Raw genomic sequence first — 57,144 nt, forward strand, 5'->3', positions numbered from 1 at the left:
AAAAATTGTGGGACAGCAATGACCTTCGGGTTGCTTTTTTTTGTTCCTGATCGGGATGGATTTGGAGTCATTACAAGGTTAGCGTATATCTGGAAGTTCGGGCGTTTTAGAATAAACAAAAGTTGAGTCAATGAAATTGCAAAATTTTAGGAGCTCAGGATGAAAATGACTTCATGTAAAATAGGCTGGATCGATTGTATCTTATGTCTGAATCTTGGGCTATTTGCCTGTCAGCCTCAAACCTCTTCAGTCACTACATCCGCGCAATCAGAAGACACGGGGCAAATTCAGTCCAAAACAATTCCGGTTAAAGATGCTAATCAGGTCGTGTGTGAAATCGAAGGTTGTGTGCGTTTTGATTTGCAGACTGTAGATACCAATATCAGCTGGATTGATCAGTATTTTATGGAGCGGATCCAGCGTACTGAGCCGGTCGCTTTTAGCAAAGTGACCAGTAATAAAATTAAAGCAAAGGATGAGCCGAAATTTATTGATCAGCGTTCCATTCAGGTGAGTTACCTGAATCAGCATGCTCATCTAGCTACTTTTATCTTCAAAACTACTCATCAGCCTGAACGTGCCCAGTCACAATCTCATAGTGAATATGTCAATCTAGATATAAAACAGAAGAAACGTCTAGCTCTTCATCAGGTTGTGCGCGGTAATACAGATGAAAAACTGAAACAGGCTCTATATCAAGCAAATAAAGACTGGCTAGATCGCTATCAAATCACCCAGCAGAAATTAGCATTGAGCGACAATTATTATTTTGACGGTCAGGGCTTGGTACTGGTTTATCCGGCAGGTGAGTTGAGTAAGCCAATCAGTGACATGGCAGAATTAAAAGTACCTTATACAGCATTAAGCGAGATCATCCGGCCTGAATATTTATCGCTTCTGCCTCAAACAAGCCTTTAAATATTGCGCTAATAAACTCCAGCCGGTAGGTCAGTCACTGTATTTTTTGACGTTAAGAGCTTACACTATAGCCAGTTTTTTTCTTATCCAAAGATTGGCTATGATCGACCCGAAATTACTTAGAAATAATATTGAGGCTGTAAATTTAGCCTTGGCAAAACGTGGTGTTCAACTGAATGTTGAGGAGTGGGCATCATTAGAAGCTCGACGTAAAGAGATTCAATCCAAAACTGAATCCTTGCAAGCTGAGCGTAATGCCGGTGCCAAGCAAGTGGGTCAGATCAAAAAAGCAGGTGGCGATGCCTCTGAAATTATGGCACGCATGTCTGCGATTGGTGATGAAATTAAGGCTGCTGAAGCTGCTCTGGCTGAACTGCAAGCTGAACTGGAAGAAAAATCACTGTCTATTCCAAACCTTCCAGATGAATCTGTACCTGAAGGTAAAGATGAAAATGACAATGTGGAAGTCCTGAAATGGGGTACACCACGCGAATTTGATTTTGAAATCAAAGACCATACTGACTTGGGCGAAATGATGGGCGGTCTGGAATTTGAAACTGCGACCAAACTGACCGGTTCACGTTTCAGCGTTCTGAAAGGTCCTTTAGCGCGTCTGCAACGTGCGATTACCCAGTTTATGCTGGATACGCATACCACTAAAAATGGCTATACCGAAGCCTATGTTCCTTATTTGGTGAATGCAGATTCTCTACGTGGTACTGGTCAATTACCAAAATTTGAAGAAGACCTGTTCAAGCTGCAAGGTGAGAAAGAATTCTACCTGATCCCTACGGCTGAAGTGCCTGTAACCAACTTCGTGCGTGATGAAATCATTGATGCTGACCGTCTGCCACTAAAATATGCAGCACATACCCCATGTTTCCGTAGTGAAGCTGGCTCTTATGGCCGTGATACCCGTGGTTTGATCCGTCAGCACCAGTTTGACAAAGTTGAGATGGTGCAGATTGTAAAACCTGAAGACTCTATGCAGGCACTGGAAGAGTTGACTGGTCATGCAGAAGGTATTTTGCAGGCATTAGGTCTGCCATACCGTAAAATCATTCTGTGTGGTGGTGATATGGGCTTTGGTGCATGCAAAACCTATGACCTTGAAGTCTGGGTGCCAAGTCAAAATACGTATCGTGAAATTTCATCTTGCTCAAATATGTGGGACTTTCAGGCACGCCGTATGAAAGCGCGTTACCGTGCTGACCAGAAAAAAACTGAATTCGTGCATACGTTGAATGGTTCAGGCCTGGCTGTAGGTCGTACTTTACTGGCGGTCATGGAAAACTATCAACGTGCTGATGGTTCAATTGAGATCCCTGAAGTACTGCGTCCGTATATGGGTGGTGCAACTTATATCGACTAAATGTCGGTGTATGCACCAAAATGTGCATGAAAATTGCTTAGACAGTCAGATTTAAAACTTTTTGAGGCATTTTGTGGATATCTTTCCAATCTCGTTAAAGTTGCAACAGCAACCTTGTCTGATTGTCGGTGGTGGACATATTGCATACCGTAAAGCGGTATTGCTACAGAAAGCAGGGGCAGTCATTTCGGTGGTTGCCCCTGAGATCGAAGCGAGTCTGCTTGAGATTGTTCAAGCGACCGCCGGTCAATATGTTCAGGCACCTTTCAATTCTGAAATTCCTCTACGTTCCTACCGTCTGGTGATTGCAGCGACCAATGATGCTCGAGTCAACCGTCAGGTGTTTGAAGACTGTGAAGCTGAAAATGTGCTGGTCAACAGTGTTGATGATCCACCACATTGCCGTTTCATGGTACCAGCGATTATCGACCGCTCACCACTGATTATTTCAGTCGCGAGTAACGGTACTTCACCGGTATTGTCCCGTCAGATCCGTACTCAGCTTGAAGCTACCATTCCGCATGGTATGGGTAAACTGGCTGAGTTCTCTGGTAAGTGGCGTAGTGCAGTTAAAGCCAAGATCACTAATCCCGATGAACGCCGTATCTTCTGGGAAGATTTATATGCCAGTCCTTTGAAAGAACAGGTATTTAATGACAATCTGGCTGAAGCTGACCGTCTGATTGAACAAGCTTTAAATGAATGGCAAAAGCCAAAAGGTGAGGTTTATCTGGTCGGTGCTGGACCGGGTGATCCAGAGTTATTGACGCTAAAAGCCTTACGTTTGATGCAACAAGCCGATGTGGTGATCTATGACCGTTTGGTCTCTGCACCAATCATGGATCTCTGTCGCCGTGATGCAGAGAAGATCTATGTCGGTAAGGCGCGGTCTAATCATGCAGTGCCACAAGAAGGAATTAATGCCTTACTGGTGAAATATGCCAGCGAAGGCAAGCGCGTTTGTCGTCTAAAAGGCGGTGATCCGTTTATCTTTGGCCGTGGCGGTGAAGAGATTGAAGAGCTGTTTGCTGCTGGCGTGGCCTTTCAGGTCGTGCCTGGCATTACTGCAGCTTCAGGCTGTTCAGCTTATGCTGGTATTCCGCTCACTCATCGTGATTATGCGCAAAGCGTGCGCTTCCTGACAGGTCATTTAAAAGAAGGTTCACCAGAGCTGCCTTGGAATGAACTGGTCTATGAAAACCAGACCTTAGTACTGTATATGGGACTGGTTGGACTGGAAAAAATCTGTGCACAATTGATTGAGCATGGTCAGCGTCCAGATATGCCAGTAGCCCTAGTCTCAAAAGGCACCACACCAGAGCAAAAAGTCGTGGTGGGAACGCTCCAAGATATTGCATCGAAAGTGAATGAGCACCATATTCAGGCACCAACCTTGACCATTATTGGTGAAGTGGTGCGTTTACGTGAAAAATTGAAGTGGTCCTAAACGGCCATTGGACTCCCAAAAGTAGAGAAAAGCTGTGATCCATGTTGTTTTATATGAACCTGAAATTCCTGCCAATACAGGTAATATTATTCGCCTATGCGCAAATACGGGAGCACAGTTACATTTGGTCAAGCCACTTGGCTTTGAACTGGATGATAAAAAACTAAGACGTGCCGGTCTCGATTATCATGAATATGCCAATATGCAGATTTGGGAAAATATTGATGACTGTCTGGCCGATCTGGCTACTAAGGGCGTAGGTGTAGATGCAGTTTATCCGCTGACCACCAAAGGTTTTGAAACCCCGCATACCTCAGATCTAAATCGTTCTGTAGCTTTGTTGATGGGACCAGAAACTCGTGGCTTGCCAGAAAATGTCCGTATGATGTTCCCGAAAGAGCATTGGATTCGTCTGCCAATGGCAGAGAATTCACGCAGCTTAAACTTGTCTAATGCGACTGCTGTGATTGTCTATGAAGCATGGCGTCAGCAGGATTTTAAACCGCTTTAAGTTCATCGTACCGATTTAAAAAGCTGCCTAAGGGCAGCTTTTTTATTTTATGTAACAGATGCAGGTACATATTTGTTCTTTCAGGTAATCTAGCAGATAAGCTCTTGAGAATGTAGAAAAAAGGAACAAGATGTGAAAATAGGATGGATTCTAGCAGGCTGTAGTACGTTGTTGCTGGCCAGCATGATGACACAGGCTCAAGAAGCGCCACAGCAATTAGTATCATTACAAGATACAGTTCAGCCCATTACTCAGGAAGAAATCCGCCAAGGGCTGGCAGCGATGCAACAGCGCTTGAATAGCCGCATTGAGCAGTGGGGTAAAACCCTTAGCCGTGATGATTTCGAGTGGACTTGGCGTGGACGTCAGATGAAACCTGCCAAACGTCAGGAAGTTTGCGATATTTTTCAGGGCGTGGTGAATGAAATGTATCAAATGGCAGTGAAAAACAAGGCTCGACTCAGTCCGGAAGATCAGAAACTATTATCCAATCGTGATCTGTTTATTGAAAAACTGGGCTTTCAGAATAACCGGGTAAATACCCAGATGGGTTTTGATTGTCGCCTACAATAAGCTCAGTCTATTATCCAAGAAAATAAAAAAAGGCGCATAAAGCGCCTTTTTAGGTATGAACAATATCGATTATTCAAACTCGTTATGTTGTGGAGCAGGGTGCTTAAAGCCCTTGGTTTTATAACCGAGGTACAAAATACCGAACATCGCCCACCATAAACCGTATTTCAGTGCAGTTTCTTCAATTTCCAACCACATCGCAAAGATACTGATAAAACCAAGCATCGGGATGACCACAAAGCTGAAAATATCTTTCGCAGTTTTAGTACGGCCATCACGCAGTGCATAACGTGAAATTACTGAAAGGTTCACGAATGTAAACGCAGTCAAGGCACCGAAGCTGATCATCGAAATCACGATATCCAGATCCATGAAGCCAGCAGTTAAGGCCACTGCACCTACAATCAGAATGTTGTAGTTTGGCGTATAGCTTTTCGGACTGATATGACCAAAGATTTTCTTGTTGATCACGCCATCACGACCCATGACATACATCAGACGAGATACACCTGCATGAGCAGAGATACCAGACGCCATTACGGTAATGATCGCAAAAGTCAGAACATAAGACTGGAACAGTGAGCCGCCTACAAGAAGCAGAATTTCTGGCTGAGTTTCAGCAATATTCTTGAAGTAAGAACCCGGTGTAGAAGGGAAGTACAGCTGCATGAAATAAGTGCTGATAATGAAAATCACACCAGCGATTAAAGCAGTCAAGAAAATCGCTTTAGGCAAGGTGTTTTCAGTATCTTTGGTTTCTTCTGCCAGAGAGCTTAAAGAGTCAAAACCGGTGAATGAGAAGCACAGTAAGGTCGCACCAGTAATCAGGGCGCCTACCGAAGTCAGTTCATTCCAGAACGGTTCAAGACTCCAAAGCTGGTAACGCTGTTCAGCTGTAATCGGACCATCAGCATTGAAACCGGCCTGCAGTTTGGTAAAGACCATCCAGGTAAAGATACCGATCACCAGTAACTGTACCAGTACGATCAAACTGTTAAAGTTTGCCACGAAACGTGCACCGCGCAGGTTTACCCCGGTCATGAAGGCAGTCAGCACGATTACCCAGACCCAGTGGTTCACATCAGGAAACAGTGCTTCAAGATAGATCACTGCCAGGATGATGTTCACCATTGGTGATAACAGATAATCCAGCCAGGAAGACCAGCCCACCATGAAGCCAATATTCGGGTGAATCGATTTTTGGGCATAGGTATAGGCCGAACCCGAAGAAGGGTAGCGGCGAATCATGTGACCATAGCTGATCGATGTAAACAAAATTGCAATTAGGGCAATGATGTAAGAAGTAGGAACATGCAAATGACTTTCTTCAGATACCAAACCAAAAGTATCAAATAAGGTCATTGGTTGAATGTAAGCTAAACCAATAATAATGATGTGCCAGAGCCCTAGCGTTTTTTGCAGTTTAGCTGCCGATTGAGTCCCAGAGAAATTTGTCAACGGCGTTATCCTCTTAATCGTTGATCAAGGATCAGTCATATTTAATAAGGATCGTTTGAGACGAACGATCCCCCCTACAATTTTCTATAAAAGCGCGCCAATCTACTTTAAAATTACGGCTTTTACTAGCTATTTTTTGAATTTAGGCCTGCACGAAATGTGCCATTCGAAGCAAAAAACGGCGATTTCCTGCAAGATAAAAGCCCGATGTCTAAAAAAACATCAGGCTTAAATTTTTCGCTATATTGGCTTATTTTTCAGTAATTACCAAGCCTTTTTTAAGATAGATTTCAAATCTTCCAAACTGGCTTCTTTTGGGTTGTAAATGATGGAACCATCATTTAATGCTTTTTCAGCAACTTCATCCAGCTGTGCTTCAGAAATCTTACCTGTTTCACTTAATGTGCGCGGTAATTTGGTCAAGCTATAGATTCGATCACGCATGGTTAAAATTGTAGCAATGGTCTTGTCTGCACGTAAGTGTGCTGGTGTTTGTGCATAGATGTCTGCACCCGCCAATGGCAGCAGCAGCTCGGCAATCTTGTCGCCATTCACTTCCTTGTTGTATTCCAGTACATAAGGCAGGAACAGATTCATACATAGGCCATGCGGCAAATGCGCGACTGCACCTAGAGCATGTCCAAGGGAGTGCACCAGACCCACCATTGAATTGGAGAAGGCAATTCCGGCCATGGTAGAGGCCTGAGCCAGCTCCAGACGACCTTGGGCATCAGTTGGGTTGTCGAGTACGTTAAACAGGTTGGCACTGACCTTTTTCACGGCAGCTGTGGCATAAGCATCTGAAATTGGATTGGCTGCCATACAGGTGTAGGCTTCTACAGCATGTGTCATCGCATCCATGGCTGTCATGGCAGTCAGATGCGGTGGCAGGGTCTGAGTCATACGTGGATCCAGAATCGCTGCATGCGGCATCAGATAATAAGATGCGAATGGCATTTTCACATTCTTTTCGGTATCCGATACCACAGCAACCATGGTCACTTCAGAACCGGTACCAGAAGTCGTAGGAATTACGAAAAATGGCTTCAGCGGTTTAGGCAGGTTATGCGCACCAGAATATTTGAGTAAGTCGTCACCACCTTCAGAGACCAAAATATTGGTCGCTTTTGAGGTATCAATCACTGAACCGCCGCCAACAGCAATAATGGCATCGCAATCATGATCACGATAAAGCTGTGCTGCGCTGCGCACTGTACCTAAACTGGAATCTGGCGGTACATCATCGAAAATCGCTGCAATTTTGGCATCGGTCGATTCAAAAGCAGCTTCAATCGGCGCCAGCAGGTTATTGGCACGTACACCTTTATCGGTAATGATCAGTGGACGTTTGGCACCTAAAGTGGCCAATTCAAAAGGAATGTGTTCTAACGCGGCATGACCAGCAATTACTTTGACTGGGCAGAAAAATTCATAATAAGGTTTTGCCATGTTATACACTCCGTTTCAAATAAGATTGAGCGACTTTTAAGTAGATGCTGCTCGCTTCCATGATTTTATCTTTGAGTCCCAGATTATTCGGGTATTCTTTTACTGCCAGTTGCGCCACCATTTTCGGCAAGATCAGCGCTTCCATTTTGTTCAGGCAACGTACCAGACGGATCGCATAGGAAATATCACCATCGGCAATCATGCGGTCATTGGCAAAGGCCTGAGACGTGCTTTCCTGAAAGGAAAACACCAGAAAGGCATGATGCAGATGCTTAAAGGTAATGGTCAGGTCTGGCTTGATATTGCTTTCTTTGACCAGTTCCAGCTGATGTTGTTCCGTGACCCGGGCAACGAAGGCCGGGCCATGTGGAAAAACATTCATTGAAAGCCTAAAATTGGCGGGAAACTGGGCAACTTCCTGTTTGATTTCTGGGTCTACCTGACTTGCCATGACCAGGCCACGGCCAATGATATCCATCATCAGTTTGACATAGGCAAGCTGCAAAGCGGGTTTTACGGATTTTGTCGCAATCACGTGATGATCCCTATCTTGATATTATTGGTTTAGAGTAATTACTCTAATTTATTTATTGTTAAAATGCAAAGGCTTTATCTTTGCTCGACGTTCACCTGCTTAAAGTAACCGCTGCTGCTTAAAGTTTCAATAATTTCAACACACAAGTCATTAAACTTTGGCGGGTTGCTGACGAGGTCATTAATTCGCACCATTTCCAGGCCTGCATAGCCGCACGGGTTGATGGTATGGAAACCAGTCAGGTCGCAATCAATATTTAAAGATAAGCCATGATAGCTACGGCCTTTACGGATTTTAAAGCCGAGAGAACCAATTTTACGTTCATTCACATAGACGCCCGGAGCATCGGGTTTGGCATAGGCTTCAATCTCATGCTTTTTAAGTAGTTCAATCATCAGGTTTTCGGCATAAGACACCAATGTACGGACATTCCAGCCCAGACGGTTCAGGTCAAACATAAAGTATGCGACGAGCTGACCAGGACCATGCCAGGTGACTTGACCACCACGGTCGGTTTGAATGACAGGAATATCAGTTGGAATCAGGATATGTTCCGGTTTACCGGCCTGACCTTGGGTCAGTACATCATGGTGCTGCAAAATCCATAACTCATCAGGCGTATTTTCATCACGGTTTTCCGTGAAGCTTTTCATTTCCAGAAAACGGTCTTCGTAGGGAGTCAGGTTATTATATTGACGGATAATCAGGGAGGGTTTTTGAACCGCAGCTGTCACAGTGTGCGTCCTTAGAAAATTAGATCATACTGCAAATAATTATAATGATTTCAGCAATAGATAGGGGAGAGATTCGTAGTAATTGTTGGTGAGCTAGTCACACACATAAAAAACACGCCCGAAAGCGTGTTTTTTAATTTGCCAAGGTTGGAGCAGAATAATCTTAAAGTGCAGTCTTGATTAGTGGGCAAGCTGCAAGATCAGCATATACGGCATGCACCTGTTCCAGTTCAAGGAAGCGTAGCTGAGCAGTGATCGAATGATATTTACCAGTACGGGATGGAGTGATGCTTACGCTATCGCCATCAAAGTCAGGAAAATGTTTGGTGAAAATCTCAACGACCGCATTCAGCAGTTCTTCACCTGCAAGGCCAATGAGTTTGATTGGGTAATCCATTGGAAAAACCCAAAGATCTTCGCGGAGTTCACGAGATGGTGTGCGGTCTAACATGTAGTCCCCCTATTCGAAACGCCTGCATAGCGCAGGCGTTTGGGTGTATTGCAATACAAAATGGAGACGAGAGATGAAATTTCAAGTCTCCAAAATTGTATTAAATCTTAATCATTTTCCAGGAATGAACGCAGGTGTTCAGAACGGGAAGGGTGACGTAACTTACGCAGTGCTTTCGCTTCAATCTGACGGATACGTTCACGGGTTACGTCGAACTGTTTGCCGACTTCTTCTAAAGTATGATCCGTTGGCATGTCGATACCGAAACGCATTTTCAGGACTTTCGCTTCACGTTCAGTCAGGTTTTCCAGTACTTCGCGAGTCGCTTCTTTCAGGCCTTCTGAAGTAGCAGCATCCACTGGTGAAGTGATGTTGCTGTCTTCAATGAAGTCACCCAAATGCGAATCTTCATCATCACCGATCGGTGTTTCCATCGAAATCGGTTCTTTAGCGATTTTCAGTACTTTACGAACCTTCACTTCGTCCATTTCCAGACGTTCGCCCAGTTCTTCCGGTGTCGGTTCACGGCCCATTTCCTGAAGCAATTGACGAGATACACGATTGATCTTGTTAATCGTTTCAATCATATGCACTGGAATACGAATGGTACGTGCCTGATCCGCGATTGAACGGGTGATCGCCTGACGAATCCACCAGGTGGCATAAGTCGAGAACTTGTAACCACGACGGTATTCAAACTTGTCTACCGCTTTCATCAGACCGATGTTACCTTCCTGAATCAGATCTAGGAACTGCAGACCACGGTTGGTATATTTCTTCGCGATCGAAATCACCAGACGTAAGTTTGCTTCAACCATCTCTTTCTTGGCACGACGCGCTTTCGCTTCACCGACTGCCATACGTTTGGCAATGTCTTTGATGTCACGAACTTTAAGATCAAGATCTTTTTCGATATCTGCAATTTTTTGCTGGAAGGCCAATACGTCAGGACGTACTTTTTCCAGATAAGCTTTCTGATCAGCAGTCGCTTTCGCAATTTGCTCATCTAACCAGGCTGGATTCGATTCCTGACCCGGGAAAGTAGTACGGAACTGGGTACGGTCCATACGGCCACGACGGACGGCATAACGCATCACTTCACGTTCTGCACCACGGATCTGGTCATGTGTACCACGAATCATTTCAGAAATGATATCGAACAAACGCGGCGTGAACTTGAACATCATGAACACAGTTGCAAGCGCTTGAAGTGCTTCTTCTGCTTCTTTGCTGTTACGGCCGTGTTTTTCCAGTACCGCTTTGGTATTTTTCCAGGCATCTGAAAGTTCGGCAAAACGAACTTTGGCAATTTCTGGATCTGGGCCTGAGTCACCTTCAGAATCGTCATCGCTATCAGACTCTTCATCTTCCTCGTCATCATCCAGTTTTACATCTTTGGTTGACTTGGTCGTTGCTTCTTCATCTTCTTCGATTTCAGCGACTTCTTCCAGCACTTCTGGAATTTCTTCATCTGATTCAGGGTCTAAATAACCTGACAGAATGTCAGCAAGGCGGCGTTCGCCAGCTTCATAATCTTTGTATTCTTGTAGTACAACTTCTACAGCATTCGGCCAGTAAGCAATAGAGTGAAGAACGTCTCGGATACCTTCTTCAATGCGTTTTGCAATGCTAATTTCGCCTTCACGCGTTAAAAGTTCAACGGTACCCATTTCACGCATGTACATACGTACAGGGTCAGTCGTACGACCTGGTTCGTTTTCTACAGATGCAAGTACAGCCGCAGCTTCTTCTTCTGCAACTTCATCAGCAGCTTCTGCAGTATCCTCGAACATTGCATCATCAGATTCAGGCGCACGATCATGGACAGGAATACCCACATCATTCAGCATTTGAATGATATCTTCAATCTGTTCGCTTTCTGTGATGGAGTCCGGGAGATGATCGTTAACCTCAGCGAAGGTTAAGTAACCTTGTTCTTTGCCTCGGCTAATCAGAGCCGCTACTTGAGAAGTAGGGGAAGTCATATCGCTCATCTTTGCTTACTCTTCGTTGAATCTGTGGCAGTGAAAAACCGTGCATGATAGCACAATTCACCTGAAATAGTTTTGGAATTGATCAGTCAAGCATGATTTTATAAATATGTTTGAATAACAATTGAATATCGATATTGGGTCTAAGTTTATCTTTTCAAGTGTATTTCCCAATCTAATTTTAGAAACGTCCCTCATCCATGGGATAAAAAGCGTTCACTATCTAACCAGCTAATAAATACACAATTATGCTGTAGAAAAACAAGAGCTAACTAGTATAAACATACAAAATATATAAATAAAACTTGACAAGTTTTTAAAGGCAAGATAAATAGCGCCTAGACCCATTTACATTTTTCACTACGAGGTAGTTTTAGTGTCTTCGACAGATTTTGAACTAGATGATAGCTACGGTGATGATGATGTTAATTTCGATGAGGCATCGAGTAAGCTAAGTGCGAAAGAGTCGTTGGAAAAACGTCGTTTAATTGATGATCTGCTCTCGCAACGCCGTCTGGAACGCGAACTCAAAGATTTTGATTATGACTTCGACGATGATGACGACTTTGACGACGAAGATTAACGAATTCAGATTTAGCATAGCCTGAATAAATGCTATGCTAATCCTTTCGGTTTTCTAAGTTTGGATGTTAAATGAGTGCTTTAGATTTAGACCTGTTGAGTGAATATCTGGACGGCGACCAAAATGAGTATGGTCTGGATTTTGCGGCAACTCATGGTTTCTTATGTGCTATCGCAGTAGGCCCGCAATTTGACAAATGGATGGATGAACTTTTTGAAGGCAACCAGAAAAAAGTGCCTGCAGAAATCATCAATCAGGTTAAAGCATGGTTAGAGTCAATCCGTCAAAGCTTGGCCAATGAAGAAGGGATCACTTTCCCATTTGAAATTGAAGAAGCAGATACCGAATCAAGTCTAGGTGACTGGAGTGTGGGCTTTGTAGATGCCATGTTCCTGAACGAAGAAGCCTGGTTTACAGAAGAATTTGAAGAACAGTTGGTCGATTTAACGCTGCCAATTATGGTATTCAGTGGCATCGATGAAGAAGATCCGCAAATGGAATCTTTCCGTCGCAATGGTCAGTTAATGGATGAGCTTGCAGAAGAGATTCCAGAAAACTTGAATGAATTATATCTGATGTACCACACACCAGAATAAGTCATGCCCCGCCATGAAAAAGCACCGTCAGGTGCTTTTTTTAGCTCAGGTGTTTTGTACAACGTTTGGACTAGTTAATTACCTAGTCTAAGGTTTATGATCGGCACCCGTACGCTTGCTCAAGCTATAACGCGCATAGCCATTGTAGGCGATATGCAACAGCAAGGCATGTAAGGCAATACTTGCAGCTACCAGAAACGAATTTGGCCCGCGTCCTGTATAAGGCATCCTTCTATAGATTTCCTCCGTCTGTGGATGCAGCCAGATCACTATAAACAAAAAGATAAATCCAAAGGTCATGGCAATAATCGTGGAACCCCAGACCAGTCTGCTTTTCTCTTCCTGGGTGGGTAGTCGGAGTTCTTTTTTCACAAAGTATCGGGCGCTGAGAAAGGCGGAGGCAATCAGGGCAGGAATCAGCAGAATGGCGCCCAGATTGAACACGTAGATGAGTATGCCGACTATTAAGACCAGAGTCAGATAAACGGTGGCAAAATATTTAAGATAGTGCGACATCGTTTTAGCCTCCTTATGCTGAGGTCTCTTCAGGATGGACGATTTTTACGTTGATGTCTACGGTATAAAACCCAGCCCATGATGATCACGACAATCGCAATAATCACATAACTGACCTGACTGAAGATTTTGTGCATCAATTCCTGATTTTCACCAAAATAAAAACCGACACAGGCCAGGAACGTGGTCCAGATAACAGTACCTAGTCCACTATAGAACATGAATTTCCAGAAAGGCATATGGCTCATGCCAGCCGGGATACTGATGAGGGAACGTACTGCCGGAACCATCCGGCCAAAGAATACAATCCGGTGTCCATACTGCTCGAACCATTCCAGAGATTTTTTCACGTCTTCAGATTTGATAAACAAGAATTTTCCATATCGGTCTATGAATCTGAAAATACTGTCGTGGTTAAATTTATAGCCAATCCAATAGAGCAATGCCGCTGCCAATAACGAACCGATACTGCCTGCAATAATGACTCCAACCAGCAGTAATTCTCCTTGAGATGCGGAATAGCCGGCAGAAGGCATAATAATTTCAGAGGGGATCGGGGGAAAGACATTGTCAAGAAACATGAGCAAGGCAATGCCCCAGTAGCCCAGCTGTTCCATGACAGAAATAATCCATTCAGTCAGATTCATAAAATTGGCAAAATAAAAAATACTGCTTGTATCCTAAGCAGTATTTTTAAGAGGGTAAAGTTAAGTTATATAAATGGCCAAGTGTGGATTAACTATGGGTTAAGGTATAAATGTAAACTTTACGTAAGCTGTAAGCCAGGCAAACTGGCAGAGCACTGAGCAGTAAATAGTGTGCTGCTGTAGCCTCAATATGGTAGCCAATAAACAGGGCAAGAATGGCACCAATGATAGTTCCCAAGATCACAATAAACAGATGTGATTCTGCTTCTAGCTCATCTGTCAGTTGGGTAATACGTTCCAGTTTTGTATTTTCTTTAGGTTGGAATCTAACAATATTATCTGGATCCCGAGCAAGTGAATTGGCCATTTTGTTTTCCTTTTCATTTAAAAAATTAATTAATAATGAAAGACTTATGGTAACAAAGTAATGTGATATAAAGACTATCAAGCTTAGCTGTAAAAATATGCTGTTCTTGGTAAGGGATTGGTAAGTTTTTTATTGCAGATGTAATACTTATGTAAACAAAAAGCCCTCCGAAGAGGGCTTAGATATTTTTAGTTACAAAACTGGAATTAGAGACGTTTACGTTTTGCAGCCAGAATTTGCGATTGACGCATACGGAAACCTTCTTTTTGTTTCTCGGTAGTTTTATCGATGCAGTACACACAAGATACGCCGTGTTCATAACTTGGCAGCGCTGCCTCTTCAGGCGTTAATGGCCAGCCACACGCATGACATTTGGTATTTTGACCTTCTTCCACACCATGTGTAACTGCAGTACGGCCATCAAATACGAAACATTCACCTTCCCAAAGACTTTCTTCAGCTGGAGTTTCTTCTAGGTATTTCAGAATACCGCCTTTCAGGTGATACACCTCTTTAAAGCCTTCCTGAAGCAATAAAGAAGTTGATTTTTCACAACGAATACCACCGGTACAGAACATGGCAATTTTCTTATCCTTGTGCTGTTCCAGGTTCTTTTTCACATATTCAGGGAATTCACGGAAAGTTTCAGTTTTTGGATCGATTGCGCCTTTGAAGGTACCAGCTTTGTACTCGTAATCATTACGGGTATCAACCAGAATCACATCATCACGTGCAATCAGCTCGTTCCATTCTTTAGGATCAAGATAATGGCCAACCAGATCACGTGGCTTAACCGGTACACCTAAAGTCACAATCTCTTTTTTCAGCTTGATCTTCATTTTACGGAATGGTTTGTCAGAGCTATGCGACTCTTTGTATTCCATTTCGTTGAAGCCTTCATCAAGCAGAAACTGATGTACTTTGTCGATGGCTTCACGGTTACCCGCAACAGTCCCGTTAATGCCTTCACCTGCCACAATTAGAGTACCGCAAAGGTTGATGGTTTTTACCAACTCTAAAAGACGTTGTTGCAGACCCGCAGGATCTTGAACTTCTTTGAATTGATAAAGTGCGGCAACAACCCAACCAGTCGTCGCTTGCTGTTCTACAGGTGCAAGCTGTTCTACAGTAGCGTTCATGGAATACTCCAACGTAGCATGATAATTTGAAAGGCGCATATTTTAACGTGATTTGAATGAATAAGCGAGTAAAAGGCCGGGTTTTAACGGACTTCAAATCGATAGGGAGAGCGTGTATAGTCATGCCGACCCAGGATTTTGATGCAATGATGCAGATGCTGGAAGTTGCAGCACAGTTGGAGTAAGTTTTGAGTTCGGATCGTCGTATTGCATCTTTGACCCCTTGCGCAGGGCGTTGCTCAACCGTATTCGGTGATACGGTCTGTCGTGGTTGCCGCCGTTTTAATCATGAAGTGATTCACTGGAATAGTTATAACGCAGATCAACATACTGCAGTCTGGCAGCGGCTGGATGCACAGCTAGATCAGATTTTGGTCCCGATGCTACCGATGGCGAATCTGGCCAAAGTGGAAACATTTGTCCTGTCTAAACGGGTGCGTCTGCGGGAAGATGCGACTAAAGGTCGTAAGCTTTACCATGCCTTAAAACTCTGTGAAAAGAACCGTCATTTTACTGATGAAAGCGGTTTAGGCATTCATTACAAACAGGTGCGCCCGCTTTGGGATGAATTCGAACGTCGGGTACTGGCACTCGCCAAAGCCAGTTATGACCTGGCTTTTTTACGGGCAGATGGGATCAGCCAGCATCTGATTCATATGCAGGAAGAGGACTAAGTTCTCTTTTTTATTTAGTAAAATCATGATAGCTGAGGAAATGGCATGAATATCAGTGAATATATTCTCTATTGTCTGGCCGTCGTTATCATGATTGCCACACCTGGGCCTGTGATGTTGCTGGTCGCTAGTGCTGGACTGAAAGGTGGCTATAAGCATGCTTTGCAGACCATTTTCGGGACGAATTTTGCTTCTCTGGTATTGATCACCTTATCTATTTTTAGCTTAAAAGGCTTATTGGTCATTAATGAAAACTGGCTGAATGGCATCAAGCTGCTTGGCTGTTTATATATTGCCTGGCTGGGAATCCAGATTTTCCGGGAAGTCTGGCAAGGGCAGGGTTCAACCAGTTCACAAGGCTTGCAGCCAGTACAGGGTGGCTTCCGAACCGGTTTTCTGGTGGGGATCTCCAACCCCAAAGATATTATTTTCTTTGCTGCGTTTTTCCCGCAGTTTATTGGCATTACTCCAAACTTAGATTCCAGCTTAGTGATTCTGACGATCAGCTGGATTGTGCTGGATTTTTTGACTCTGTCATTAGTTTATTTAGGCTTTCAACGCTTTGCTAAATCCAGGCTGTATCCTTATTTGCTTGGTTTGTGCGGTTTGATTTTATTGGTAGTCGCAGTCTATGGAATATTGTCTGTACTCATCTAAAAATATTTATATAAAATAAAAATCCCGGTCTTAAGCCGGGATTTTTTATCTTTACGTCTTAGACATTGTGCTGCTGGCGGTAATGCACCAGTTCATCAATAGTGATCACGGTCAGCTGATGCGTCTGCGCATAAGACAATACCTGAATGCCAGAAGCCATAGTGCCATCTGGGTTGGTCAGTTCACACAGAACACCGGCAGGTTTCAAGCCAGCTAGACGCGCAAGATCAATTGTACCTTCGGTATGACCACGACGGGTCAGCACACCGCCTTCACGGGCACGTAAAGGGAAGACATGCCCTGGGCGATTCAGGTCACTGGCGACAGCGCCGTCTTTAATGGCTGCTTTAATCGTGGTGGTACGGTCTTTGGCAGATACACCAGTCGTCACACCTTCCGCAGCTTCAATGGTGACAGTAAATGCAGTTTTAAACTGACTAGAGTTATCCTGCACCATAGGTGGCAGTTCTAAATGATTGGCCAGTTCATCAGTCAGACATAGGCACACAATACCGGAACCATCACGAATCATACGAGCCATGGTTTCTACAGTCAAAGTCTCTGCTGCAATGATGAGGTCGGCTTCATTCTCGCGGTCAAAGTCATCCATCACCAGAACAGGTCTGCCTTGGCGGATGTCTTCGAGTGCTTGTTGGATGCGCTGTTCAGCGGGAGCTAAAGCGGAAAAGAAAATTTCGGGTTGAATCAAACTTGACATTGAAACGCTCACGTAAAGTAAAAGTACGATTGAACATTTCAGGACATAGTGAAAATAGGCTTATAGCAAAACAGTTTCATGCCAGGCATAAAACAGGGTGTACTGCTTTCGTCTTCTTTCATCCGGACTATACCGTCGGCTCTGGATTTGCACCAGATCTGCAGATCAATCGAAATTGACCGCTCGTGGGCTGATTTAGGAATAGAGATTTACTACCCTGAAATTACCACCGGTGGGGAATCTCACCCCGCCCTGAAGCGATGTAGGGCCATTATAGTCCTGATTTTTAAAAGATGGGATAGTTTGGCCAGTCACGAATTTGCAGAATTTCAGATAAGCAAAACAGATTATCTGAATTACGACAGCCTTTAGCAAAAAACTGGAAACATGTTATGTTGCTATTAAGAATAGAAATTAATCAATCATTCTGACAATGAAGAAAACCGAGCTGATCCATAATAATCCATTTTCTCCCTTGCTGTTTTGTGATGCAAAGGTTTTGCGTTATCTCAATATTTTGGGCGTTGCGCTGATTGCAGTCAGTTTGCTGTATTTAATGGCTGCGAACTGGTGGATGCTACCGAATCAGGTACAGTTAGCAATTCCAATGCTGGTTTTACTCTGTAGTGCAATAGCCAGCATTTACTTTAATCAGCGGGAATGGATCAGACAGAGTCTGGATACTGTATCTGGCCTGATGCTGGGCTTAAGTCTGGTGGTGATTGGGCAGATCTATCAGACTGGTGCGGATAGTTATCAGTTATTTCTGCTCTGGGCCGTATTGCTGTTGCCGTGGCTATATCGACCAAATATCGGGGTTTTTGCCATGCTTTGTGTGGTCAGTCAGCTTGCATTGTATTTTTACTTTAAGCAAAGTTTCTGGATGATACGGGCAGAAGGGTTGTATTTATTGACTTTGAACCTACTGACAGCCATCAGCTTTGCCTTTGCCATACGTTATTATTCGTTACTGCGATATCTGTTTATTGCATTCATTATCATGATTTCGATCAGCAGTATGATGCAGTTTACCCATCATTTTCAGCTGATCTATCTGGCTTCTTCAGTTGTTCTACCAGCAGGGGCTGCATTTTATTTTTATCGTAAGCATCAGGCACTAGAAACCATTTTACTGATTGCAGGCTTGGCTGCCAGTTTGAGCCTATGGCTGTTTGAACTGGTGGACGATCAGCTTACCAATTCAGCAGCGGGTTTATTTATCTTGGCAATGCTGATCTTTGGCTGGTTTGCGCTGATCAGTTTTGCACTAAAGAAAATTTTTCCACAAACCAAATTCTCCGTCATTCCTTTGGCACTTGGTGCATGGATAGCTGGAATTATTCTGGCAGTCTTATTACTGACCTATTGGAAAGCAGTTTCAATTGTTTTAGGTCTCATTTTTATTGGCATCGCTTGGAAATTATTAAGTCAAAAGAATTCCATATTTCTACGTCAGTTTGCCTATTGTCTTTGGGTTTGCGGGCAAGCTGCGGTATTAATTCATACGGAACTGCTCACCGATAGTCTGTTTATAGTGTGGCTGTTGCAATTAATGATGCTGGCTCTGACTGTGATCAAACGGATGCACTGGTTCATTCTAACCTTACAGCTCTTGATAGCTCATGCTTTAGCAATTGTGGTTTTGGCATTAGAGAATTCCTTTAAGCATGATGATATTGTAATCACGCTTGCCCTAAGCTTGAACTATGTCATTTTTATCGGGCTAATTCTAACCGCTAGATATTGGCAGTCCTCAATTTATCAGAAAAGTATTCTGCTCTGGATCATTGCTATGCTGACAGGTTCAGCCGTGGTTCAATCTGTGACTGGATTAGAGCACTGGCAGGGCATCGGGCAGATCAGCCTTGACCACGTTCTGCTGTTTTATGTTCTTCCGAGCTTATTGTTGCTTGGTTTTATCTGGCAAAACTGGCAGCAATTTTATGAAAAATGGCTCTGGCTGATTCCTGTATTTGGCATCTTACTCATTCTGTTGGGCTATTTTGAGATTTTTATTATTATGCTGCTTATGGCGTGGGCAGTGGTCTATCAGCAACGACTTATACAGGCACTTACCATTTTATTGCTGATCTTCTGGCTATGGATGCTGTATTACAATCTGGGCTTAAGCTTCCTATTAAAAAGCATCAGTATCTTTGCTTCAGGGATACTGGTCTTGTTGCTGGCCTATATTTTAAAGGGGTCAAAACTACAACATGAGCAAGGAGAGGCAAGATGAAAAAGTTTCTTCCTTTGCATCTGGCTATTTTCAGTATTGCCTTATTTTGTGGATTGATTGCGCAACATGAATGGCATCTTCGAGATAGCCAAAGTATTTATGTGGAGCTGGCACCAGTAGATCCGCGATCAATTCTGCAAGGCGATTATATGGCGCTGAATTATGATCTGCATTTTAGTGCACTAGCAGCGGAGAATAGATCAGAACAATCAGAACCTAAAATCAGTATTCAAGATTTTGAAAACCAGTCCCGTGTACTAAGCTATGTACAGCTTGATGAGCAAAGAAGAGTTGTCAAAACCAGTTTTAATCGAAGTGCGCTGGATCAGCCACGCTCAGCGCGACTAATCCTGAAAAATCCACGGAATACCTTTGAAGGCTTATATCCGGCTGCCAACAGTTTTATGTTCGCTGAGGGACTTGAGCCTTGTTATCGTAATGCTAAATTCGCCGAATTAAAGCTAAAAGAAAATGGAGAAACTTTGTTGGCTGACCTGGTAGATCAAAATCTTAAGTCCTTAAACTGTGAGAACCGAAAAAGCTGGTGGCAGGGGCGTTAGTTTTATTTTAATCAGCCCATAAAAAAGCCCGCGAGAAGCGAGCTTTTGAGAATCTTGTTGAACCAGCTTAGGCAACCTGTACCGGAATGCAATTTGCAGTGTGATTCACAGTGTTATCCGGGTTGGCATAAACCAGACGTGGTTTATGAGCATTGGCTTCGGCTTCAGTGAAATCACCAAATGTTGCGATAATCACGATATCACCAACATCAGCCTGGTGCGCAGCACCACCATTCACAGAAATAATCCCTGAATTATCTTCACCACGAATGGCATAAGTAGTAAAACGCTTACCATTGGTCACGTTCCAAACATGAATTTCTTCGTATTCACGAATGCCAGCTAGATCCATCAAAACGCCATCAATTGCACATGAACCTTCATAGTGTAATTCTGCATGTGTAACAAAAGCGCGATGAATTTTGCATTTTAATAAACGAGATAGCATGGCTAGCGTCCCCTTAGTTGACCTAAGACTTTGATCTTATGGTTGAATCAATTTCTACGACACTGGATAAGTGGGTAGGCTTGCGCATTTTGCGCCTAAATGGCCAGCAAGGCAAGCGGAATTGTCCAGCAATTTATGAATGTTTAGTTCGGTTTATAAGCATTGATTTGATTCATTGCCTGTTGTACTTCACCGTTCACCAGCATTTTAGCGCGAGCAAGTGCATGGGCAATTGCATCGTCCATTAACTCTTGTTCATTGCTTGGTGCTTTACTCAGAACATGACCAGAAACACGGTCTTTAGAACCTGGGTGACCAATACCAATGCGTAGACGATGAAAGTTCGGACCGATATGCGGCACGATATCGCGTAAACCGTTATGTCCACCATGACCACCGCCAGTTTTCAGGCGAATAATGCCTGGATTCATATCCAGTTCATCATGGGCAATCAGGATTGATTCGGGTGCGATATTGTAGAATTTGGCGAAAGGAACAACACTTTTACCGGAAAGGTTCATGAATGTTGTAGGTAGAAGGAGACGGACGTCTTGACCTTCGATATTGCCACGACCGCTGAATCCATTGAATTTAGGGTCTTTTTTAAGGCTAATGCCATATTGATCTGCAAGGCGTTCTACAAACCAGAAGCCTGCATTATGGCGGGTTTGAGCATACTCAGAACCTGGGTTGCCCAAACCTACAATCAGTGAAATATTTGACACTAATCTACACCATTAACACTTATGCGCGTTTAAAGTCAGCGTGCATTGGAGTGTTTTTAGCTGGGTGACGTTGTAACGCTTGGATTTTAACGCTTTCAACTTTACCGTTTACATCAATTTCGATCACTTCTTCGAAGAATGAGTTGCTTTCTAAGAATTTAACAAGCTGACGAAGTTCAAGAGAAACAGCTACAGGAGCAGCTTCGCCACCATAGATGATCGCTGGAACTTTAGCAGCATGACGAAGGCGGCGGCTCGAACCTTTCCCTTGTTGTGCTACTTCACGTGCTTCTGCGTTTAATACGAAGTTTGCCATGATAGACATCCTATTTAAGTTTTAAATGAACCGGACCTACGACCGATCCGGTGATAGAAAGCCCCGCCAAATGGCAGGGCTTTGGAAATTCAGCGCACTATTATAGATAAGAATCGAACATTGCGCTAATAGATTCTTCGTTGTTGATACGACGAATTGTTTCAGCAACCATGCTTGCAACTGAAACCTGGCGAATCTTGCCAAGAGCTAAAGCTTCTTCTGAAAGAGGGATGGTGTCAGTAACTACCAACTCATCGATCACAGAATTTTTCAGATTTTCAAGTGCTTTACCAGACAATACTGGGTGAGTCGCGTAAGCAACTACTTTGCGGGCACCGAAAGTTTTCAACGCATCAGCAGCTTTACAAAGCGTACCAGCAGTATCCACCATGTCATCAACGATCACACAGTCACGATCTTTCACATCACCAATCAAATGCATCACTTGTGATTCATTCGCTTTTTGACGACGTTTATCGATGATCGCCAGGTCGATATCACCCATCTGTTTCGCAACAGCACGAGCACGAACTACACCACCTACGTCAGGAGAAACAACCATCAGGTTATGATGCTGTTGTTGGCGTAAGTCAGCAAGCAGGGCTGGCGTACCGTAGATGTTGTCTACAGGAATATCGAAGAAACCTTGGATCTGGTCAGCGTGAAGGTCAATCATCACCACACGGTCAATACCTACAGTGGTCAGCATATCTGCAACAACTTTTGCAGTAATCGGCACACGGCTTGAACGGGGACGACGGTCTTGACGGGCATAACCGAAGTAAGGAATCACGGCAGTAATACGACCAGCACTTGCACGGCGTAACGCGTCAGCCATAACCAGGATTTCCATCAGGTTATCGTTGGTCGGTGCACAAGTAGGTTGTACGATGAATACGTCTTTACCACGAACATTTTCAGTGATCTCAACAGCGATTTCGCCATCAGAGAACTGGCCTACAGAGGCAGCGCCTAGAGGAATATGTAAGTGACTTACGACTTTTTGAGCGAATTGTGGATGCGCGGTTCCACTAAAAACGACAAGATTGGGCATGAAGCACCCTTGGCGGTTGGTATGTATGGAAGTAGATGGCAGGGGTAGCTGGATTCGAACCAACGAATGCCGGGATCAAAACCCGGTGCCTTACCACTTGGCGATACCCCTAATGCGGCAGAACTTTAATATTTTTGCGGTATTGTGTCAAGGTAAATTAACAGTCTTACAGCAAATGATGTTCTGTCTTTTTTCGAGAAAATGGCAGGGGCGGCTGGATTCGAACCAACGGATGCCGAGATCAAAACCCGGTGCCTTACCACTTGGCGACGCCCCTAGATTTGATGAACTGTAAGATGGCAGGGGTAGCTGGATTCGAACCAACGGATGCCGGGATCAAAACCCGGTGCCTTACCACTTGGCGATACCCCTAATACAGTACATCTACAGGTGAATAATGGCAGGGGTAGCTGGATTCGAACCAACGGATGCCGAGATCAAAACCCGGTGCCTTACCACTTGGCGATACCCCTATTGAACCTTGAAATGATGTAATGGCGATTCTTGTAGACTGTTCACCAAGTAAGATTTACATGGTGCATTCTCAAGAATGTCGGTCACATTCATATCATCAGTTACTTCGATAAAAACACAAGCACCTGTACCTGTAAGCTTTGCAACACCGAATTGATCGAGATATTGCATTGCCTCATCGACTTCTGGATATAGGCTTCGTGCCACTGGCTCAAAGTTATTTCCGAAATCAGATGGCTTTATCTGATAGGCGCAAAATTTAGAGGGCTTCGTGTCTCTTGTCAACGTTTTTTGTGAAAAAAGCTGTTGAGTGCTGATAAAACAGTCAGGTTTTAACACAATGAACTGTTTTTGATCTAAGTCTATGAATGTTAAGTGTTCACCAATACCTTCAGCCCAAGCATTGCGACCATGAACAAAAATAGGCACATCCGCGCCCAGCTTGACGCCGAGCTCTGCCAGTTGCTCAGAATTTAAGCCACAATGCCATAACTGATTCAGCACAATCAAGGTCGTTGCTGCATTGGATGAGCCACCACCAAGACCTGCACCCATGGGAATATTCTTCTCTAGTCGAATGATCAGACCAGAAGGCGTTTTGGCATAAGGCTGCAAAATCTGCGCTGCACGATAGATGAGATTCTGTTCCAGATCGACTGAGGACAAACCTTCAATCTGGATCTGCTGATCATCTGTTTGCTCAAACTCTAGCCAGTCACACAAATCTATCAACTGAAAGATACTTTGCAGCTCGTGATAACCATCCGGACGGCGACCGGTGATATGGAGAAACAAGTTCAGTTTTGCAGGTGAGGGAACACGAATCATCATAGGCTTGCATCAGACCAGTTAACGGTTTTGAATCACCATTGTAATACGGTTTTCACCCCCATTCTCAAGCGACTGCTTTAAAATCAAGCGGTTTGGAACAGTTGCCTGCTGGTTATAACTCAGATCTACCATCCAGCCTTGTTCAATAATCTGGCTGATACGCTGTGAGCTGTCTTTCTGGATCTGGGCAGATTGAGTCGCGGGGCGTGCCTGTACCCAATCAACTAAATGACTAATCGGGGCTTGCCAGCCGGTTGCACGTTGCAATAGTTCTTCTGCCGTTGCTGCCTTGATCAGGCCGGTTTTGGCACTATTCAAAGTCACTTGGCCAGGAGTACCTGAAATCTGGGTTTTTCCGGCACCTAAGATACCAGTCAGTTCAATATCAAATTCTTCCTGCTGCTGAACCCAGGTAAAAAAGGCACTGCCGCTTTGCTGAGGTGTACGTACCCCGATTTTACCTTGCAGCTGGAACTGGTTTTCAGCCTGTACCGATGGCGTGACAGGCGCTTTTTGCTGCACCATCTGCTGACAACCACTCATGAACAGGGCAGTAGAAGCAATGAAACAGCAGCCTAAAGTACTTATGTTGCGCATAAAAGAATGGACTCGTTCAGGATTGTGGTGCTAACAATAGCGAATTAAGTTGGTTTAATTCTGGGTCATTTGGATGGTTTTGTTGTAATTGTTGTAACACTTGATGGAATTGTTGTAGATCGCCTTTCATATAAAGCGAACGTGCATAACGGACGCCAATTTTTGCACTTGGATTCAGTTCATAGGCTTTAAGCAAGACTTGGGCAGCCGTGGTAAAGTCATTTTGCAAGTAACAGATATAGCCATAGGTATCCAGAATAGAAGCCTGTTCTGGTGCGTATTCCAGTGCCTGTTCAGCATAGCGCCGTGCTTCATCCAGACGGCGATTTTGACGGGCCAGCGTATAGGCATAAGCATTCAGATAGGTTGGACTATTCGGCTCGATTTTAAGCAGGGTTTTTAACAGCTGATCCAGTTGATCACGATCTTCATGTGGATCTAGCAATAAAACTTGAGCATAGACCAGTTCCGGATCATCCGGCAGGTTTTTGCTGGCTTCTTCCAGAATTCGGATCGCTGCGTTCTTATTGTTCATGCGTTTCAGAATATCCGCTTGAGCCAGATACAGGAAACTGGCATGTTGCGGATAATTGACCCGTTCCTGAGTCAGAAAGCGCAGTGCATCATGCAGTTTATCCTGCTCGGCAAAGATCGCAATGATATTGCGTCGTGAGACCGTATACAGGCTGCCATCCACCAGGCGGTAATACGCCTTGGCGGTTTCATAATGCTGTTTGCGTTCTGCATTGACTGCCAGATAGTAATAAGCTTCATTCTGGTACTGAGCCGAATAACGGAGCTCTACCAGATATTTTTCGGCCCGTTCATATTGCTGCAGGTCAATACTGGTCAGACCGGCAATAAACAGTGCTTCTTCGTGTTGTGGTGATTTTTTCAGGATCGTTTCTAGTTTCTGTAAGGCCTTTTCAGCTTCATTTAGCTTGATCAGGTATTTAACCTCAGCCAGACGTATATCCATGTTATTGCGATGTTTGCGACTGGCTTTCTCGTACCATTTCAGCGTTTCCGCATCATCACCCAATGCCGCCAACAGATTGGCTTTCATCAGGATATAGCCAGTCGACTTTGGACGTTTTTTTAAGGCGCGGTTGATGGTATTGAGAGCCTGTTCTAGCTGACCTTTTTGTGCTTCCAGACCGGCGACCAGCACCAGAATCGAAGGATTGTCTTTGGCTTTGCTAGTACTTAGAGCCTGAATTAAATATTCACGGTCATCCGGCTCATCCGGGGCAATCCCGGCCAGAATTTCTTCCAGATCGGCGTTATCATCAATTTTCAGGATCTTTTCCAGTGTTTCTGCCGCCAGTTCGTACTCATGCGCTTTTAAGGCAATATGCGCCAGATAGAATAATGCCGGCACATCCTGTGGTTCTTGAACGACCCAGTGGGTAGAAATATCTAACGCTGCATTCAGGTCTTCATGTTCGAGGGCGATATTGAGTGCGCGCTGTTTAACCGCGGTGGAATTGCTTTTAATGGCCAGCACAGTATAGTTGTGTAAAGCGTTTGGAATATCGCGATAGGCGAGTGCGAACTCGGCTATCATACTTTGTTTTATCGCATCATAATTTTGATTTGCATGGTAAACTGCTTCTGCTGCATAAAGATGAGCAGTTGAAGCCATGCTAACCACCAGCAAGAATGTGGTAGAATATTGCTTAATGGTAGGGCCGTTTATACGGCTAGTTGTTAGACGCAATTTTTCTTTATCCAAGTAATGCTTTTTATGACACCGATGTTGCACAATAGCATAAATTTAGTGAAATGATGACCTGATATGTCTTTCTTTGCATTGGGTGTCAACCATCAAACTGCCTCTGTAGAGCTGCGCGAAAAGATTGCTTTTAACCCTGAAAAGTTAAGCATTTTACTTGCCGAGCAAAGCCAGCACCCTGTACTGAATGATATGGTGGTGGTGTCTACATGTAACCGGACCGAAGTTTACGCGATGTCGGACAATGTCGACATGGTGCTAAACTGGCTCGCCCAGACCAATGGTATTGATCCCAAGCAATTACAGAATCATGTTTATCGCTATGAGAATGCGCAAGCCGTCACTCATCTGATGCGTGTCGCCAGTGGTCTCGACTCCCTGATGCTTGGTGAACCGCAGATTCTGGGACAGGTCAAAACCGCACTCTCTCTTGCCAAAGAATCTAAAACCGTTTCGCAAAACCTGAATCGTATCTTTGAATATGCCTTTTATGCGGCCAAGCGTGTGCGCTCGGAAACAGCAGTCGGCAGTCATGCAGTATCGATGGGCTATGCAGTTGCACAATTAGCATTGCAAGTATTTAGCCGGCCTGAGCAGTTAACTGTAATGGTCGTGGCAGCCGGGGAAATGAACAGTCTGGTGGCCAAACATCTGGCAGAAATGGGCGTCAGAAAAATCATTATCTGTAACCGAACTCGTGCTCGTGCAGAGAATCTGGCGCAGGAAATTGCCCACCGTGCAGAAGTCGAGATTATTGATTTTGATCAGTTGGCAGCAAACTTGCATCGTGCAGATGTGATTTCCAGTTGTACCGGTAGTTTGCATCAAGTCATTCACTATCCGGATGTCAAAGCTGCTTTAAAGAAGCGCCGTTACCAGCAAATGCTGTTGGTCGATCTGGCTGTACCGCGTGATATTGATCCAAAAGTTGAAAAGCTGGATGGAGTTTATCTCTATGGCGTGGACGATCTGCAAAGCGTGATTGATGAAAACCTGGCGCAGCGTCGTCAGGCAGCGGTCGAAGCGGAAGTGATGGTCAATCAACTGGCGACTGAGTTGATCACCCAGCAGAAGGTGAGTGAGGCGGGTAGTACGATTCATGCTTACCGGGATTATGGGGAAAGCTTACGTCAGGAAGAACTGGCAACTGCTATGCAACGTATTGCCAAAGGTGAAAGTGCTGAAACAGTATTGGCCGAATTTTCGCATCGTTTGACCCAAAAACTTCTGCATCCGACCTCAATCATGCTGCGTGAAGCTGCCAAAGCTGAAGATCCAAGCTATTTTGAAATGCTACAGAACAGTTTGCAGGACGTGGTTCAGCATCGCCGTAAGGTTAAACATTAAAATGATGTTGGAATAACTTTCCGATATTTAAAAGGCGTTTAAAATAAACGCCTTTTTTATTTCTTGGTTTTTAATCTTCGAGTAAGGTCATGGAACGTTTTTTATCAATTTCATAAATCCGCATCTTGAGATTTTTCATCTCCGCGATGCTACTAAACTTTTTCGATTTTAATTTGTGTTGTAAGCATTGATATTGCAGCTTGATTGAGAAGTCTGCCGCCAGTTTGTCTGCCTGCTCAGGAGAAGAGGTGTAATCGCTGACATTGGCATGTTGCAGGATATGCTGTAACTCATGATGATGTGCAGCACAGGCACCGAGTACATAATAAGTTGACAGTTCCGGGTCATCCGGCAATTCATCAAAAATCACATTAAATATATTCAGAATCTTGAATAGCAATTGATCTTCACTGACCAGTGCACGTAGTGGTTCAAAATGAATATACAGATAAGGATGATTCAACAGAATCGCAATGACATATTCTTCGGCATCAATTTTGGTGCTAAAGCTTAGAGAGGCGTCATTATTGACTTTGGGTTGCCATTTGCGGCTAAAACCGAGTTTTTCCCGAAAGAACTGCTGTAGTAGATAACGGAATGAGCCAGCTTTTGGCAATAATTCGGTTAGCTGACGTAGCTCTCCCATCACCTGACTTTTACCTTCAGGCGTTGCAATGTCGTGATTCTGGGTGAGATGGGCAAAGACAAAGTCAGAGAGCAGCGGTGCCTGATCCAGCAGACGGCGGAAATTTTCAATGCCTTCACGACGAATCAGGGAGTCTGGGTCATGGTCATTCGGCAGGACAAAGAATTTTAACTCACGCCCATCGTTCAGTAAGGGTAGAGCAATTTCCAGAGTACGGCGTGCCGCTTTTTGTCCGGCAGCATCACCATCAAAAGCAATGGTAATCCGGTTATTCTGCTTGAACAGAATATTTAGGTGATCAGTATTACTGGCCGTTCCCAAAGTAGCTACTGCACCATGAATGCCATATTGCTGCAAGGCAATGACATCCATATAGCCTTCCACCATCAGCCAGTCTTGAGCTTTCTGCTTGCGACCTTCATACAGCCCATACAATAACTGGTTTTTATGGAAAACTTCTGAATCGGGCGAGTTGATGTATTTCGGTTTGATTTCGTCATTCAGTGCACGACCACCAAAGCCGACCACACGGCCTTTACTATCCCGAATCGGGAAGATGACACGATCACGGAGTAGGTTAAAATCCCGGCCACTGTCGCTGGTACGAATCAGACCTAAAAGTTTGAGACCTTCAATATCCTGCGGGAAGGCTTTTTCCAGATGCTGCCAGTCTTCCGGTGCATAACCGAGTCGCCAGTAGGCAATCGTTTCTGCGGTTAGACCACGCTGTTTAAAATATTGCTGGGCACTTGGACTGTTGGGTAGCTGACGCTCATAAAACTGCGCGATATTTTCCAGCAGGTCGTATAAGTTGCCATCTGCTTGTGCTTCTGCTGCAGGCATTTGCTCAAAAGCGGCAAAAGGATCATCTGTATAAAATTCAGCTTCAGGTGCCTGAATTTCAGCAAATGGATCAAAATAAGCGTTTTGTTCAGGCGCTGGATTTATAGATGTATCCGCAGTTTTTGCTGGTGGTACAGTGACCGGTTTCGGTTTGGCTTCGCGTTTGTATTTTAAGCGGTTGGAATCTTTATTATCTTTAGGCAGTTCAATTCCGGTCTGGCTGGACAGGTCTTTCATCACTTCAATGAAATTGCGGCTGCCAATATCCATTAAAAAGCGGATGGCATTACCATTGGCCTGACAGCCAAAGCAGTGGAAATACTGCTTGTCACGGTAGACGTGAAAAGAAGGCGATTTTTCCTGATGGAAAGGGCAACAGCCCGAATAAGTACGGCCAGTTTTTTTTAGTTTCACGTATTGACCAATCACATCGACAATATCGGTGCGATCGAGAATCTGATCAATCGTATGCTGAGGAATGGCCATGGTTTGCTAAGCTTCTCGTGCTGCGTTATTTAGGTGTTAAATCATTGAAAATTAAGAGTAGGATGATTCATCCAACGCTATAAATGAATTAATTGGTATAACCTGTTTGCACAATTTGTTCAAGCATGGCTCAGAAAATGCAAAAGGGCAAGTATGATAACTTGCCCTTTGTAAAAATGCACCTGTAACAGTCGGCTTATTCAGCAGTCGGTTCAGGCAGCTCAGTTTCAGTGGTTTTAGGACGATCGAGTAAACCAAAAGTCATGCGATTGGTCAGACTGCGTTTTTCTGCTTGGTCTTCAGATGATTGGCTAGACGTATCGGTCACGGTTTTGGCTTCTTTACCGAAAATACCCAAAGTCGCACGATTGAAGAAGCTGCCTTCACTACGTGCTGCACGCAGGTTCACGGTACCGTCGGCATTCACTAGACCTGGATAGTTTAGTTTCAGTACTTCGATATATTGCTGTGCTGTGGCTTTGTCACCTAGCTTGTCATAGCCGTAAGCAACGGTTGCCAGCGCTTCTGGAATCTGTGGCGTTTGTGGATAGTGTTCAATTACCCATAAACCACGTTCAACAGCAGCCAAATATGCTTTACGCTTGATATTGAAACGGGCCGCATTCATTTCGCTTTCTGCCAGTTCCTGACCGATAAACTTCATACGTTGTGCAGCGTCTACTGCATAGGGGCTTGATGGATAGCGACGAATGAAATCGACAAAATTCTGGTAAGCTACTTTCAGGTAGCTCACATCACGGTGTGACTGTTTTAGTGAGGTATAACGCAGCAGGCCATTATAGTTCTGCTCCATATTCGCTACGCCACGGACATAGTAAGCATAGTCGACATTTGGATGTTGCGGATTCAGACGGATAAAGCGTTCTGCCAGTGCCACTGCACCTTCATAATCTTTTTGCTGGAATTTGACATACAGCAGTTCCAGTTGCGCCTGCGGTGCATACTGGCTGGTTGGATAATAGGTTTCCAGTGCTTCGAGCTGTTTTGCTGCATCAGTATATTGTTTGCGATCTAGCGCGTTCTGTGCTTTTTGGATATAAACCTGTTCGCTAGATTCTGGACCTTTGTCCACGACTTCTTTTTTTGGATTACTGCTACAGCCTACCATTGCCGATGCAATGCCTAACGTCACAGCAAGCATTGTCATTTTATAATGTGGTAGCGACATAAAAATTCCTCTGTTAATACGGGCAATGAGCTACAATTGCACTATTAAACCACTTTTGTCTGAATGAGCAAATGAGTCAAGCACAATCTTCCAATTCTAATATCCCTGATACTGATTTCAATTTACTTGAAGATTCTGAGGATGCAGATAACCATACTTCAGACGCAACTGCAACACGTTTATCGTTGCAATTTCAATTGGATGAAAGTTATATCGGGCAACGTATCGACCAGATTGCGGCCATGGTCTGGAGCGATTTTTCTCGAGAAAAGCTCAAACAATGGATCAAAGACGGCAATTTATTAGTGAATGGTCAACCAGTTAAGCCGAAATTTAAAAGTGACGGTTTTGAAACACTGACTTTAAACGTTGAACTGGAGGCACAAACTCGTAGCCTACCTGAAGATATTCCACTGGATATCGTCTATGAAGATGATGACATCATTGTCATTAACAAACCAGTGGGCATGGTGGTACATCCGGGTGCAGGCAATATGACTGGTACACTGGTCAATGCCTTGCTGCATCATTATCCGAAATCTTCTGAACTGGCGCGTGCAGGTTTAGTACACCGGATTGATAAAGACACCAGTGGTCTATTGGTTGTTGCTAAAAATCTGGAAGCGCAGTTTGCGCTTAGCAAGCAGCTTGAGAAAAAGACCGTCTACCGTGTGTATGACCTGATCGTATATGGCAACATCATTGCCGGCGGTACCATTGATGAACCGATTAAACGTCATCCAGTGGATCGTGTGAAAATGGCAGTCCTGCCAGGCGGTAAGGAAGCGGTGACGCACTACAATGTGAAAGAACGCTTCCAGCATTTCACCCGTATTCAGGCACGTCTGGAAACCGGTCGTACGCACCAGATTCGTGTGCATTTTAGTTACCTGGGCTATGGTCTGGTCGGTGATCAGGTCTATATGCCACGTGTGCGTATGCCAGCCGGTGCTTCGCAATTGCTGGATGACACCTTGCGTGGTTTTAAACGTCAGGCACTGCATGCAGCGACACTAGGTCTGAAGCATCCACGTACCAAAGAAGAAATGACCTTTAATGCGCCATGGCCAGAAGACTTCGCCAATCTGGTTGAAGTGCTACGTAGCGAAAACAAGGCCTATTAATTTTCATTCTATTAGCAGTCATTAAAAAAAGGGAAGCGACATGCAATTTGTACAAGGTTTGCCTCAAGGCGTTTATGTGGGTCAGACCCGTGTTCATCATGAACAGGTACAGCCTTCAGCCCAGCCAGAACTGGCCGGCTTTAACCTGGCTTTGCATGTCAATGATGATGCTGCACGTGTACAGAAGCATCGCATCCAGCTATTGAAAGACTTCCAGCCTTTTGGTGTGGACAAAATTACCTGGATGACACAGACGCATAGCACCATTTGTCATACCATCAATGAGCAGATGCCTTTCGAGGCATTGGTCGGCGATGGTCTGGTGACACAGCGCAAGGCCCATGCCTTGATGATGATGACGGCAGACTGCTTACCTGTGGTACTGGGTAATGCTGAAGGCACTGAAGTAGCCAATCTGCATGCGGGTTGGCGTGGGCTGGCAGGCGGTATCGTTGAAAATACCATTGCCGCGATGCAATCCAAGCCTACCTGGGCGTGGCTCGGTGCAGCGATCAGCCAGCCTTGTTTTGAAATTGGCTCAGAAGTAAAAGAAGCTTTCTGTTCCAAATATCCTGAACTGGACAGTGCATTTCAGGCAGGGGAACAGGCCAGAAAATACTATGCGGATCTGTATGCGATTGCGCGTTACATCTTACAGCAGCAGGGTGTTGAGACTGTTTTAGGTGGCGATCAGTGTTCATATCGTCAGGCGGATGAATACTTTTCCTATCGCCGTGAAGCCAAAACCGGACGCATGGCAACATTCGTGTTTATGGCATGAAAATGTTAAACTTGATTGAAATTCTTGGTTTTTGATTGTTATGTCCCTATCTTCCCAATCTGTTGCGATTGTTTATCACAGTCCTTATGGACACACGGCTAAAGTGGCAAACTTCATTGCCGAAGGCGCACAAAAAACTGGTGTCCAGGTGCATATGATGAATGTGGAACAGGTGGATTGGGAGGTGTTGGACGCTGCCGATGCAATTGTATTTGGCTGTCCGACCTATATGGGTAGTCTGACTTCTGCCATGAAGTTATTTATGGAGCAGTCGTCCAAGCGCTGGCTGGCACGTAGCTGGCAAGGCAAGCTGGCAGCAGCCTTTACCAATGGTGGTGGCTTAAGTGGGGACAAGCTGGCTGTCTTGCAGCAGATTAATCTGTTTGCGATGCAACATGGCATGTTGTGGTCAGGTCTACCGTTAATGCCGACAGGTCGTGCCACTACCGATCTGAATCGTATGTCGAGCTTTCTGGGTCTCATGACCCAATCTGATAATGCGCCTGTTGAAGTGACACCACCGGAAGGGGATTTACAAACCGCGATCTGGTTTGGTGAATATATTGCCTTGACACTGGCCCGTCTGAATCTGAAAGCCTAATTCGATCCATAAAAAAAACCTCCATCAATTGGAGGTTTTTTTATTGCTGGCATTATTTATGGAAAATACGCGCTTTATCACGTTGCCAGTCACGGTCTTTTTCAGATGCACGTTTGTCGTGTAACTGTTTACCTTTTACCAACGCAATTTCCAGCTTGGCATGCGGGCCTTTCCAGTAACAGGCCAGTGGTACACAGGAATAACCTTTCTGGTTGATCGCGCCCATGAGTTTTTCAATTTCACGGCGTTTCAGCAGCAGTTTACGGGTACGCGTTGCTTCAGGGACAACATGGGTAGATGCACTCAGTAAAGGCTGAATCTGTGCGCCGAACAGGAACGCCTCACCATTTTTAAAGGTGATATAGCTCTCCACAATACTCATACGACCGGCACGCAGGGATTTTACTTCCCAGCCTTGCAAGGAAAGCCCAGCTTCAAATTTTTCTTCAATAAAATAATCGTGACGGGCACGTTTGTTCAGAGCAATCGTTCCGCCGTTATTTTTTTTAACTACAGTTGCTTTCGCCATAATCAGACACTTCCAAAGTTGTAGCTATTGTACCGTAACTTTTATTGAGTTGAAGTGTTTAAATTGATGGAGTTTCTTCACTAAAAAATGAAGATTTTGTTAAAATGGAAACTTACACAATAAACAGAGTACAAATGGATGACTAAAACTCGTGTAATTTATCCGGGAACTTTTGATCCGATCACCAATGGCCATATTGATTTGGTGACCCGCGCAGCAAAGATGTTTGATGAAGTTGTAGTTGCAATTGCAATCGGACATCACAAAAACCCGGTATTTAGTCTGGAAGAACGAGTTGAACTGGCCCAAACGTCATTAAGCCATTTGAACAATGTTGAATTTGTAGGATTTGATGGCCTGCTGGTGAACTTCTTCCGCGAGCAGAATGCTACAGCGGTATTACGTGGTTTACGTGCAGTGTCCGATTTTGAGTATGAATTCCAGCTGGCCAACATGAACCGTCAACTGGATTCTCATTTTGAAGCGGTATTTTTAACCCCTTCAGAGCAATATTCTTTTATTTCATCCACATTGGTGCGTGAAATTGCTCGTTTAAGAGGTGATGTGACCAAGTTTGTTCCGCCAAACGTGGTTGAAGCCTTCGAGCGTAAACTTCAGCAAGGTTGGTAGAGTGTCTTTATATATCACCGATGAATGTATCAATTGTGATGTCTGTGAACCTGTCTGTCCGAATGAGGCAATTTTTATGGGTGACGTCATCTATGAAATTAACCCGGACTTATGTACAGAATGCGTCGGACATCACGACAAACCACAGTGCCAGTTATTTTGTCCTGTGGACTGTATCCCGCTTGATCCGAACCATGCCGAGACCCGTGAGGAGCTTCAGGCCAAGTATGAAAAACTGACTGCTCAAAAAACATCAAGCAATTAGTCGCCAGATTTGGTACTATGCGGCTCGAAGTGAGCCAGACGATCGCTGCTGTGGAGATCTCCGTGATTGAAGCAGGGGAGGAAAGTCCGGGCTTCATAGGGCAAGGTGCCAGGTAACGCCTGGGCGGCGTGAGCCGACGGAAAGTGCAGCAGAGAGTAGACCGCCTTCATTATGGTTCTGAGCAATCGGAATCGGAGGTAAGGGTGAAAGGGTGCGGTAAGAGCGCACCGCATGGCTGGTAACAGTTCATGGCATGGTAAACCCCACCGGAAGCAAGACCAAATAGGGATCCTTTAGGCATGGCCCATGCTGGATCCGGGTAGGTCGCTTGAGCGTATGAGTGATTGTACGCCTAGAGGAATGATCGTTCTCGACAGAACCCGGCTTATCGGCTCACTTCAACAAATTTTGATCAAACAGCACAATATGGGGTTGACGTGATTTACAGAAAATCCCATAATGCGCGCACAGTTTAAGGCTATGTAGCTCAGTTGGTTAGAGCACCGCACTCATAATGCGGGGGTCACAAGTTCAAGTCTCGTCATAGCCACCATATTCTGAAAAACCCACTCCGATTGAGTGGGTTTTTTTTATGGCTAATGTTTTGTGGCTTCATTGGTTAAAAATCTAAAAAGCCTTACAATAGTTAAAATAAAACAAATAACAAGAATATGTATGATGATTAAAAATTTAATGCTATCAACTCTGATTTTCTTTATTGCTTTACCTGTTTTTGCTGCAGATTCAATTAAGTCACTTCCTTTTAAAGAAAAAAGTATTTCCAAAGCAGAAATACGATCAATTTGTCAGAAAATAAAACTTAGTTGTGATGAGAGTGGTGCAAAACTTTGGGTAGTTAAAATTGCTGAAGCTGAAAAATATTATTTAATTAATGAAAATTTACAAATGATTCAGCTTTCAAAACATCTTGGAAAGTATCAAATCGTTGATTATTGGGATCTAACCAGGTATCAACAGGTTTATGCGCTTGAAGAGGATAAGAGTGGTATAGAATTTATATATCCTGCCTTATACCCACTCTATCGGCATAGTTATGCTATTGCCTTAATTCATGGCTGGGTTTCAAATGATGCAGGTGAACAGAATGCACAGTTTATTCAATTACTTCCAAAAGGAAAGACAAAACTGGTCTTCGAGCATTTACCTTTTTACGAATACCAGAATCGACTTTCCTGCTACAAAGATATGAAAGATAAAAAGAATAATTATTGTGATGATCAGAAGGAGACCGTACTTAAGATCAGCTATAGAGATGTAGGATTGGCTTATTATGAATGGCGTTTAAGTTATTTGAATATAAACTGGCTTAAGAATAATAAAATCGACGAATATAAACAGCGGAGTTTGGCGTTAATCCCTTTTATTCAAGCGCAGTAAAGGCATGTAGCAGTGATCTAACATCATCCGTTTGCAACTGCTCACGCATTTTTAAAAACTGCTTTTCATCTAAGTCATAGAGCTTTAGAGAAAGTAGTTTCTTAATATCTTCTTCAGGGAAGCGATATTTAATAATTTTCGCAGGCACGCCACCTACAATCGCATAAGGTGGAACGTCTTTTGTGACGACAGCACCTGTTGCCACCACAGCACCTTCACCGAGCTTTACACCTTGCATAATCATGGCACGTGAGCCAATCCAACAGCCATCTCCAATGACTGTATCACCTGCAGGCACAAAACTACGTGTATCGAATGGAAACGCAGAAATCCAGTCTGTTCGGTGTAACTGGTTACCACCCATCATAATTACGCATTCTGCGCCAAAACAGACGAAATTCCCGATATAAAGCTGGTCAATCGGCTTCTCTGGTGTAGCTGGCTTATCATGCAGATAACGCACCACACAACGCTCAAAACCTTGATCCCAATAGGCTGAGTAATAACTGTAATTGCCCTTAATATGAATATTTGGATTCTTCACCGTTTTGGAGAGGAATTCGAACTCACACCAATGGTTCACAGGGGAATTAATCAACTTTTCAGCCATAACTAGGATTCAATAACAATTAATGCGTCATTATAGCGAATTGATCTTCAAGCTGGAGAACAATCCCATTCAATAACAGACCTGATTGCAGGGTTAAGTTTTACATGGTCTTAGCGGATTGAGGGATACGCGTAATGACTTTGATTTCGAAGTCAAAACCTGCCAGCCAGGTCACGCCCACAGCTGTCCAGTTCGGATAGGGCTTTTGCGTAAAAATCTGGTTTTTAACTTTCATAATGCTTTCAAATTGCTGTTCAGGATTGGTGTGAAAGGTCGTGACGTCGACAATATCATCGAAAGTACAACCAGCCGCTGCCAATGTAGCAGCCAAGTTTTCAAAAGCTCGTTCTACCTGTTTCTCAAAGTCAGGTTCAGGACTGCCATCTTCACGGCTACCAACCTGACCAGAAACAAATAATAAATCTTCTGATTTGATTGCGGCAGAATAATCATGCTGTTCATACAAAGCATGGCGATTTTGGGGAAATATTGCAGTTCTAGTCATGATAATTCTCGCTCAATTTTAATTTATACGTATTTTAGAAAGCTGTTTAAATTTTCACATACGTAACGTATGTAAACATAATTGACATACGATGCGTATGTCAATTAAAATTTTCACAATACTGATGGAAACAATATATGTCTGTACGTGAACAAAAAATGGCGGAAACCCGCAAAAAACTCATAGAAGTCGCACGTCGTGCATTTGCTGAATACGGTTATGCGGACACTTCCATGGATAAGCTCACGGCAGAAGCAGGGCTAACCCGGGGTGCGCTATACCATCATTTTGGTGATAAAAAGGGCTTATTTGCTGCCGTGGTCGATCAGATTGATTCAGAAATGGCTGAATATGCCGGGCAACATCTGGAGCAGCCTGATGATCTATGGGAGGGATTGATGCTTGAAGGGCGTACCTATATCGAACATGCTTTAAATGCTGAGTTCCAACGGGTTGTGCTACGTGATGGTCCGGCAGTATTAGGGGACCCCGCACATTGGCCAAGTCAAAATAAATGCCTGCAGTCGACACGTGAATGCGTAGAACAGTTAATGGTTGAAGGTAGATTAAAACCAGTTGATGCACTTGCTGCGGCAGTCTTGCTCAATGGTGCAGCAATGAATGCAGCACTATGGGTCGCTTCTAGTGAGGATCCTGCACAGGTCTTACCTCAGGCTTTACAGGCATTTGAAGCCTTGGCATCTGGCTTCTTAAAATAAAATCGATGGGAATTTCTAGGCTCAATAAAAAACCCCTCATCTGAGGGGTCTTACAGCCTAAAATATCTAGTTAAAAATTAGATATATTCAACGCTTACAATTTCGTATTCGACTTCACCTTGTGGTGTCACGATTTTCACATCGTCGCCTTCGTTTTTACCCAGCAGGCCACGCGCGATCGGAGAGTTCACAGAGATCTTGTTGATCTTAAAGTCTGCTTCATCATCACCCACGATTTTGTAAGTTTTGCGTTCTTCAGTGTCTAGATTCTCAATAGTCACAGTGACACCAAAAACTACACGACCGTTTTGCTCCAGTTCTTTAACATCAATCACCTGGCAAGCGCCCAGTTTACCTTCGATGTCCTGAATACGGCCTTCACAGAAACCTTGCTGCTCACGCGCAGCATGATATTCCGCGTTTTCTTTTAAATCCCCATGCTCACGTGCCTCTGCAATCGCTGCAGTAATACGTGGACGATCCACAGTTTTCAGTTGGTGTAATTCTTTCTCTAAGGCAAGTTTGCCTTCGGGAGTCATAGGATAACGTTGCATAGTTGTCCCTCAGTAATAAAAATGAAAGTCTATAAATGAAAAAAAGCCCGCCACCGAGAAGGTGACGGGACTTCTCAGTAACGAATTAACCTACTGTTAAATCTTGCAAACGATATACATCCATTGGCAATTTAATTGCTAAAGCTTGGCATACAGCATCAGCACCATTCAGGGTAGTGGTATGGTATACCTTACCTTGAAGCGCAGAGCGACGGATCGAGAATGAATCCTGCTGAGCTTGTTTACCCTCAGTGGTATTGATAATGAGGTGAATTTCACCATTTTTCAAGCGGTCTACAATGTTTGGACGGCCTTCGGTTACTTTATTTACACGTTCACATTCAATACCTGCAGCTTTAATTACATCGTATGTGCCGCCAGTCGCAAGAATCTTGAAGCCAAAGTCAGCAAGCTGCTTCGCAATACCTACCGCACGTGGTTTATCAGAATCACGTACAGAGATGAATGCATGTTTCACTTCGCCTTCAGTTGGCAGACCTGGTAAACGATCGTTAGAGCCTAGAACAGCTTTGTAGAACGCTTCACCAAATGTTTTACCAACGCCCATTACTTCGCCTGTTGATTTCATTTCAGGGCCAAGGATCGGGTCAACACCAGGGAATTTGTTGAATGGGAATACTGCTTCTTTCACAGAGAAGTGAGCAGGGATAATCTCTTTGGTAAAGCCTTGAGACTCAAGAGATTGGCCAGCCATACAACGTGCAGCTACTTTTGCTAAAGATTCACCGATACATTTAGAAACGAACGGAACCGTACGAGAAGCACGAGGGTTCACTTCCAAAATGTAAACGTCATCGCCTTTCACCGCAAACTGAACGTTCATCAAGCCTACAACGCCAAGCTCTTTAGCCATAGCGATGGTTTGACGACGCATTTCGTTTTGCACGTCTTCAGACAATGAATATGGAGGAATCGAACATGCAGAGTCACCAGAGTGAATACCGGCTTGTTCAATGTGCTGCATAATACCGCCGATCACCACGTCTTTACCGTCAGATACGCAGTCCACGTCAACTTCAATCGCATCATCAAGGAAGTGATCCAGAAGAACAGGCGCTTCATTCGATGCTTGTACAGCATCACGTAAGTAGCGTTTTAATTCTTCGTCGTTATACACGATTTCCATCGCACGACCACCAAGGACGTAAGAAGGACGTACAACCAGTGGATAACCCACTTTAGCTGCTTCTGCCATACCTTCTTCAGCAGATTTTACGATGCTGTTATTAGGTTGACGAAGTTGCAGACGTTGAATCATTTGTTGGAAACGTTCACGGTCTTCTGCACGGTCAATCGCATCTGGAGATGTACCGATAATTGGCGCACCAGCTTCTTCCAAAGCACGAGCCAGTTTCAGTGGAGTCTGACCGCCGTACTGAACGATAATACCTTTCGGCTTTTCAGTACGTACGATTTCAAGAACGTCTTCAAGTGTAATCGGTTCGAAGTACAGACGATCAGACGTGTCATAGTCAGTTGAAACCGTTTCAGGGTTACAGTTCACCATGATGGTTTCATAACCGTCATCACGCATTGCCAGGGCAGCATGTACACAGCAGTAATCGAATTCGATACCTTGACCAATACGGTTAGGACCGCCACCAATCACCATGATCTTGTCACGGTTAGACGGATTAGATTCACACTCTTCATCGTAAGTTGAGTACATGTACGCTGTATCAGATTCAAACTCTGCTGCACATGTATCCACACGTTTGTAGACTGGAGTTACGCCCAGATTCCAACGGTGCTTACGGAATTGTTTTTGTGAAATACCCATCAGGTTGGCAATACGGTGGTCAGATAAACCTTTACGTTTAAATGAACGGATATTGTCAGCGTTAAGATCACCAAAACCTAAAGATTTGATTTGTTCTTCAGTTTTAACGATGTCTTCGATCTGGATCAGGAACCAGCGGTCAATATTGGTTGCCGCAAATACTTCATCAAGCGTGAAACCGTGACGGAATGCATCAGCCACATACCAGATACGTTCTGGACCTGGAACTTTAAGTTCTTGAAGAATCTTCTCGCGCGCACCTTCAGTACCCACTTCGATTTTTTCATCAAAACCAGTTGCGCCAACTTCAAGACCGCGAAGTGCTTTGTTCACAGACTCCTGGAAGTTACGGCCGATCGCCATCACTTCACCTACAGATTTCATCTGTGTAGTTAGTGTCGCATCAGCTTGCGGGAATTTTTCGAAGTTGAAACGTGGAATCTTGGTAACAACGTAGTCAATTGCTGGTTCGAACGATGCTGGAGTTGTACCGCCAGTGATGTCGTTTTTCAGCTCATCAAGGGTATAACCAACAGCCAGTTTCGCTGCGATTTTCGCAATCGGGAAACCAGTCGCTTTAGATGCCAGTGCAGATGAACGCGATACACGTGGGTTCATCTCGATGATTACCATACGACCATCTTTCGGGTTAATACCGAACTGAACGTTAGAACCACCCGTTTCAACACCGATTTCACGAAGAACTGCTAAAGATGCATTACGCATCAACTGGTATTCTTTATCAGTCAGTGTTTGTGCAGGCGCAACAGTGATCGAGTCACCGGTGTGTACGCCCATTGGGTCAAAGTTTTCGATCGCACATACAATGATACAGTTGTCGTTTTTGTCACGAACAACTTCCATCTCGTACTCTTTCCAGCCAATCAATGATTCATCGATCAATAATTGGTGAGTAGGAGAGAGGTCGAAACCGCGTTCACAGATTTCCAGGAATTCTTCACGGTTGTAAGCAATACCACCGCCTGAACCACCCATCGTAAATGATGGACGGATAATCACAGGGAAACCGAAGCGCGCTTGAATCTCAAGTGCTTCTTCCATAGATTCAGCAATAGCTGCTTTTGGACATTCCAGACCAATTTTACGCATTGCTTCGTCAAACAGTTTACGGTCTTCTGCTTTTTCGATCGCTTCTTTGGTCGCGCCGATCAGTTCAACGTTGTATTTTTCAAGAATACCGTTGGCATCCAGTGCAAGGGCACAGTTCAGTGCAGTCTGGCCACCCATCGTTGGAAGCACAGCATCTGGACGTTCTTTTTCAATAATTGCTGCAACAGTCTGCCAGGTAATCGGTTCGATATACGTCGCATCTGCCATTGCAGGGTCGGTCATAATGGTCGCTGGGTTAGAGTTCACCAGAATAACGCGGTAGCCTTCTTCACGAAGCGCTTTACATGCTTGAGCACCTGAGTAGTCAAACTCACATGCTTGACCGATGACGATCGGACCAGCACCAATGATCAAGATGCTTTTAATGTCAGTACGTTTAGCCATGATGCTTCCTTAATTACTTCTTAGATGCTTCGATAAGTTCGATGAAATGATCGAACAATGGTGCGCAGTCATGTGGACCAGGGCTTGCTTCAGGGTGACCCTGGAAGCTGAACGCAGGTTTGTCTGTACGATGGATACCTTGGTTTGTACCATCAAACAGTGAGCGATGAGTCACACGCAATACCGCAGGCAAGGTGCTTTCATCCACTGCGAAGCCGTGGTTTTGAGAAGTAATCATCACTGTACCAGTTTCGATGTTCTGTACAGGATGGTTAGCGCCATGGTGACCGTGCGGCATTTTTACCGTTTTAGCACCCGATGCAAGAGCAAGAATCTGGTGACCTAAGCAGATACCAAATACTGGAATTTCAGTTGTTTCAACAATTGTTTTTACAGCTTCAATTGCGTAGTCACATGCAGCTGGATCGCCAGGACCATTTGACAGGAATACGCCATCTGGATTTAACGCAAGTACTTTTTCAGCAGGAGTTTGTGCAGGCACCACAGTCAATTTACAGCCGCGGTCTGCGAGCATACGCAAGATGTTGGTTTTGACACCGTAGTCGTATGCAACCACATGGAATTTAAGTTCAGGTTGAGTAAAGCCTTTGCCAAGTGCCCATGAGCCTTCAGTCCATTCGAAACCGGTCGGATCACAGCATTCTTTCGCAAGGTCTAAACCACTTAAACCACCGAATGCACGTGCTTTTTCGACTGCTTCTTCTTCAGTGATGTTTTCACCCGCAAGGATACAACCGTTTTGTGCACCTTTATCACGCAAAATTCGAGTTAATCGTCGCGTGTCGATGTCAGCAATGGCAACTACATTGTGCTGTTTTAAATAATCACCGAGTGATTGATTCGCACGGAAGTTACTATGTAGTAAAGGAAGGTCACGGATAATTAAACCGTTTGCCCATACTTTATGAATACGACCTGATTCAGCGTCTTCTTCGTTGCAACCTGTGTTACCGATATGTGGGTAAGTTAGCGTTACAAGCTGCTGTGCATAACTAGGATCAGTCAAAATTTCTTGATAGCCAGTCATGGCAGTGTTGAAAACGACTTCACCAGTCGTACAACCCGATGCGCCAATTGAAGTACCTTTAAAGATAGTTCCGTCGGCAAGGGCTAAAATTGCTGGGGTGCTCAAACCAAAGCTCCTGAAATTTAGGCTGTAAAAAAGCGAGTAGACGAAAAAAAAGGAAGGTTAATTTTTAAACCTACCCTCCTATGTCTGCTCGCTTGAACTTAACACGGCATTATACGCAGAACCACCCCCCAAGTCCAATAGCTTTACAGCAAAAGTATGAGATAAATGGCTTGCTTTTTGCTTGAAAGTCTGTTTTACGAACAACGTAAAAAAATGTAAGCAATTAAGAATTGTCTAACAAATCAAATCTTAATTTTTATCAAAACTACTAATATGGATGAGTCGTAATATAACTATAGGAATAAGACACATGACTACAGCAGCGAAATCTTCCCAATCCAAGAAAAAGATCAATACCGTGGTTTCAGAAACGACTGAACAGCTTGAAAAAGTAGCAGCTGAAGCCAAAGAACAGGTGGTGGAAACCATCGAAGAAAGCAAAGAGAAACTTGAAGTCGAAGCGAAACAGCTGGGTGATACTGTGCAGGAGCAGTTACGTCAGTTGAAACAGGATCTGTTGCAACGGATCGATACTTTGAAAGAGCAGTTATTTGGTTCGCAAAAAGAACTGACTGAATTAACCAGCTTTATCAAAACCGAATTTACTGCAGTCATTGAAGACTTATCCAATATGGGTAAGGAACTGAAAGAAGATGTCAGCCAGATCTCGACCAAACATAAAGAGCATCTGACTGGTACATTCAAGCGCTCAAAAGACAGTACCATTGAAGTTCTAAAAAAGGTCAAACCCATGGTAAAAGCTGAAAGTTCAGAAAAAAGCCCTGAGCTGAAGAGTTAAGGGAAGCCGCTGATTTAAATTGCATGAAAGGAGAACTGGATACGTTCTCCTTTATCTTTTTGAGGCAAAACGGACTCACAATAATAATGAAAGGGGGTCACGATGCAGCAGCATTATTTTGTAGGTGTACTTTGTTTACTGACGCTGATTATGATGCTTAATCTGGAAAGTTGGTTGATGCGTGCACTTTATCTCGGTGTGATGATGTTATGTCTGGGATTCTTTGGACTAACTTTTGGAACGATTATCCTGATCATCTTCACGTTAACTGTAATTTTTTATGCCGCGGTAAAATCAGTGCAGGACAATTACCGCTTACATCACTAAAATGTCGAAAACAATTAAAATGAACTCTTAGTCTATCAGCTTAAATAACGTTTAAATCATTATCAAAATAGCCAGCCCTAAGTGTTGAGAGCAGGCTAATTATTTCAATTTAATATTGACCTGAATCTACGTAGAGAAAATACAGAAAAATATTTTCTTCAAGCTATAACAGCGAACTTTGAGCGGATGAGCCGGAAAAGCCCATAAAAAAACGTGAGACTTTAATGCTCACGTTTTTTAATATCTTTGTTATCCGGCAAATGCTTTTAATCTGCATTAAAAGACATGCAGCCAATCCCGTTTATTGTGGAAGTCTGCTTCTGGGCTGCTGTGCTGCATCGCAAAGTATTGATCACCTTGTGAGGTTTTTAATACTGCTGTCAGACCAATAAACAGGTCTGCCCATTTAAGTTTATGCTCAACCATAAACTCGGTCAGATCCAGACTGACATTCAGACCATAATGGGTACGTTTAAGCTGATTCAGTTCGATATCGTATGCAGCAGGTGGCGGTATATCTTCCGGATAGCGATATTCCTCAAACTGATAGGCTTGCCAGGCCTGAGAAGGAGAGAGATTGATTTCACGATAATAATCTTCACCCTGAACCCCGATAAAGATTTCAAAGCAGGTCTGTTCCCACAAAAAATTACGACGGGGATGTGCAGTAACCATTTCTGGCCACAGCACGTACTGGTTGGGATCGCGCAACCAAAATCCGACATTCAAGCTGCATGGATTTTGCTGTTCGATGGCACCGACCAATGAGATTGCCTGAAAACGGCGATCAAATGCGCTGAGTTCGTAACTGGCCATAAATCCTGTACTTAGTTAGAAAGATGGGCAAAACGGACAAGATTGGATAACTTCTGGTTTTGCTTTGGAGCTTTCTTGTAAAGCAGCGCAATTTTACCAATAGTTTGTACCACTTCAGCACCTGTAGTTTCTGAAAGTTCAGCAATGAGTGCTGCACGTGCTTCACGGTCTTCAGCCACCACTTTTACTTTAATGAGTTCGTGATCATTAAGGGCACGATTTAGCTCTTCAACTACAGATTCAGTTAAGCCTTTGTCACCAAGCATTACAACTGGGTTTAATGCATGTCCAATTTGACGTAAACGCTTACGTTCCTGAATAGATAAAGACGCCATGAGAGATAACCTGATTTTTAAAACGGCTTAGTATAGCAAAAGCGAAAAACAAACGCTGTAAATTCTCAGGAAATAATCACTTGTAAATAATCGCAAATTACACCGGAATACTCAGATTTAGATACACATGTATACTGCAAAAAATGTGTTTTTCCCGTACAATGAATCATTAGAAGTTTTTTTTATTTAGAGAGTTATGGCAACACGCATTACCAACCAAAAGTTATCTAAAAGTAGTCGTGCGTGGATGAGAGAGCATCTTGATGACTTTTATGTGAAAAAAGCACAAAAAGAAGGTTATCGTGCCCGTGCTGCGTACAAGTTGCTAGAAATTCAGGAAAAATACGGCATTATCAAACCCGGCATGACTGTAGTGGACTTGGGTGCTGCCCCAGGAAGCTGGTCCCAGATTGCCGGAAAACTGGTCGGTGATAAAGGTCTGGTGATTGCATCAGACATCTTGGAAATGGATGCGCTACCTGATGTGACTTTCTTGCAGGGCGATTTCCGTGAACAAGAAGTATTCGATAAATTGTTAAATATTTTAAACGGACGCACAGTAGACGTTGTAATTTCAGATATGGCCCCCAATACATCAGGTAATAGAGCTGTAGATCAACCACGTCAGATTTATTTATGTGAACTTGCTTTGGATTTTGCCAACAAGGTACTTGGTCCGAAAGGACAGTTTGTAGTGAAAGTATTCCAGGGTTCAGGTTTTGATGAATTTCGTAAAGAAGTCGTCAACAGTTTTGATGTATTGAAGACGATTAAACCTGCTGCATCACGTGCCCGTTCGAAAGAAGTGTTTCTGGTCGGACAGGGACGCAAGAAGGCTTTGAAATAAAGTTTACTTGCCAACACGTTAAAAATTGTGCATTTTGTAGGTTTTTACATTATTGCAAATTGATTTGCAGCTTATTGATTAAGGTCACCCTTCGAGGGCATGATCAAATTAGATTGGAATGGGAAATAAAGCTTTGAGCGATCTTTTTAAGAATGCCGTATTGTGGCTCGTGATACTGGGTGTGCTGGTGTTAATCTTCAGCAACGTCAGTGACCGCAATCAACCGACTACAATGAACTATTCGGAGTTTGTTGCCGCGGTCAATGCTGGCCAAATTAAACAAGTTACAATTGATGGCGAAAGAATTCGCGGTGAAAAATCAAACGGTTCAGAGTTTGAAAGCATTCGCCCGGCAGTTCAAGACCCAGAACTGATGCCAAGCCTGATTAAAAATAATGTGGTCGTTGAAGGTGAAGCGCCTCAACGTCAAGGCTTGCTCATGCAATTGCTGATTGCAAGTTTCCCTGTGCTTCTAATCATTTTGTTATTCATGTTCTTTATGCGCAACATGGGTGGCGGTGCAGGCGGTAAAAATGGCCCAATGAGCTTTGGTAAATCTAAAGCGAAAATGCTATCTGAAGACCAGATCAAAGTAACATTTACTGATGTTGCGGGTTGTGACGAAGCAAAACAGGAAGTGGTTGAAATCGTTGACTTCCTGAAAGATCCTGCAAAATTCAAACGTCTGGGTGCGACTATTCCTAAGGGCGTCCTGATGGTAGGTCCCCCAGGTACAGGTAAAACCCTGCTGGCTAAAGCCATTGCGGGTGAAGCAAAAGTTCCATTCTTTAGTATCTCAGGTTCTGACTTCGTTGAAATGTTTGTCGGTGTCGGTGCATCACGTGTACGTGACATGTTCGAACAGGCAAAACGTCATGCGCCATGTATCATCTTTATTGATGAGATTGATGCAGTCGGTCGTCATCGTGGTTCAGGTACCGGTGGTGGTCATGATGAACGTGAACAGACTCTGAACCAGATGTTGGTAGAGATGGACGGTTTCGAAGGCAATGAAGGCATTATCGTCATCGCAGCAACTAACCGTGCTGACGTACTGGATAAAGCCTTACTTCGTCCAGGTCGTTTCGATCGTCAAGTAATGGTAGGTCTGCCAGATATTAAAGGTCGTGAGCAAATCCTGAATGTACACTTGAAGAAACTTCCTTCTACTACTGGTGTAGATGTCAAAGTTCTTGCTCGTGGTACGCCAGGCTTCTCAGGTGCACAGTTGGCGAATCTTGTAAACGAAGCGGCATTATTTGCTGCCCGTCGTAACAAGAACACAGTCGATATGCATGACTTTGAAGATGCGAAAGACAAACTGTACATGGGTCCTGAACGTAAATCGATGGTACTTCGTGAAGAAGAACGTCGTGCTACGGCTTACCATGAAGCAGGTCATGCGATTGTGGCAGAAATGCTTCCAGGTACAGACCCTGTGCATAAAGTTACCATCATGCCGCGTGGCTGGGCATTGGGTGTTACCTGGCAGTTGCCTGAATTTGACCAGACTAGCCATTATAAAGACAAAATGTTGAATGAACTTTCAATCCTGTTCGGTGGTCGTATCGCAGAGGAAGTCTTCATTAACCAGATGTCGACTGGTGCTTCGAATGACTTTGAACGTGCAACTAAAATGGCACGTGCAATGGTGACCAAATATGGTATGTCGGACAAGTTAGGCGTCATGGTCTATGAAGATGACTCTCAACAGTCATTTATGGGTAGCATTGGTACCCGTACGATTTCTGAGGCAACCCAACAACAGGTAGATGCGGAAGTTCGTCGCATCATTGATGAGCAATACAAGGTTGCACGCGATATCCTTGAAAATAACAAAGATATTGCCCATGCCATGGTGAAAGCGCTGCTTGAGTGGGAAACAATTGATCGTGAACAGATTCGTGACATTATGGAAGGTCGTGAGCCAAAACCACCTAAAGTTTATGTTTCAGACAATCCAGTGATTGATGTAACACCGACTGATGGTCCAATGACTCCTCCGCCATTACCAGCGAACTAAGTTAACAATTAAAACCACCTTCGGGTGGTTTTTTTATGGCTATTGTTTTATCATATCTAGTTGAATGCTATAGTCAATTTATAAAAATCAATGAGTAAAAATAAGAATGAATTTACCTGTTCTGGAATCCAGTATTTATCAGCTACGTTTGGAGCCACTGAGCTGGGAACATTTTGCAGACTTAGAAAATGCATGTGCCGAAGGGGACTTGGGGGAAGTGTTATATAATTCGGTACCTTACCTACATAAACTTAAACACTACTTTACCCAAGCTTTTGAACAGCAGTCCAAAGGTGAAAGAATGGCTTTTGCCGTGATTGATTTAACTTCAGACCGAGCAATCGGCACCACCAGCTTTCATGATATCAAGCCGGAAATTCCACGTGTTGAAATTGGCTTTACCTGGTATGCCAAACCTTATCAACGAACCTATGTAAACCGGGTCTGTAAATATCTTTTGCTGCAGCATGCATTTGAAGAGCTGAATGCTCAAGTGGTAGGCTTTCGGACTGATCATCTGAATCTTAAAAGTCAAAAAGCTATTGAAGCTCTGGGTGCCAAACAGGATGGCATCATTAGATGTCATATGCTGCGTAAAGATGGCGTGACACTCAGAGATAGTTATATCTATAGTATTTTAAAAAGCGAATGGGTTGATGTAAAAGCGTTACTGCAATCCAAGCTGATGCAATATTCCAATAAGAACTATTTTGAAATCTAGCTATTGAATAGATTGAGCTTTGCTTTATTGATCTTTCCATAAGACAATACCGGGGTTATTGTGAACTAGGATTGAACCATGCAGCTGAAGCCACTACGACCACAGATCTGGACTTTCGGTCATTTGAAACTGGATTTGTCTCAGCCGCATGTGATGGGAATTTTAAATGTGACTCCGGATTCCTTTAGCGATGGGGGGCTGCACAATCAGAAAGATCAGGCAGTAGTAAAAGCCCTGGAAATGATTACTGATGGTGCCACCGTAATTGATGTGGGTGGTGAATCTACACGTCCAGGTGCATCAGTCGTGGAAGTTGAAGAAGAAATCCGTCGTGTTGTGCCTGTAGTTGAAGAACTGGCCAAGCATGATGTGATCATCTCGATTGATACTTCACAGCCAGAAGTGATTAAAGCAGCCGTGAAAGCGGGTGCACATATCTGGAATGATGTACGCGCGCTCACTCGTCCACAAGCGTTAGAGACGGCAGCAGAACTGAATATTCCGGTGATCATCATGCATATGCGTGGTGAGCCGACTACGATGAATAATCTGGATCAGTATGATGATGTGACTCAGGATGTGATTCGGGAACTGTCACAACGGGTTCAAGATGCTCTAGATGTGGGTGTTAAAGCTGAACATATCATGATTGATCCTGGTTTTGGATTTGCAAAAAATGCCCAGCAAAATTTAAAGCTGTTGCAAGAGTTTTATAAATTGACAGAAATGGGCTATCCGATTTTGTCTGCTTTATCCCGCAAACGTTTTATTGGTGCTGCTCTGAATGGTGCAGAACCACAAGCACGTGCAGTAGGTTCGGCTGCGGCGCATTTGCTGAGCATTCAGCAAGGTGCCTGTATGGTTCGAGCACATGATGTCAAGGTAACAGCAGACGCCATCAAAATCTGGAAAGCTATGCAAAATGCCTAAATCTGGGCTGAAAGACATATAGGAGCACAAGCTGTTTGGCTTTTAAACAGCAATGTGCTATACAGGCACGCTTAAGTTAGATTGTCATCTTTTAGAGTGCCTGTAATGTTTGCAGATTTACTTCTCCCCATGTTCGATGATGAATATTATCCCGATATTCTGGTTGCAGAAATCAAGCAACACATCGAACGTTTTGCTTCAAAAGTATCTAAATCCGGTTTATCAGATCAGGATGTATATCAGCTGGCCCATGAGACTGTGGCAGACATCAATGCCATGAAGCCACAGTTTGAAGATCTGGACTCTTCTCTGGATGATACTGCCGCAGACTATATTGCCGAGGCCATGATGATGGTCGTGCAAGAGCAGGGTCTGTTTGATATTGAAATGGAAGAACTGGTCATTAATCGCGAATGGTAAAAAAAGCCCTGTTAAACAGGGCTTTTTTTTAATAATCTGAAAATACGTCTTTTAAATTTTTATAATGAATTTCATCCAGTAATTTCTGCTCTTCCAGCATGCAGCTATGATGCAAATCCAGATAATACTGTTTTAAATCTTTTTGATAAGGCACCGGTTCCGGCTCTTTGCTTTGCGATTGCTGATAAGACCAGTAAGCCAGCTGACGGATTTTCTGCAAACGTACCAATAGGGTGCTGCGAGTCGAAACTCTAAAGCAGGGCTCAACTAAAACCGGAACGAGGCTACTGAAAGCAAGCAGGGCCAAACAAGGCAAGGTAATAAATGCTGAGTGAAAATACTGATAATTTATAAATGACAGAATCGCAATCAGGGTTTGCATATACAGGCAGAGTTGCAAACGCTTGGCATAGCGAACAGAACTGTATTTCGCCTGAAACTGGGCGCGCCAGATATAAGGATAGAGCATGCCGATCATTACAATAGTACCTGCACTAAGCGCCTGATATTTTGAAGTCACAAAGTCAGGGTAAAACGGCAGCGAAAAGCACAGGCAACAAAATCCTGTGATCATGATCAGAATACCAATACGTAAATACAGATAGAGATCAGTGGTCTGGTTCAAATATTTATAACGGCCATAGCTGAGGCTGCAAAAGAATGCATCAGGATGGCGTAATTGCAATCTGGCTAGATCAAAAGAACGGGATGCAGACATGGGAAGGGCACATTCTATTGGTGATAATCACGCATAAAAAAACCAGCTGAATGCTGGAGATTTTCATTGCACCATTCTAATCAGAATTAAAATGGTGCCCGAGGCCAGACTCGAACTGGCACGCTTTGTGGGCGGGGGATTTTAAATCCCCTGTGTCTACCGATTTCACCACTCGGGCATGTGCGCAATAATAGAGGACGAAATAAAGCTTGGCAAGTAAATTTCAATACGTTTGCTTTATTTTAAAGCAATTCAGTAGTTTAAATTAAAAAATTAAATCCATAGTGCTAGATGATAAGCGTGAGAAGTCATGTAATTTTCTATTTCAGGCCGTGATTCATAAAACATTTACAGGTGCTCGTCCAGATAAGTATCGATATCGATGTATTTAATCTTCTTACACTGCTCATGTTCCAGTTTAAACAAGCGGGTATGTAAATCCGCATAGTGCTGAAGCTGATTTTTCAATTCTTCATTTGGGGAGGTCGGCTTGGAATGAAAAAATAATTTCAGACGCAGTTTCCAGGTTTGTAGATAGGCCCAGAAACAGATGCGACGTAACTGCTGCAGTTGATATTGTTCAGTGCTATTGGTAGCAGGACGGAACATATTTTCTTTATAGAACCGTACAAAACCAAAACTGATCCCGAAAAAGAATAGAATCCATATGACCGTACTGCTTTGTAGGAAAGCCAGATTCAGCGCTTCCAGCACAATGACTACGGTAAGTTTAATCGGTGTATGCCTTAAAAATTGATAGAGAGAGTGAGAAGAGTGCCGGATTTGCTTGATCACCAGTGGAATCACCAGCATCAGAAATAGCAGAATAGTCAGAATTGCATAAGCTTGCGCCTGAAAGTCTGGGGCAGTTGATAGCTTAGAGGAATAAACATCTTTGAGAACCAGGCTAATCGGTACAAAGATCATGGCAGCTAGTATCCAGGGAATTAGTTCCTTGAGATCACTTAAAATACCCTTGGTTTTGATCTGACCATAAAACAGATAATTTCTTTTAAAGGCAGCGGGATAAAGCAGTTTAAGTTGCTGCAATAAAAGATCAATCTGTTTGGTTTGCATGATAAAAAGTAAATAAGAAACTTGCCGCCTACTATAGCCAATTTACGCCAGAATGATAGAGATGATCCGGATTTTGCAATTATTAGAGTTGAAGCTAAAGATTTTAATTTTTTAGTAAGGATTTATGCGAAAATAGTCCATTGCATATTTATTTTTTAGGGACAGTTTATGACTGATCAATCTCCTGCGACGCTAAGCGACATCGAAATTTTAGACATCCTTCAAACCATGAAGAATGATGAGCTAGATACGGAAGCAAAAGAAGTCATTCGTCAGGGTGGTAAAGCGGGTCGTCAGGAAGCGCATAAACAGGCGCTGGTTGTATTGAATCAGTCATTTGAAGAAAAATTTGTTGAAGCAGTTTCTCTTGCCCTCAATCTGAATGAAGCACAAATCAAAAAAATCCGCTATAAGAAAGACCGTATCCGTATTTTAAAAGCGCGTGGTATTGATTACCTGGCCATTGATGGTGCGGAAACTGCCTTTGTACTGGCACAGATTGCACAGGCGATTCTACGTGAAGATGCGATCGTCACTCATGACCTGCATAATATTTTCCCATTCTGGAAAGAAGGCTGGCCAATGGTGCAATTTGATAATGCCTACAAAATCTTGCAGGAAGATATCCAGATCCATTATCAGGCAGTCCTTGAAGCGCTTTTATCAAAAATCTAAACTGAATTAAATGTAAAGAAGCACCTTCGGGTGCTTTTTTAATGAGAATAAAATAGGGAAAGCAGCCAGCGCACGGGAAGGATAAACAGCCGCCACCAGGTGATGAGCGGATAGTAAAAATATTCGCCTATTCTTAAAGTCGAATCAAATCCTTGCCGGCGTTGTTCATAAGGATAGGGAGTCAGCCAGATTGAAAGTAAAATGAGCACAATTGCTATGATCAGAAATACAGGCTGTTGATCTTGCATAAAGAAGAAATAGAATAAATATAAGGCCGAATAAAAACTCAGACAGGCGAGTAGCGCAGCAATATTCATAAAAGTCTCATTATTATTGTTTTTAGAATTTTAAAAAAATTGAAGAAGAACCCGATTATTCTGATTCTTCTGTCGGTGGCTTTTTCACTTCCAGCATACGTGTAACCAGTAACTGATCAATCTTGAAATGATCCACATCGACAACTTCAAACTTGTAACCTGCATGTAGCACAATATCTGCAGGACGTGGAATCTTACGCAGCTTGAACATCATAAAACCAGCTAGGGTTTCATAGTTCTCTTCATCTGGCATTTCATCAATTTCCAGCGCATGTTTGATGTCTTCAATGGGCGTACTGCCATCAATCAGCCATGAATTGCTGTCACGCTTAATGATCTGCTGGTCTTCTTCCAGGGGAGTAACCCAGTCGCCCATCACGGTAATCATAATGTCGGAAAGGGTAATCACACCCACAACCAAGGCATATTCATTAATAACGACAGCGAACTTTTCCTTGGTTGAGCGGAAGCGATCCAGTAATTCAGATAGAGTCAGTGTATCTGGAATGGTCAGAACCGTACGGATAGTATTTTCATTCAACTGAAGTAAAGACTGATTATTCAGAATACGAACCAAAATATCTTTTGAGTCGACATAGCCAATTACATCGTCGATATTTTCATTACAAACCAAGAATTTGGAATAAGGAAATTCAGCCAGTTTCTGGCGAATACTGGCTTCAGATTCTTTCAAGGTAAAGAACACCACATTTTCACGAGTCGTCATACTGGAAGGAACATTACGTTCTTCAAGCTCAAACACGTTCTCAATAAAGTGATGTTCCTGTTTCTGTAATACACCTGCCTGAGCACCCGCATCCATTACCGCTGAAATATCCGCGAAGGTAATATTGTCGTCTCGGATGGTATTCACTTTAAACAAGCGGAACAACAGGTTCGCAATGGCATTGATGAACCAAGCCAATGGTTTACAGATTTTGATAAATACCTGAATCGGATTAATCACCGAGACAGAAATTTTTTCTGGAGCGATCATGGCCAGACGTTTCGGCATCAAGTCCGCAAACAGAATAAATAATGAAGTAACTGCGGTGAAGGACAGGCTGAATGCAATCGTTTCAGTCCAAGGACCTTGATAAAATCTGGAAAGTAAATTGATGATATAAGGGCGGAAGGCGCCTTCACCTAAAATACCGCCTAAAATGGCAACGGCGTTTAAACCAATTTGGGAAGCTGCAAAAAAGTCAGCAGAGTTTTCTTGTAAATCTAAAACTTTTTGAGCGCGAATATCTCCCGATTCAGCCAAAATTTTTAATTTGACCTTACGGGCACCTGCAAGCGCGATTTCTGTTAATGATAAAAAACCGGCCCCCGCGATGAGTAATAAGATAATCACGATGTTTTGAAAGAGGCTCACGAATCCACCTGTGGATTAATATGATCTAGCTAAAAATATTTTTAACACAAAAAAAGACTTGAGGTACAAATAAAGCAACTCAAGTCTCTAGAGTATAAGCTTAAAAATGAGCAATTTAGCTAATATTCAATTTAATAATGCGAAAATTGCGAATTATTCATTAAAAATTCACGATTTTCTTCTTCGATCATCTGACGCGCTACATATAGGATCAGCTGACGTAACCAGCGATGGGCGGGATGATGATGCAATAAAGGACACCACGCCATCTTCAATTCAAACTCAGGAATATAGAATGGTGGGTCTTTAATGAGTAAGTTCTGGTTTTTGGCTTGCAGACGTGCAATACGGGTCGGTAGTGTTGCGACAAGATCTACATTGGCAGCCAAAAGACCGGGCATCTGATAATGACGGGTAAATACCGAAATCTTACGTTTTTGGCCAATACGCTCAAGCGCCTGATCAATCCAGCCGAGACCCGCCTGTTTCTCAGGGTTTACTCCAAAGCCAACGCCCATACCAGTTTTCGATACCCAGATATGCTGTGCATCCAGATAGCTTTTCAGATTCAGGTTGCCCGCAGCCGGATGCTTGTTATTTAACAGGCAAGAAAAACTATCGCGCCAAACCAGTACCTGATGGAAGCTTTGCGGAATTTCATTAAAACGGTTAATCGCCAGATCAACTTTACCTTGTTCCATGTCACGATAGGACACATCACTTGGCGTTAAGAAGTCGAGCACCACATTCGGTGCTTCTGAACGCAATGCTTTCACCAGGCGTGGTACCAGCGTGGCTTCAGCATAATCTGAAGTCATGATGCGGAAGACACGGTTTGAAGTATAAGGACGGAATTCAGTACGCGGTTCCAGAATCATGGAAAGATCCGCTAAGGCATCGCGGATACGAGGTTGGAGTTCTAGTGCACGTTCTGTTGGGGTCATACCTTCAGAAGAGCGAATCAGGAGGGGATCATTAAATAAATTTCGTAAGCGACGTAAAATGTTACTCATCGCAGGCTGGGTTACCCCAAGTTGTTCTGCAGCACGCGTGACATTTTTTTCACGTAGAAGTACGTCAAGATAAATGAGGAGATTAAGATCGACCCGCTCCAGATTCATAAAAAAAATACCGAAAATAAAATTATGAAATTATATGGATTATGCCATAACTACTATAGCTTGTGTACGCAACTGATGAAAAAAAGCCCAGCTGATTGTACTGAAATACCTTTTTAGAGTCTCTTTCACCGCAGATTTTACCAGCCTGAATCATTCTCTATTTTTAAGAGCAGAAAGGAAATGTGGCTGCATCCGAAACGAAAGAAAGGCATTTCTGAAAAACAGAGGGAATTAGCAAATAATGTGCCAGATTTGATCAAAAATATTTCAATAAATAAATGAAAAATAATTCCTTCGAAATAAGTATTCCAGGTTTTAAGGCTTATAAAGTAGACAAAAGTTGCTGAAATTAAGCGCTGCTAAAGTCTTGCAAGACTTAAGTCTAATGAATATTTTTTGCCCTTATTGCTGATGTTTTAGGCAAAATCCAATTTTAAAAATTCAAAAATAAAATATAAAATACAATAACTTATAAAATATTGATCAATATATAATTAGACTTTCATCTACATATTTTTTAAATAAATAATGATAATTCTTGCAGAATATTGGATTAATTTTTCGAAGCCCACTAATCTTTAGCTATCCCAACGGATCGTCGAAAATCTGAACAAGTCATTGAGGGTGTGATTTGAGCGGTTCGTTGCAGAAAAATCCTAATATTAATACAGGAATATATCATGACTACATACCAAACAGCGATTGATGCAATCCGCGAATTAAAAGCGAAATTCGGTAACACTTGGGCAGACATCAGTCCTGAAGATGCTGCGCGTATGCAACTTCAAAACCGTTTCAAAACTGGTTTAGACATTGCTAAATATACAGCGGCGATTATGCGTCGTGATATGGCTGCTTATGATGCAGACTCTAGCAAATACACTCAATCACTAGGCTGCTGGCACGGTTTCATCGCTCAGCAAAAAATGATTGCGAACAAAAAATACTTCGGTACAACTGAACGTCGCTATATCTACCTTTCTGGCTGGATGGTTGCTGCACTTCGTTCAGAATTCGGTCCTCTTCCTGACCAATCTATGCACGAAAAAACTTCTGTTCCTGCATTGATCGAAGAAATCTACACATTCTTACGTCAAGCTGATGCGAAAGAGCTGAACGACCTGTTCCGCGCACTTAAAAAAGCTCAAGACGCTGGTGATACAGCTAAAGCTGCTGAAATCACTTCACAAATCGACAACTTCCAAACTCACGTTGTGCCAATCATTGCGGACATCGACGCTGGTTTCGGTAACGAAGAAGCAACTTACTTACTAGCTAAGAAAATGATCGAAGCGGGTGCTTGTGCACTTCAAATCGAAAACCAGGTTTCTGATGCGAAACAATGTGGTCACCAAGCTGGTAAAGTAACAGTTCCACACGAAGACTTCATCGCGAAAATCCACGCTCTTCGCTATGCATTCCTTGAAATGGGTCTTGACGACGGTATCATCGTTGCACGTACTGACTCTGAAGGCGCTGACTTGACTCAAAAAATCCCAGTGGTTAAAGAGCCAGGCGACATCGCTTCTCAATACATCAGCTACTTAGACACTCAAGAAATTGACATCTCTGAAGCACAAGAAGACGAAATCCTGATCAAACGTGATGGCAAACTTCACCGTCCTAAAC

General features: G+C 43.5%; 62 protein-coding genes, 6 tRNA genes, 1 other RNA gene and 1 riboswitch (1 of these 70 only partly in view). Of the genes, 31 read left to right on the plus strand and 38 right to left on the minus strand.

All coding sequences use genetic code 11. From position 1 onward, the window contains the following. The first annotated feature begins 159 nt into the window (after positions 1-159). The 5 genes from G5T77_RS00355 to G5T77_RS00375 all read left to right on the plus strand — a co-directional run bounded on the left by G5T77_RS00355 (position 160) and on the right by G5T77_RS00375 (position 4,821). Positions 160-918: a DUF3298 domain-containing protein gene (locus G5T77_RS00355; protein ID WP_166137863.1), complete on the plus strand. Its 759-nt coding sequence runs from the start codon at positions 160-162 to the stop codon at positions 916-918. Positions 919-1,018: 100 nt separating this feature from the next. After that, positions 1,019-2,290 (plus strand): serine--tRNA ligase, encoded by a 1,272-nt coding sequence (gene serS / locus G5T77_RS00360; protein ID WP_005236894.1) that lies wholly within the window; start codon positions 1,019-1,021, stop codon positions 2,288-2,290. A gap of 73 nt (positions 2,291-2,363) precedes the next feature. Continuing rightward, positions 2,364-3,737 carry a siroheme synthase CysG gene (gene cysG, locus G5T77_RS00365; protein ID WP_166137861.1) on the plus strand — a complete coding sequence of 458 codons (1,374 nt, stop codon included), beginning with the start codon at positions 2,364-2,366 and terminating at the stop codon, positions 3,735-3,737. Between the two features lie 34 nt (positions 3,738-3,771). After that, a complete protein-coding gene (locus tag G5T77_RS00370) occupies positions 3,772-4,248 on the plus strand; it encodes a tRNA (cytidine(34)-2'-O)-methyltransferase (protein WP_166137859.1) in 477 nt (158 codons plus the stop codon). A 183-nt stretch (positions 4,249-4,431) separates the two neighbouring features. After that, complete coding sequence (locus tag G5T77_RS00375) at positions 4,432-4,821, plus strand: hypothetical protein (RefSeq protein ID WP_171521858.1); 390 nt, start codon at positions 4,432-4,434, stop codon at positions 4,819-4,821. Between the two features lie 69 nt (positions 4,822-4,890). Here the strand turns inward: G5T77_RS00375 and G5T77_RS00380 are convergent, their stop codons facing one another. The 6 genes from G5T77_RS00380 to rpoD form a co-directional block, all read right to left on the minus strand. Next, positions 4,891-6,279, minus strand: a complete 1,389-nt coding sequence (locus tag G5T77_RS00380) for an APC family permease (RefSeq protein ID WP_004784881.1) — start codon at positions 6,277-6,279, stop codon at positions 4,891-4,893. Between the two features lie 264 nt (positions 6,280-6,543). Next, positions 6,544-7,728: an iron-containing alcohol dehydrogenase gene (locus G5T77_RS00385; RefSeq protein ID WP_034170151.1), complete on the minus strand. Its 1,185-nt coding sequence runs from the start codon at positions 7,726-7,728 to the stop codon at positions 6,544-6,546. A 1-nt stretch (position 7,729) separates the two neighbouring features. Beyond that, positions 7,730-8,263 carry a hypothetical protein gene (locus G5T77_RS00390; protein ID WP_159123447.1) on the minus strand — a complete coding sequence of 178 codons (534 nt, stop codon included), beginning with the start codon at positions 8,261-8,263 and terminating at the stop codon, positions 7,730-7,732. Between the two features lie 74 nt (positions 8,264-8,337). After that, positions 8,338-8,997, minus strand: a complete 660-nt coding sequence (gene lipB / locus G5T77_RS00395; RefSeq protein ID WP_159123448.1) for a lipoyl(octanoyl) transferase LipB — start codon at positions 8,995-8,997, stop codon at positions 8,338-8,340. Between the two features lie 163 nt (positions 8,998-9,160). Continuing rightward, entirely contained in the window at positions 9,161-9,448 is a 288-nt protein-coding gene (locus G5T77_RS00400; protein ID WP_004784874.1) for a DUF493 domain-containing protein, read from the minus strand. A gap of 107 nt (positions 9,449-9,555) precedes the next feature. Next, entirely contained in the window at positions 9,556-11,442 is a 1,887-nt protein-coding gene (gene rpoD, locus G5T77_RS00405) for an RNA polymerase sigma factor RpoD (protein ID WP_004784872.1), read from the minus strand. 373 nt (positions 11,443-11,815) lie between these two features. On the opposite strand from rpoD, the gene G5T77_RS00410 reads away from it, so the two are divergent. Together G5T77_RS00410 and G5T77_RS00415 are read left to right on the plus strand one after the other, a co-directional pair. Next, positions 11,816-12,022, plus strand: coding sequence for a PA3496 family putative envelope integrity protein (locus G5T77_RS00410; RefSeq protein WP_004784869.1), 207 nt, complete (start codon positions 11,816-11,818; stop codon positions 12,020-12,022). Between the two features lie 71 nt (positions 12,023-12,093). Next, complete coding sequence (locus tag G5T77_RS00415; RefSeq protein WP_004784868.1) at positions 12,094-12,618, plus strand: YecA family protein; 525 nt, start codon at positions 12,094-12,096, stop codon at positions 12,616-12,618. A gap of 87 nt (positions 12,619-12,705) precedes the next feature. On the opposite strand, the gene G5T77_RS00420 is transcribed toward G5T77_RS00415, so the two are convergent. The 4 genes from G5T77_RS00420 to G5T77_RS00435 form a co-directional block, all read right to left on the minus strand. Next, positions 12,706-13,134, minus strand: coding sequence for an ABZJ_00895 family protein (locus G5T77_RS00420; protein ID WP_166137855.1), 429 nt, complete (start codon positions 13,132-13,134; stop codon positions 12,706-12,708). Positions 13,135-13,163: 29 nt separating this feature from the next. Further along, entirely contained in the window at positions 13,164-13,781 is a 618-nt protein-coding gene (locus G5T77_RS00425; protein WP_159123451.1) for a DedA family protein, read from the minus strand. Positions 13,782-13,869: 88 nt separating this feature from the next. Further along, positions 13,870-14,148, minus strand: a complete 279-nt coding sequence (locus tag G5T77_RS00430) for an FUSC family protein (protein WP_159123452.1) — start codon at positions 14,146-14,148, stop codon at positions 13,870-13,872. A gap of 206 nt (positions 14,149-14,354) precedes the next feature. Beyond that, positions 14,355-15,287 carry a rhodanese-related sulfurtransferase gene (locus G5T77_RS00435; RefSeq protein ID WP_159123453.1) on the minus strand — a complete coding sequence of 311 codons (933 nt, stop codon included), beginning with the start codon at positions 15,285-15,287 and terminating at the stop codon, positions 14,355-14,357. 56 nt (positions 15,288-15,343) lie between these two features. On the opposite strand from G5T77_RS00435, the gene G5T77_RS17355 reads away from it, so the two are divergent. Genes G5T77_RS17355 through G5T77_RS00445 form a run of 3 tightly spaced genes read left to right on the plus strand, consistent with a single transcriptional unit; the run spans position 15,344 to position 16,618 of the window. After that, positions 15,344-15,472: a hypothetical protein gene (locus G5T77_RS17355; RefSeq protein ID WP_257218376.1), complete on the plus strand. Its 129-nt coding sequence runs from the start codon at positions 15,344-15,346 to the stop codon at positions 15,470-15,472. Between the two features lie 3 nt (positions 15,473-15,475). After that, a complete protein-coding gene (locus G5T77_RS00440; protein WP_166137853.1) occupies positions 15,476-15,961 on the plus strand; it encodes a DUF1289 domain-containing protein in 486 nt (161 codons plus the stop codon). A 45-nt stretch (positions 15,962-16,006) separates the two neighbouring features. After that, positions 16,007-16,618 (plus strand): LysE family translocator, encoded by a 612-nt coding sequence (locus G5T77_RS00445; protein ID WP_166137851.1) that lies wholly within the window; start codon positions 16,007-16,009, stop codon positions 16,616-16,618. A 58-nt stretch (positions 16,619-16,676) separates the two neighbouring features. On the opposite strand, the gene ribB is transcribed toward G5T77_RS00445, so the two are convergent. Beyond that, a complete protein-coding gene (ribB, locus tag G5T77_RS00450) occupies positions 16,677-17,336 on the minus strand; it encodes a 3,4-dihydroxy-2-butanone-4-phosphate synthase (protein WP_159123456.1) in 660 nt (219 codons plus the stop codon). A 106-nt stretch (positions 17,337-17,442) separates the two neighbouring features. After that, positions 17,443-17,599: riboswitch (FMN riboswitch) on the minus strand. Positions 17,600-17,769: 170 nt separating this feature from the next. Here ribB and G5T77_RS00455 point away from each other — a divergent pair. Next, a complete protein-coding gene (locus G5T77_RS00455) occupies positions 17,770-19,575 on the plus strand; it encodes a DUF2157 domain-containing protein (RefSeq protein WP_166137849.1) in 1,806 nt (601 codons plus the stop codon). Further along, positions 19,572-20,135 (plus strand): GDYXXLXY domain-containing protein, encoded by a 564-nt coding sequence (locus tag G5T77_RS00460; RefSeq protein ID WP_159123458.1) that lies wholly within the window; start codon positions 19,572-19,574, stop codon positions 20,133-20,135. Before G5T77_RS00455 ends, G5T77_RS00460 begins: the two co-directional genes overlap by 4 nt. A gap of 67 nt (positions 20,136-20,202) precedes the next feature. Here the strand turns inward: G5T77_RS00460 and panD are convergent, their stop codons facing one another. From panD to G5T77_RS00515, 11 genes are all read right to left on the minus strand, one after another. Beyond that, on the minus strand, positions 20,203-20,583 hold the full coding sequence (panD, locus tag G5T77_RS00465; RefSeq protein ID WP_004784844.1) for an aspartate 1-decarboxylase: 381 nt from the start codon (positions 20,581-20,583) through the stop codon (positions 20,203-20,205). A 143-nt stretch (positions 20,584-20,726) separates the two neighbouring features. Next, on the minus strand, positions 20,727-21,308 hold the full coding sequence (gene pth, locus G5T77_RS00470; protein WP_166137847.1) for an aminoacyl-tRNA hydrolase: 582 nt from the start codon (positions 21,306-21,308) through the stop codon (positions 20,727-20,729). Positions 21,309-21,327: 19 nt separating this feature from the next. Beyond that, a complete protein-coding gene (gene rplY, locus G5T77_RS00475; protein WP_004784841.1) occupies positions 21,328-21,624 on the minus strand; it encodes a 50S ribosomal protein L25 in 297 nt (98 codons plus the stop codon). 100 nt (positions 21,625-21,724) lie between these two features. Continuing rightward, positions 21,725-22,678, minus strand: a complete 954-nt coding sequence (locus G5T77_RS00480) for a ribose-phosphate pyrophosphokinase (RefSeq protein ID WP_004784839.1) — start codon at positions 22,676-22,678, stop codon at positions 21,725-21,727. Between the two features lie 36 nt (positions 22,679-22,714). Continuing rightward, positions 22,715-22,789: transfer RNA gene (locus G5T77_RS00485), tRNA-Gln, on the minus strand. 91 nt (positions 22,790-22,880) lie between these two features. After that, a tRNA-Gln gene (locus tag G5T77_RS00490) sits at positions 22,881-22,955 on the minus strand. Positions 22,956-22,975: 20 nt separating this feature from the next. Further along, positions 22,976-23,050, minus strand: a tRNA-Gln gene (locus G5T77_RS00495). Between the two features lie 26 nt (positions 23,051-23,076). Next, a tRNA-Gln gene (locus tag G5T77_RS00500) sits at positions 23,077-23,151 on the minus strand. Further along, complete coding sequence (gene ispE, locus G5T77_RS00505; RefSeq protein ID WP_166137868.1) at positions 23,150-23,980, minus strand: 4-(cytidine 5'-diphospho)-2-C-methyl-D-erythritol kinase; 831 nt, start codon at positions 23,978-23,980, stop codon at positions 23,150-23,152. The genes G5T77_RS00500 and ispE overlap by 2 nt, the downstream gene beginning before the upstream one ends. A 21-nt stretch (positions 23,981-24,001) precedes the next feature. Further along, a complete protein-coding gene (gene lolB / locus G5T77_RS00510) occupies positions 24,002-24,580 on the minus strand; it encodes a lipoprotein insertase outer membrane protein LolB (protein WP_166137845.1) in 579 nt (192 codons plus the stop codon). Positions 24,581-24,596: 16 nt separating this feature from the next. Continuing rightward, the gene (locus G5T77_RS00515; RefSeq protein WP_166137843.1) at positions 24,597-26,300 is read right to left on the minus strand and encodes a tetratricopeptide repeat protein; all 1,704 of its coding nucleotides are present in this window, start codon (positions 26,298-26,300) and stop codon (positions 24,597-24,599) included. 78 nt (positions 26,301-26,378) lie between these two features. On the opposite strand from G5T77_RS00515, the gene hemA reads away from it, so the two are divergent. Next, positions 26,379-27,662 carry a glutamyl-tRNA reductase gene (hemA, locus tag G5T77_RS00520; protein WP_159123463.1) on the plus strand — a complete coding sequence of 428 codons (1,284 nt, stop codon included), beginning with the start codon at positions 26,379-26,381 and terminating at the stop codon, positions 27,660-27,662. Between the two features lie 70 nt (positions 27,663-27,732). Here hemA and G5T77_RS00525 read toward each other — a convergent pair whose 3' ends face one another. Continuing rightward, entirely contained in the window at positions 27,733-29,637 is a 1,905-nt protein-coding gene (locus tag G5T77_RS00525) for a CHC2 zinc finger domain-containing protein (RefSeq protein WP_166137840.1), read from the minus strand. Positions 29,638-29,833: 196 nt separating this feature from the next. Then, complete coding sequence (locus tag G5T77_RS00530; protein WP_166137837.1) at positions 29,834-30,826, minus strand: outer membrane protein assembly factor BamD; 993 nt, start codon at positions 30,824-30,826, stop codon at positions 29,834-29,836. Positions 30,827-30,897: 71 nt separating this feature from the next. Here G5T77_RS00530 and rluD point away from each other — a divergent pair, with 71 nt between their 5' ends. From rluD to G5T77_RS00545, 3 genes are read left to right on the plus strand one after another with little or no spacing between them, the layout of a single operon-like run. Further along, on the plus strand, positions 30,898-31,950 hold the full coding sequence (rluD, locus tag G5T77_RS00535; protein WP_004784827.1) for a 23S rRNA pseudouridine(1911/1915/1917) synthase RluD: 1,053 nt from the start codon (positions 30,898-30,900) through the stop codon (positions 31,948-31,950). 40 nt (positions 31,951-31,990) lie between these two features. Further along, on the plus strand, positions 31,991-32,731 hold the full coding sequence (gene pgeF / locus G5T77_RS00540) for a peptidoglycan editing factor PgeF (protein WP_166137834.1): 741 nt from the start codon (positions 31,991-31,993) through the stop codon (positions 32,729-32,731). A 40-nt stretch (positions 32,732-32,771) separates the two neighbouring features. Then, the gene (locus G5T77_RS00545; protein ID WP_159123468.1) at positions 32,772-33,332 is read left to right on the plus strand and encodes a flavodoxin family protein; all 561 of its coding nucleotides are present in this window, start codon (positions 32,772-32,774) and stop codon (positions 33,330-33,332) included. A gap of 52 nt (positions 33,333-33,384) precedes the next feature. Here G5T77_RS00545 and smpB read toward each other — a convergent pair whose 3' ends face one another. Continuing rightward, on the minus strand, positions 33,385-33,861 hold the full coding sequence (smpB, locus tag G5T77_RS00550; protein ID WP_004784822.1) for an SsrA-binding protein SmpB: 477 nt from the start codon (positions 33,859-33,861) through the stop codon (positions 33,385-33,387). Between the two features lie 138 nt (positions 33,862-33,999). Between smpB and coaD the strand changes: the two genes are divergently transcribed. The 5 genes from coaD (at position 34,000) to G5T77_RS00575 (ending at position 36,154) form a co-directional block, all read left to right on the plus strand. Continuing rightward, entirely contained in the window at positions 34,000-34,491 is a 492-nt protein-coding gene (gene coaD, locus G5T77_RS00555) for a pantetheine-phosphate adenylyltransferase (protein WP_004784820.1), read from the plus strand. Position 34,492: 1 nt separating this feature from the next. Next, positions 34,493-34,756 (plus strand): YfhL family 4Fe-4S dicluster ferredoxin, encoded by a 264-nt coding sequence (locus G5T77_RS00560; protein WP_034581081.1) that lies wholly within the window; start codon positions 34,493-34,495, stop codon positions 34,754-34,756. 26 nt (positions 34,757-34,782) lie between these two features. Then, an RNA gene (gene rnpB, locus G5T77_RS00565) (RNase P RNA component class A) lies at positions 34,783-35,160 on the plus strand. A 72-nt stretch (positions 35,161-35,232) separates the two neighbouring features. Then, positions 35,233-35,309, plus strand: a tRNA-Met gene (locus tag G5T77_RS00570). 53 nt (positions 35,310-35,362) lie between these two features. Continuing rightward, entirely contained in the window at positions 35,363-36,154 is a 792-nt protein-coding gene (locus G5T77_RS00575) for a hypothetical protein (RefSeq protein WP_227607397.1), read from the plus strand. On the opposite strand, the gene G5T77_RS00580 is transcribed toward G5T77_RS00575, so the two are convergent. Continuing rightward, entirely contained in the window at positions 36,138-36,764 is a 627-nt protein-coding gene (locus tag G5T77_RS00580; RefSeq protein ID WP_166137831.1) for a CatB-related O-acetyltransferase, read from the minus strand. The genes G5T77_RS00575 and G5T77_RS00580 overlap by 17 nt on opposite strands. A gap of 100 nt (positions 36,765-36,864) precedes the next feature. After that, complete coding sequence (locus tag G5T77_RS00585; protein ID WP_166137828.1) at positions 36,865-37,269, minus strand: RidA family protein; 405 nt, start codon at positions 37,267-37,269, stop codon at positions 36,865-36,867. Positions 37,270-37,406: 137 nt separating this feature from the next. Here G5T77_RS00585 and G5T77_RS00590 point away from each other — a divergent pair, with 137 nt between their 5' ends. After that, entirely contained in the window at positions 37,407-37,988 is a 582-nt protein-coding gene (locus tag G5T77_RS00590; protein WP_166137825.1) for a TetR/AcrR family transcriptional regulator, read from the plus strand. Between the two features lie 77 nt (positions 37,989-38,065). Here the strand turns inward: G5T77_RS00590 and greA are convergent, their stop codons facing one another. From greA to carA, 3 genes are all read right to left on the minus strand, one after another. Further along, the gene (greA, locus tag G5T77_RS00595; RefSeq protein WP_005236827.1) at positions 38,066-38,542 is read right to left on the minus strand and encodes a transcription elongation factor GreA; all 477 of its coding nucleotides are present in this window, start codon (positions 38,540-38,542) and stop codon (positions 38,066-38,068) included. Positions 38,543-38,627: 85 nt separating this feature from the next. Then, a complete protein-coding gene (gene carB, locus G5T77_RS00600) occupies positions 38,628-41,858 on the minus strand; it encodes a carbamoyl-phosphate synthase large subunit (protein ID WP_159123473.1) in 3,231 nt (1,076 codons plus the stop codon). A 13-nt stretch (positions 41,859-41,871) separates the two neighbouring features. Next, positions 41,872-43,011 carry a glutamine-hydrolyzing carbamoyl-phosphate synthase small subunit gene (gene carA, locus G5T77_RS00605; RefSeq protein ID WP_005236823.1) on the minus strand — a complete coding sequence of 380 codons (1,140 nt, stop codon included), beginning with the start codon at positions 43,009-43,011 and terminating at the stop codon, positions 41,872-41,874. A gap of 310 nt (positions 43,012-43,321) precedes the next feature. Here carA and G5T77_RS00610 point away from each other — a divergent pair, with 310 nt between their 5' ends. Both G5T77_RS00610 and G5T77_RS00615 read left to right on the plus strand, forming a co-directional pair. After that, on the plus strand, positions 43,322-43,810 hold the full coding sequence (locus G5T77_RS00610; protein WP_004784804.1) for a hypothetical protein: 489 nt from the start codon (positions 43,322-43,324) through the stop codon (positions 43,808-43,810). Positions 43,811-43,912: 102 nt separating this feature from the next. Next, a complete protein-coding gene (locus G5T77_RS00615; protein WP_159123475.1) occupies positions 43,913-44,137 on the plus strand; it encodes a hypothetical protein in 225 nt (74 codons plus the stop codon). Between the two features lie 276 nt (positions 44,138-44,413). Here the strand turns inward: G5T77_RS00615 and G5T77_RS00620 are convergent, their stop codons facing one another. Together G5T77_RS00620 and yhbY are read right to left on the minus strand one after the other, a co-directional pair. Next, entirely contained in the window at positions 44,414-44,953 is a 540-nt protein-coding gene (locus G5T77_RS00620) for a DOMON-like domain-containing protein (protein WP_166137822.1), read from the minus strand. Positions 44,954-44,964: 11 nt separating this feature from the next. Then, the gene (gene yhbY / locus G5T77_RS00625) at positions 44,965-45,288 is read right to left on the minus strand and encodes a ribosome assembly RNA-binding protein YhbY (RefSeq protein ID WP_004784797.1); all 324 of its coding nucleotides are present in this window, start codon (positions 45,286-45,288) and stop codon (positions 44,965-44,967) included. Between the two features lie 196 nt (positions 45,289-45,484). Here yhbY and rlmE point away from each other — a divergent pair, with 196 nt between their 5' ends. The 5 genes from rlmE to G5T77_RS00650 all read left to right on the plus strand — a co-directional run bounded on the left by rlmE (position 45,485) and on the right by G5T77_RS00650 (position 50,229). Further along, on the plus strand, positions 45,485-46,135 hold the full coding sequence (gene rlmE, locus G5T77_RS00630) for a 23S rRNA (uridine(2552)-2'-O)-methyltransferase RlmE (protein ID WP_004784794.1): 651 nt from the start codon (positions 45,485-45,487) through the stop codon (positions 46,133-46,135). 133 nt (positions 46,136-46,268) lie between these two features. Further along, on the plus strand, positions 46,269-48,158 hold the full coding sequence (gene ftsH / locus G5T77_RS00635; RefSeq protein WP_034170205.1) for an ATP-dependent zinc metalloprotease FtsH: 1,890 nt from the start codon (positions 46,269-46,271) through the stop codon (positions 48,156-48,158). Positions 48,159-48,264: 106 nt separating this feature from the next. Further along, positions 48,265-48,879 (plus strand): GNAT family protein, encoded by a 615-nt coding sequence (locus G5T77_RS00640; RefSeq protein ID WP_166137819.1) that lies wholly within the window; start codon positions 48,265-48,267, stop codon positions 48,877-48,879. A gap of 78 nt (positions 48,880-48,957) precedes the next feature. Then, the gene (folP, locus tag G5T77_RS00645) at positions 48,958-49,809 is read left to right on the plus strand and encodes a dihydropteroate synthase (protein WP_166137816.1); all 852 of its coding nucleotides are present in this window, start codon (positions 48,958-48,960) and stop codon (positions 49,807-49,809) included. A gap of 105 nt (positions 49,810-49,914) precedes the next feature. Next, positions 49,915-50,229 carry a DUF5713 family protein gene (locus G5T77_RS00650; RefSeq protein WP_166137813.1) on the plus strand — a complete coding sequence of 105 codons (315 nt, stop codon included), beginning with the start codon at positions 49,915-49,917 and terminating at the stop codon, positions 50,227-50,229. 28 nt (positions 50,230-50,257) lie between these two features. Here the strand turns inward: G5T77_RS00650 and G5T77_RS00655 are convergent, their stop codons facing one another. From G5T77_RS00655 to G5T77_RS00665, 3 genes are all read right to left on the minus strand, one after another. Further along, the gene (locus G5T77_RS00655; protein WP_005236809.1) at positions 50,258-50,947 is read right to left on the minus strand and encodes a hypothetical protein; all 690 of its coding nucleotides are present in this window, start codon (positions 50,945-50,947) and stop codon (positions 50,258-50,260) included. Between the two features lie 92 nt (positions 50,948-51,039). After that, positions 51,040-51,125 (minus strand) — tRNA-Leu (locus G5T77_RS00660). Between the two features lie 170 nt (positions 51,126-51,295). Then, positions 51,296-52,024, minus strand: coding sequence for a hypothetical protein (locus G5T77_RS00665; RefSeq protein ID WP_166137810.1), 729 nt, complete (start codon positions 52,022-52,024; stop codon positions 51,296-51,298). A gap of 168 nt (positions 52,025-52,192) precedes the next feature. On the opposite strand from G5T77_RS00665, the gene G5T77_RS00670 reads away from it, so the two are divergent. Continuing rightward, a complete protein-coding gene (locus G5T77_RS00670) occupies positions 52,193-52,699 on the plus strand; it encodes a hypothetical protein (RefSeq protein ID WP_166137807.1) in 507 nt (168 codons plus the stop codon). A gap of 38 nt (positions 52,700-52,737) precedes the next feature. Here G5T77_RS00670 and G5T77_RS00675 read toward each other — a convergent pair whose 3' ends face one another. The 3 genes from G5T77_RS00675 to G5T77_RS00685 all read right to left on the minus strand — a co-directional run bounded on the left by G5T77_RS00675 (position 52,738) and on the right by G5T77_RS00685 (position 55,515). Continuing rightward, on the minus strand, positions 52,738-53,016 hold the full coding sequence (locus tag G5T77_RS00675; RefSeq protein ID WP_166137804.1) for a hypothetical protein: 279 nt from the start codon (positions 53,014-53,016) through the stop codon (positions 52,738-52,740). A 55-nt stretch (positions 53,017-53,071) separates the two neighbouring features. Continuing rightward, positions 53,072-54,394, minus strand: a complete 1,323-nt coding sequence (locus G5T77_RS00680; RefSeq protein WP_004784777.1) for a hemolysin family protein — start codon at positions 54,392-54,394, stop codon at positions 53,072-53,074. Between the two features lie 131 nt (positions 54,395-54,525). After that, positions 54,526-55,515, minus strand: a complete 990-nt coding sequence (locus G5T77_RS00685; RefSeq protein ID WP_004784775.1) for a LysR family transcriptional regulator — start codon at positions 55,513-55,515, stop codon at positions 54,526-54,528. Positions 55,516-56,195: 680 nt separating this feature from the next. Here G5T77_RS00685 and G5T77_RS00690 point away from each other — a divergent pair. Continuing rightward, on the plus strand, positions 56,196-57,144 hold the 5' portion of the coding sequence (locus G5T77_RS00690) for an isocitrate lyase (RefSeq protein ID WP_159123482.1). 653 nt of this gene lie beyond the right edge of the window; the window shows 949 of its 1,602 coding nt (coding positions 1-949); its start codon is at positions 56,196-56,198; the stop codon falls past the right edge of the window.

Source organism: Acinetobacter sp. GFQ9D191M (assembly GCF_011174875.1).
Lineage (GTDB): Bacteria > Pseudomonadota > Gammaproteobacteria > Pseudomonadales > Moraxellaceae > Acinetobacter.

Coding starts and splice junctions, on each gene's coding strand:
- G5T77_RS00355 (WP_166137863.1), top strand. CDS start 160: ATGAAAATGACTTCATGTAAAATAGGCTGGATCGATTGTATCTTATGT.
- serS (WP_005236894.1), top strand. CDS start 1,019: ATGATCGACCCGAAATTACTTAGAAATAATATTGAGGCTGTAAATTTA.
- G5T77_RS00375 (WP_171521858.1), top strand. CDS start 4,432: ATGATGACACAGGCTCAAGAAGCGCCACAGCAATTAGTATCATTACAA.
- G5T77_RS00385 (WP_034170151.1), bottom strand. CDS start 7,728: ATGGCAAAACCTTATTATGAATTTTTCTGCCCAGTCAAAGTAATTGCT.
- G5T77_RS00400 (WP_004784874.1), bottom strand. CDS start 9,448: ATGTTAGACCGCACACCATCTCGTGAACTCCGCGAAGATCTTTGGGTT.
- rpoD (WP_004784872.1), bottom strand. CDS start 11,442: ATGAGCGATATGACTTCCCCTACTTCTCAAGTAGCGGCTCTGATTAGC.
- G5T77_RS00415 (WP_004784868.1), top strand. CDS start 12,094: ATGAGTGCTTTAGATTTAGACCTGTTGAGTGAATATCTGGACGGCGAC.
- G5T77_RS00420 (WP_166137855.1), bottom strand. CDS start 13,134: ATGTCGCACTATCTTAAATATTTTGCCACCGTTTATCTGACTCTGGTC.
- G5T77_RS00425 (WP_159123451.1), bottom strand. CDS start 13,781: ATGAATCTGACTGAATGGATTATTTCTGTCATGGAACAGCTGGGCTAC.
- G5T77_RS00430 (WP_159123452.1), bottom strand. CDS start 14,148: ATGGCCAATTCACTTGCTCGGGATCCAGATAATATTGTTAGATTCCAA.
- G5T77_RS00435 (WP_159123453.1), bottom strand. CDS start 15,287: ATGAACGCTACTGTAGAACAGCTTGCACCTGTAGAACAGCAAGCGACG.
- G5T77_RS17355 (WP_257218376.1), top strand. CDS start 15,344: ATGAATAAGCGAGTAAAAGGCCGGGTTTTAACGGACTTCAAATCGATA.
- G5T77_RS00445 (WP_166137851.1), top strand. CDS start 16,007: ATGAATATCAGTGAATATATTCTCTATTGTCTGGCCGTCGTTATCATG.
- ribB (WP_159123456.1), bottom strand. CDS start 17,336: ATGTCAAGTTTGATTCAACCCGAAATTTTCTTTTCCGCTTTAGCTCCC.
- G5T77_RS00455 (WP_166137849.1), top strand. CDS start 17,770: ATGAAGAAAACCGAGCTGATCCATAATAATCCATTTTCTCCCTTGCTG.
- G5T77_RS00460 (WP_159123458.1), top strand. CDS start 19,572: ATGAAAAAGTTTCTTCCTTTGCATCTGGCTATTTTCAGTATTGCCTTA.
- panD (WP_004784844.1), bottom strand. CDS start 20,583: ATGCTATCTCGTTTATTAAAATGCAAAATTCATCGCGCTTTTGTTACA.
- rplY (WP_004784841.1), bottom strand. CDS start 21,624: ATGGCAAACTTCGTATTAAACGCAGAAGCACGTGAAGTAGCACAACAA.
- G5T77_RS00480 (WP_004784839.1), bottom strand. CDS start 22,678: ATGCCCAATCTTGTCGTTTTTAGTGGAACCGCGCATCCACAATTCGCT.
- ispE (WP_166137868.1), bottom strand. CDS start 23,980: ATGATTCGTGTTCCCTCACCTGCAAAACTGAACTTGTTTCTCCATATC.
- lolB (WP_166137845.1), bottom strand. CDS start 24,580: ATGCGCAACATAAGTACTTTAGGCTGCTGTTTCATTGCTTCTACTGCC.
- hemA (WP_159123463.1), top strand. CDS start 26,379: ATGTCTTTCTTTGCATTGGGTGTCAACCATCAAACTGCCTCTGTAGAG.
- G5T77_RS00525 (WP_166137840.1), bottom strand. CDS start 29,637: ATGGCCATTCCTCAGCATACGATTGATCAGATTCTCGATCGCACCGAT.
- G5T77_RS00530 (WP_166137837.1), bottom strand. CDS start 30,826: ATGTCGCTACCACATTATAAAATGACAATGCTTGCTGTGACGTTAGGC.
- rluD (WP_004784827.1), top strand. CDS start 30,898: ATGAGTCAAGCACAATCTTCCAATTCTAATATCCCTGATACTGATTTC.
- pgeF (WP_166137834.1), top strand. CDS start 31,991: ATGCAATTTGTACAAGGTTTGCCTCAAGGCGTTTATGTGGGTCAGACC.
- G5T77_RS00545 (WP_159123468.1), top strand. CDS start 32,772: ATGTCCCTATCTTCCCAATCTGTTGCGATTGTTTATCACAGTCCTTAT.
- smpB (WP_004784822.1), bottom strand. CDS start 33,861: ATGGCGAAAGCAACTGTAGTTAAAAAAAATAACGGCGGAACGATTGCT.
- coaD (WP_004784820.1), top strand. CDS start 34,000: ATGACTAAAACTCGTGTAATTTATCCGGGAACTTTTGATCCGATCACC.
- G5T77_RS00580 (WP_166137831.1), bottom strand. CDS start 36,764: ATGGCTGAAAAGTTGATTAATTCCCCTGTGAACCATTGGTGTGAGTTC.
- G5T77_RS00585 (WP_166137828.1), bottom strand. CDS start 37,269: ATGACTAGAACTGCAATATTTCCCCAAAATCGCCATGCTTTGTATGAA.
- G5T77_RS00590 (WP_166137825.1), top strand. CDS start 37,407: ATGTCTGTACGTGAACAAAAAATGGCGGAAACCCGCAAAAAACTCATA.
- greA (WP_005236827.1), bottom strand. CDS start 38,542: ATGCAACGTTATCCTATGACTCCCGAAGGCAAACTTGCCTTAGAGAAA.
- carB (WP_159123473.1), bottom strand. CDS start 41,858: ATGGCTAAACGTACTGACATTAAAAGCATCTTGATCATTGGTGCTGGT.
- G5T77_RS00610 (WP_004784804.1), top strand. CDS start 43,322: ATGACTACAGCAGCGAAATCTTCCCAATCCAAGAAAAAGATCAATACC.
- G5T77_RS00615 (WP_159123475.1), top strand. CDS start 43,913: ATGCAGCAGCATTATTTTGTAGGTGTACTTTGTTTACTGACGCTGATT.
- G5T77_RS00620 (WP_166137822.1), bottom strand. CDS start 44,953: ATGGCCAGTTACGAACTCAGCGCATTTGATCGCCGTTTTCAGGCAATC.
- yhbY (WP_004784797.1), bottom strand. CDS start 45,288: ATGGCGTCTTTATCTATTCAGGAACGTAAGCGTTTACGTCAAATTGGA.
- rlmE (WP_004784794.1), top strand. CDS start 45,485: ATGGCAACACGCATTACCAACCAAAAGTTATCTAAAAGTAGTCGTGCG.
- G5T77_RS00640 (WP_166137819.1), top strand. CDS start 48,265: ATGAATTTACCTGTTCTGGAATCCAGTATTTATCAGCTACGTTTGGAG.
- folP (WP_166137816.1), top strand. CDS start 48,958: ATGCAGCTGAAGCCACTACGACCACAGATCTGGACTTTCGGTCATTTG.
- G5T77_RS00650 (WP_166137813.1), top strand. CDS start 49,915: ATGTTTGCAGATTTACTTCTCCCCATGTTCGATGATGAATATTATCCC.
- G5T77_RS00655 (WP_005236809.1), bottom strand. CDS start 50,947: ATGTCTGCATCCCGTTCTTTTGATCTAGCCAGATTGCAATTACGCCAT.
- G5T77_RS00665 (WP_166137810.1), bottom strand. CDS start 52,024: ATGCAAACCAAACAGATTGATCTTTTATTGCAGCAACTTAAACTGCTT.
- G5T77_RS00670 (WP_166137807.1), top strand. CDS start 52,193: ATGACTGATCAATCTCCTGCGACGCTAAGCGACATCGAAATTTTAGAC.
- G5T77_RS00675 (WP_166137804.1), bottom strand. CDS start 53,016: ATGAATATTGCTGCGCTACTCGCCTGTCTGAGTTTTTATTCGGCCTTA.
- G5T77_RS00685 (WP_004784775.1), bottom strand. CDS start 55,515: ATGAATCTGGAGCGGGTCGATCTTAATCTCCTCATTTATCTTGACGTA.